This window comes from Shewanella putrefaciens (genome assembly GCF_016406325.1).
Classification (GTDB): Bacteria; Pseudomonadota; Gammaproteobacteria; order Enterobacterales; family Shewanellaceae; genus Shewanella; species Shewanella putrefaciens.
This window is the reverse complement of record NZ_CP066370.1, coordinates 2,479,871-2,537,541: the sequence shown is the minus strand read 5'-3', so window position 1 is coordinate 2,537,541 and position 57,671 is coordinate 2,479,871. Positions and strand designations below refer to the sequence as shown.

The 57,671-nt window shown below is 45.3% G+C and carries 54 protein-coding genes and 1 pseudogene (1 of these 55 cut by a window edge); 40 read left to right on the top strand and 15 right to left on the bottom strand.

What is annotated here, in order from left to right:
* Positions 1-348 carry the 3' portion of a hypothetical protein gene (locus tag JEZ96_RS11320; protein WP_025007762.1) on the top strand. The gene continues 30 nt to the left of window position 1, outside the view, so the window shows 348 of its 378 coding nt (coding positions 31-378); the start codon falls outside the window, past its left edge; the stop codon is at positions 346-348.
* An 87-nt stretch (positions 349-435) separates the two neighbouring features.
* Here the strand turns inward: JEZ96_RS11320 and JEZ96_RS11315 are convergent, their stop codons facing one another.
* Complete coding sequence (locus tag JEZ96_RS11315) at positions 436-1,086, bottom strand: DUF6988 family protein (RefSeq protein WP_025007763.1); 651 nt, start codon at positions 1,084-1,086, stop codon at positions 436-438.
* Positions 1,087-1,491: 405 nt separating this feature from the next.
* Between JEZ96_RS11315 and JEZ96_RS11310 the strand changes: the two genes are divergently transcribed.
* The 24 genes from JEZ96_RS11310 (at position 1,492) to JEZ96_RS11200 (ending at position 24,277) form a co-directional block, all read left to right on the top strand.
* Positions 1,492-2,166 carry a hypothetical protein gene (locus tag JEZ96_RS11310; protein ID WP_025007764.1) on the top strand — a complete coding sequence of 225 codons (675 nt, stop codon included), beginning with the start codon at positions 1,492-1,494 and terminating at the stop codon, positions 2,164-2,166.
* 215 nt (positions 2,167-2,381) lie between these two features.
* The gene (locus JEZ96_RS11305; protein WP_061783443.1) at positions 2,382-2,729 is read left to right on the top strand and encodes a DUF4406 domain-containing protein; all 348 of its coding nucleotides are present in this window, start codon (positions 2,382-2,384) and stop codon (positions 2,727-2,729) included.
* A 356-nt stretch (positions 2,730-3,085) separates the two neighbouring features.
* Positions 3,086-3,619, top strand: coding sequence for a lysozyme (locus tag JEZ96_RS11300; RefSeq protein WP_025007766.1), 534 nt, complete (start codon positions 3,086-3,088; stop codon positions 3,617-3,619).
* Positions 3,600-4,103: a hypothetical protein gene (locus tag JEZ96_RS11295; RefSeq protein WP_061783444.1), complete on the top strand. Its 504-nt coding sequence runs from the start codon at positions 3,600-3,602 to the stop codon at positions 4,101-4,103. The genes JEZ96_RS11300 and JEZ96_RS11295 overlap by 20 nt, the downstream gene beginning before the upstream one ends.
* The gene (gene lysC / locus JEZ96_RS19690; RefSeq protein ID WP_420877343.1) at positions 3,985-4,248 is read left to right on the top strand and encodes an Rz1-like lysis system protein LysC; all 264 of its coding nucleotides are present in this window, start codon (positions 3,985-3,987) and stop codon (positions 4,246-4,248) included. Before JEZ96_RS11295 ends, lysC begins: the two co-directional genes overlap by 119 nt.
* Complete coding sequence (locus JEZ96_RS11290) at positions 4,226-4,561, top strand: HP1 family phage holin (protein ID WP_025007768.1); 336 nt, start codon at positions 4,226-4,228, stop codon at positions 4,559-4,561. The genes lysC and JEZ96_RS11290 overlap by 23 nt, the downstream gene beginning before the upstream one ends.
* Positions 4,515-5,048, top strand: a complete 534-nt coding sequence (locus JEZ96_RS11285) for a terminase small subunit (RefSeq protein ID WP_025007769.1) — start codon at positions 4,515-4,517, stop codon at positions 5,046-5,048. Before JEZ96_RS11290 ends, JEZ96_RS11285 begins: the two co-directional genes overlap by 47 nt.
* Positions 5,023-7,023 (top strand): phage terminase large subunit family protein, encoded by a 2,001-nt coding sequence (locus JEZ96_RS11280; protein ID WP_061783445.1) that lies wholly within the window; start codon positions 5,023-5,025, stop codon positions 7,021-7,023. Before JEZ96_RS11285 ends, JEZ96_RS11280 begins: the two co-directional genes overlap by 26 nt.
* 28 nt (positions 7,024-7,051) lie before the next feature.
* Complete coding sequence (locus JEZ96_RS11275) at positions 7,052-7,258, top strand: hypothetical protein (RefSeq protein WP_025007771.1); 207 nt, start codon at positions 7,052-7,054, stop codon at positions 7,256-7,258.
* A gap of 109 nt (positions 7,259-7,367) precedes the next feature.
* On the top strand, positions 7,368-8,936 hold the full coding sequence (locus tag JEZ96_RS11270) for a phage portal protein (RefSeq protein ID WP_128090061.1): 1,569 nt from the start codon (positions 7,368-7,370) through the stop codon (positions 8,934-8,936).
* On the top strand, positions 8,839-10,935 hold the full coding sequence (locus JEZ96_RS11265; protein WP_233058875.1) for a ClpP-like prohead protease/major capsid protein fusion protein: 2,097 nt from the start codon (positions 8,839-8,841) through the stop codon (positions 10,933-10,935). The genes JEZ96_RS11270 and JEZ96_RS11265 overlap by 98 nt, the downstream gene beginning before the upstream one ends.
* A gap of 180 nt (positions 10,936-11,115) precedes the next feature.
* Positions 11,116-11,439: a DUF2190 family protein gene (locus JEZ96_RS11260; RefSeq protein ID WP_061783448.1), complete on the top strand. Its 324-nt coding sequence runs from the start codon at positions 11,116-11,118 to the stop codon at positions 11,437-11,439.
* A complete protein-coding gene (locus JEZ96_RS11255; RefSeq protein WP_025007774.1) occupies positions 11,432-11,797 on the top strand; it encodes a hypothetical protein in 366 nt (121 codons plus the stop codon). The genes JEZ96_RS11260 and JEZ96_RS11255 overlap by 8 nt, the downstream gene beginning before the upstream one ends.
* Positions 11,798-11,806: 9 nt before the next feature.
* Entirely contained in the window at positions 11,807-12,364 is a 558-nt protein-coding gene (locus JEZ96_RS11250; protein ID WP_025007775.1) for a hypothetical protein, read from the top strand.
* Between the two features lie 58 nt (positions 12,365-12,422).
* Positions 12,423-12,848, top strand: coding sequence for a hypothetical protein (locus tag JEZ96_RS11245; protein WP_025007776.1), 426 nt, complete (start codon positions 12,423-12,425; stop codon positions 12,846-12,848).
* Positions 12,845-13,564, top strand: coding sequence for a phage tail tube protein (locus JEZ96_RS11240; protein ID WP_061783449.1), 720 nt, complete (start codon positions 12,845-12,847; stop codon positions 13,562-13,564). Before JEZ96_RS11245 ends, JEZ96_RS11240 begins: the two co-directional genes overlap by 4 nt.
* Before the next feature lie 83 nt (positions 13,565-13,647).
* Positions 13,648-17,565: a tape measure protein gene (locus JEZ96_RS11235; protein WP_061783450.1), complete on the top strand. Its 3,918-nt coding sequence runs from the start codon at positions 13,648-13,650 to the stop codon at positions 17,563-17,565.
* 126 nt (positions 17,566-17,691) lie between these two features.
* Positions 17,692-18,063: a hypothetical protein gene (locus JEZ96_RS11230; protein ID WP_025007777.1), complete on the top strand. Its 372-nt coding sequence runs from the start codon at positions 17,692-17,694 to the stop codon at positions 18,061-18,063.
* A 99-nt stretch (positions 18,064-18,162) separates the two neighbouring features.
* Positions 18,163-20,598: a hypothetical protein gene (locus JEZ96_RS11225; protein WP_128090062.1), complete on the top strand. Its 2,436-nt coding sequence runs from the start codon at positions 18,163-18,165 to the stop codon at positions 20,596-20,598.
* A 12-nt stretch (positions 20,599-20,610) separates the two neighbouring features.
* Complete coding sequence (locus JEZ96_RS11220) at positions 20,611-21,555, top strand: hypothetical protein (protein ID WP_025007779.1); 945 nt, start codon at positions 20,611-20,613, stop codon at positions 21,553-21,555.
* Positions 21,548-21,850, top strand: coding sequence for a hypothetical protein (locus JEZ96_RS11215; RefSeq protein ID WP_025007780.1), 303 nt, complete (start codon positions 21,548-21,550; stop codon positions 21,848-21,850). Before JEZ96_RS11220 ends, JEZ96_RS11215 begins: the two co-directional genes overlap by 8 nt.
* The gene (locus tag JEZ96_RS11210) at positions 21,847-22,170 is read left to right on the top strand and encodes a hypothetical protein (protein WP_025007781.1); all 324 of its coding nucleotides are present in this window, start codon (positions 21,847-21,849) and stop codon (positions 22,168-22,170) included. Before JEZ96_RS11215 ends, JEZ96_RS11210 begins: the two co-directional genes overlap by 4 nt.
* Before the next feature lie 3 nt (positions 22,171-22,173).
* Positions 22,174-24,003, top strand: a complete 1,830-nt coding sequence (locus tag JEZ96_RS11205; RefSeq protein ID WP_025007782.1) for a hypothetical protein — start codon at positions 22,174-22,176, stop codon at positions 24,001-24,003.
* 61 nt (positions 24,004-24,064) lie between these two features.
* The gene (locus JEZ96_RS11200; protein WP_025007783.1) at positions 24,065-24,277 is read left to right on the top strand and encodes a hypothetical protein; all 213 of its coding nucleotides are present in this window, start codon (positions 24,065-24,067) and stop codon (positions 24,275-24,277) included.
* Positions 24,278-24,319: 42 nt separating this feature from the next.
* Here the strand turns inward: JEZ96_RS11200 and JEZ96_RS11195 are convergent, their stop codons facing one another.
* Positions 24,320-24,661: a hypothetical protein gene (locus tag JEZ96_RS11195; protein WP_025007784.1), complete on the bottom strand. Its 342-nt coding sequence runs from the start codon at positions 24,659-24,661 to the stop codon at positions 24,320-24,322.
* A gap of 82 nt (positions 24,662-24,743) precedes the next feature.
* A complete protein-coding gene (locus JEZ96_RS11190) occupies positions 24,744-25,043 on the bottom strand; it encodes a DUF4258 domain-containing protein (protein ID WP_229781430.1) in 300 nt (99 codons plus the stop codon).
* A gap of 314 nt (positions 25,044-25,357) precedes the next feature.
* Here JEZ96_RS11190 and JEZ96_RS11185 point away from each other — a divergent pair, with 314 nt between their 5' ends.
* From JEZ96_RS11185 to JEZ96_RS11175, 3 genes are all read left to right on the top strand, one after another.
* On the top strand, positions 25,358-25,555 hold the full coding sequence (locus JEZ96_RS11185) for a carbon storage regulator (RefSeq protein WP_025007786.1): 198 nt from the start codon (positions 25,358-25,360) through the stop codon (positions 25,553-25,555).
* 63 nt (positions 25,556-25,618) lie between these two features.
* Positions 25,619-26,038 carry a LexA family protein gene (locus JEZ96_RS11180; RefSeq protein ID WP_025007787.1) on the top strand — a complete coding sequence of 140 codons (420 nt, stop codon included), beginning with the start codon at positions 25,619-25,621 and terminating at the stop codon, positions 26,036-26,038.
* Entirely contained in the window at positions 26,026-27,279 is a 1,254-nt protein-coding gene (locus JEZ96_RS11175; protein ID WP_128090063.1) for a Y-family DNA polymerase, read from the top strand. The genes JEZ96_RS11180 and JEZ96_RS11175 overlap by 13 nt, the downstream gene beginning before the upstream one ends.
* Before the next feature lie 438 nt (positions 27,280-27,717).
* Here JEZ96_RS11175 and JEZ96_RS11170 read toward each other — a convergent pair whose 3' ends face one another.
* Positions 27,718-28,584, bottom strand: coding sequence for a LysR family transcriptional regulator (locus tag JEZ96_RS11170; protein ID WP_011789050.1), 867 nt, complete (start codon positions 28,582-28,584; stop codon positions 27,718-27,720).
* 112 nt (positions 28,585-28,696) lie between these two features.
* Between JEZ96_RS11170 and JEZ96_RS11165 the strand changes: the two genes are divergently transcribed.
* The gene (locus JEZ96_RS11165) at positions 28,697-29,803 is read left to right on the top strand and encodes an NADH:flavin oxidoreductase/NADH oxidase (RefSeq protein ID WP_061783381.1); all 1,107 of its coding nucleotides are present in this window, start codon (positions 28,697-28,699) and stop codon (positions 29,801-29,803) included.
* Between the two features lie 84 nt (positions 29,804-29,887).
* On the opposite strand, the gene JEZ96_RS11160 is transcribed toward JEZ96_RS11165, so the two are convergent.
* Together JEZ96_RS11160 and JEZ96_RS11155 are read right to left on the bottom strand one after the other, a co-directional pair.
* The gene (locus tag JEZ96_RS11160) at positions 29,888-31,666 is read right to left on the bottom strand and encodes a DUF3413 domain-containing protein (protein ID WP_061783382.1); all 1,779 of its coding nucleotides are present in this window, start codon (positions 31,664-31,666) and stop codon (positions 29,888-29,890) included.
* A gap of 63 nt (positions 31,667-31,729) precedes the next feature.
* Positions 31,730-31,948: a YejL family protein gene (locus JEZ96_RS11155; RefSeq protein ID WP_025007789.1), complete on the bottom strand. Its 219-nt coding sequence runs from the start codon at positions 31,946-31,948 to the stop codon at positions 31,730-31,732.
* A 77-nt stretch (positions 31,949-32,025) separates the two neighbouring features.
* Between JEZ96_RS11155 and yejK the strand changes: the two genes are divergently transcribed.
* Positions 32,026-33,054 carry a nucleoid-associated protein YejK gene (yejK, locus tag JEZ96_RS11150; protein ID WP_014610744.1) on the top strand — a complete coding sequence of 343 codons (1,029 nt, stop codon included), beginning with the start codon at positions 32,026-32,028 and terminating at the stop codon, positions 33,052-33,054.
* Positions 33,055-33,143: 89 nt separating this feature from the next.
* Here yejK and JEZ96_RS11145 read toward each other — a convergent pair whose 3' ends face one another.
* Positions 33,144-34,145 (bottom strand): cytochrome-c peroxidase, encoded by a 1,002-nt coding sequence (locus JEZ96_RS11145; RefSeq protein WP_025007790.1) that lies wholly within the window; start codon positions 34,143-34,145, stop codon positions 33,144-33,146.
* A gap of 501 nt (positions 34,146-34,646) precedes the next feature.
* Between JEZ96_RS11145 and JEZ96_RS11140 the strand changes: the two genes are divergently transcribed.
* Positions 34,647-35,528, top strand: coding sequence for a 6-carboxytetrahydropterin synthase (locus tag JEZ96_RS11140; RefSeq protein WP_011789056.1), 882 nt, complete (start codon positions 34,647-34,649; stop codon positions 35,526-35,528).
* A 174-nt stretch (positions 35,529-35,702) separates the two neighbouring features.
* Complete coding sequence (locus JEZ96_RS11135; RefSeq protein ID WP_082785999.1) at positions 35,703-36,527, top strand: M23 family metallopeptidase; 825 nt, start codon at positions 35,703-35,705, stop codon at positions 36,525-36,527.
* Positions 36,528-36,634: 107 nt separating this feature from the next.
* Here JEZ96_RS11135 and JEZ96_RS11130 read toward each other — a convergent pair whose 3' ends face one another.
* The 3 genes from JEZ96_RS11130 to JEZ96_RS11120 all read right to left on the bottom strand — a co-directional run bounded on the left by JEZ96_RS11130 (position 36,635) and on the right by JEZ96_RS11120 (position 38,326).
* A complete protein-coding gene (locus JEZ96_RS11130) occupies positions 36,635-36,895 on the bottom strand; it encodes a DUF5062 family protein (protein WP_011789058.1) in 261 nt (86 codons plus the stop codon).
* Positions 36,896-36,972: 77 nt separating this feature from the next.
* Positions 36,973-37,614 carry a VOC family protein gene (locus JEZ96_RS11125; protein WP_128090064.1) on the bottom strand — a complete coding sequence of 214 codons (642 nt, stop codon included), beginning with the start codon at positions 37,612-37,614 and terminating at the stop codon, positions 36,973-36,975.
* A 196-nt stretch (positions 37,615-37,810) separates the two neighbouring features.
* Positions 37,811-38,326 carry a L,D-transpeptidase family protein gene (locus tag JEZ96_RS11120; protein ID WP_011789060.1) on the bottom strand — a complete coding sequence of 172 codons (516 nt, stop codon included), beginning with the start codon at positions 38,324-38,326 and terminating at the stop codon, positions 37,811-37,813.
* 173 nt (positions 38,327-38,499) lie between these two features.
* On the opposite strand from JEZ96_RS11120, the gene JEZ96_RS11115 reads away from it, so the two are divergent.
* Together JEZ96_RS11115 and JEZ96_RS11110 are read left to right on the top strand one after the other, a co-directional pair.
* A complete protein-coding gene (locus tag JEZ96_RS11115; RefSeq protein ID WP_011919445.1) occupies positions 38,500-39,369 on the top strand; it encodes an ion transporter in 870 nt (289 codons plus the stop codon).
* Positions 39,370-39,411: 42 nt separating this feature from the next.
* The gene (locus JEZ96_RS11110) at positions 39,412-41,007 is read left to right on the top strand and encodes an MATE family efflux transporter (protein WP_025007792.1); all 1,596 of its coding nucleotides are present in this window, start codon (positions 39,412-39,414) and stop codon (positions 41,005-41,007) included.
* A 94-nt stretch (positions 41,008-41,101) separates the two neighbouring features.
* Here JEZ96_RS11110 and JEZ96_RS11105 read toward each other — a convergent pair whose 3' ends face one another.
* Entirely contained in the window at positions 41,102-41,299 is a 198-nt protein-coding gene (locus JEZ96_RS11105) for a DUF2986 domain-containing protein (protein WP_011789063.1), read from the bottom strand.
* 320 nt (positions 41,300-41,619) lie between these two features.
* Between JEZ96_RS11105 and yqfB the strand changes: the two genes are divergently transcribed.
* Entirely contained in the window at positions 41,620-41,931 is a 312-nt protein-coding gene (gene yqfB / locus JEZ96_RS11100; protein WP_011789064.1) for a N(4)-acetylcytidine aminohydrolase, read from the top strand.
* An 80-nt stretch (positions 41,932-42,011) separates the two neighbouring features.
* Here yqfB and JEZ96_RS11095 read toward each other — a convergent pair whose 3' ends face one another.
* The 4 genes and pseudogenes from JEZ96_RS11095 to JEZ96_RS11080 form a co-directional block, all read right to left on the bottom strand.
* On the bottom strand, positions 42,012-45,059 hold the full coding sequence (locus tag JEZ96_RS11095; protein ID WP_198779802.1) for an efflux RND transporter permease subunit: 3,048 nt from the start codon (positions 45,057-45,059) through the stop codon (positions 42,012-42,014).
* Positions 45,056-48,308, bottom strand: a pseudogene (locus JEZ96_RS11090) (efflux RND transporter permease subunit). The gene JEZ96_RS11095 and the pseudogene JEZ96_RS11090 overlap by 4 nt, the downstream one beginning before the upstream one ends.
* Before the next feature lie 13 nt (positions 48,309-48,321).
* A complete protein-coding gene (locus tag JEZ96_RS11085; RefSeq protein ID WP_011789067.1) occupies positions 48,322-49,386 on the bottom strand; it encodes an efflux RND transporter periplasmic adaptor subunit in 1,065 nt (354 codons plus the stop codon).
* Between the two features lie 325 nt (positions 49,387-49,711).
* Positions 49,712-50,998, bottom strand: a complete 1,287-nt coding sequence (locus JEZ96_RS11080; protein WP_011789068.1) for a citrate synthase — start codon at positions 50,996-50,998, stop codon at positions 49,712-49,714.
* Between the two features lie 415 nt (positions 50,999-51,413).
* On the opposite strand from JEZ96_RS11080, the gene sdhC reads away from it, so the two are divergent.
* The 5 genes from sdhC (at position 51,414) to sucA (ending at position 57,671) form a co-directional block, all read left to right on the top strand.
* The gene (gene sdhC / locus JEZ96_RS11075) at positions 51,414-51,809 is read left to right on the top strand and encodes a succinate dehydrogenase cytochrome b556 subunit (protein WP_011789069.1); all 396 of its coding nucleotides are present in this window, start codon (positions 51,414-51,416) and stop codon (positions 51,807-51,809) included.
* Positions 51,803-52,150 (top strand): succinate dehydrogenase, hydrophobic membrane anchor protein, encoded by a 348-nt coding sequence (gene sdhD / locus JEZ96_RS11070; RefSeq protein WP_011789070.1) that lies wholly within the window; start codon positions 51,803-51,805, stop codon positions 52,148-52,150. Before sdhC ends, sdhD begins: the two co-directional genes overlap by 7 nt.
* On the top strand, positions 52,151-53,917 hold the full coding sequence (gene sdhA / locus JEZ96_RS11065) for a succinate dehydrogenase flavoprotein subunit (RefSeq protein WP_011789071.1): 1,767 nt from the start codon (positions 52,151-52,153) through the stop codon (positions 53,915-53,917).
* Between the two features lie 11 nt (positions 53,918-53,928).
* Complete coding sequence (locus JEZ96_RS11060) at positions 53,929-54,636, top strand: succinate dehydrogenase iron-sulfur subunit (RefSeq protein WP_011919444.1); 708 nt, start codon at positions 53,929-53,931, stop codon at positions 54,634-54,636.
* Positions 54,637-54,851: 215 nt separating this feature from the next.
* Positions 54,852-57,671, top strand: a complete 2,820-nt coding sequence (sucA, locus tag JEZ96_RS11055; RefSeq protein ID WP_011789073.1) for a 2-oxoglutarate dehydrogenase E1 component — start codon at positions 54,852-54,854, stop codon at positions 57,669-57,671.

Genomic DNA, 57,671 nt, shown 5'->3' with positions numbered 1-57,671 from the left:
CCAGGTGATATTCGTGATGACTTAATCAACTTAAAGGCTTTGCGCGCAGGCCTGAGTACCTGGGGGCGCTACTGGGCATTCCAAGAACTCGGCCGCAACTATGGTGGCCGCAGTGCTTGCGATAAGTTGGGCGAGCCGTTAACTCGAGGTGGCTCGGTGGTGCAGGAGTTGAACGTACCTAAGCATGTGGCCCAGTTCGACCGGATGATTGAGCGTCTATCCCCAAACTGCAGACGCGCTATCCGCACTCATTACGTGTGCAAAGGCCAATGGGCCTTGATGGGATTCGATAGTAAGAAGTCATATGTGTACTGGCTGAGAAGGGCAGAGATAGGGTTAATTGGGTAAGTATGGAGTTATTCCATTAGGTTTTTGGAGTTGTTGCAGGGGTAATGATTGGAGTTGTTATAGGTAAGAATATGGTATTTACAGTAATTAGCCATGAATAATTGGCAAGCAATCTTTGAAGTGATGATGCATTTTCCTGACTGGTTCCATTGCATCCTCGTGTCCAGTCAAAATAGATAACATTTGCATATTTATAGCAGCGACAGCATTGCAGTTTCGAAGTGAATCATAAATTACCTTAGGTTCATAACCCACACCATTGCCGATTAGCGAGACAAGACCACTATGAGTAAAACTGTTAAACGCTGAATTGTTAATACTCCTAAAGTCATTCAACTGACTAAGAATATGCTGGGGAGCATCCGAACTTCCAAGTGTTTTAAGCATTTCCCCAATGAAGGGCGTTTCCAGCTTCTTTATCTCATTTGGACCAATTTTTCCAGCTGTTGATAGCTTATTAACCCAAACCTCTGTATCAGCGTACATAAGCCAAAATCCACGTATTAGGCTTTCGTACTGGGGCCGCATCAATGCAAAGCCCGATGCAGTAAAACCCTCAGAGATTAATTTAAGAGAAGATAGGCCGTGTTCAAATGACAAAATGCCTGATTGAAATGCAATTTGCCATTTAAGCTCTGGCATAGCTCCCAGATGTTGTAGTTGCTCAACGTGAGCCGCCATAAAATCATACATTTCAAAGCAGCACGGCAATAATGTCTCTAATTTTTTCTCGTACACAGCAGTTCCATTTCTGTCTCAAAGCCCAAATTGAGTGGGAGCGTCAGAGGTCGGCAATCTAGACTTTCGCTAGTAGCTCTTTGCCATCTATCAGATTACATTTAACACTGTGAATTACAAGTGTTATATCTAGTCTGAACTAATGGGTCCTTCTGGCTCGGTGCACTGCGGGGGCGGTGACGCGCAGTGCTTCATTACATATGAAAATTTTCTAGGGTTGAGTTGTTGTTTTATCAACTCCCTAGAACACCATTCCAACCTTCGCTACCATATGTAAACTAACTTGTTGATATTTTGGCTTAAATTGTTTGTAATACAGAATCTGTTCTTAACAGATTTACAGGGATCTTATAGATCAACTTTGATCTTATAAGTGTAGTAGCACTAACAATTTGAGCTTTGGGTATGGACAAAAACTTATTAAGTGAAGCGGTATCGTTTCCAAGCGTAACCACCATAATCGCTTCAATCACTGTTTTTATTGCTCTCATAAAGTACTTATCAGATTTTCACTTTGAGAAAAATAAATTTCGACATAAGAATCTTGAGATAGCTCAAGCCACGTTGAGCTCTAACTCAAACAAAGCGAGTTTAAAACAGCGGTTCTTAACAGAGCAGGTGTTTAGCTTAATTTATCGATTTAATTTTTCATATGATGAAATCAGCGTTCTGCTTCGTTATGCGAACCCGAGTAAAGCTTTTGATTTATTTGTCAAAGGGTCTCCGTACCTCATGCTTTCTAAAAACATGAAATCTATAGTTTTTAATGGGAATTACTGGCAGTTAAAATTGTGGAGATTCAAGGTTTATCCAAGAGATATCTTACATATTGTCAGATATTTTATTTTTGGCTTTATTGGTACTTATGCCTTTGCTCCTGCAATCTATGTATTTGATAGTGGTAAGTGGTTCGTCGTACCAGAAATTTTTTCCTTTTTAGGGCTAGATGGAATATTTCTTTTTATTATCAGTGTGGTATTTGGGGTGGTGATATGGGGTCTTGCGTTTAAAGCTATTCGATCTGTTGGAAAAATTAGGGATGCATTCGAGCTTATAGAAATTGGAAAATCACTTAAGTGATAAGTAAATCGAAAAAATCCCTGTGATTGATTTTTCACATATCACACCTTTACAAAATTGTCAGCGCCACTTTTGGCGCTTTTAGCGTCAACTTTGACGCTTTCAAGCACCTTAAAAAAGAGTAGATTTATATACGCTTGCTAAAGCCTCGTTTCTGGTTCGCACTCTCTCCCGCTCAAAGGCTCCCTCGTGGAGCCTTTTTATTTGGTGCTTTTATGGCTCGTGTTTCGCTGCGCAAAAAGGTTTACATCGCTGGCCCTATGACTGGGTTGATTGATTGCAACCGCCATGAGTTTCATTTGGCTGCCGATGTAATGCGCGAGATTGGTCATATCGTACTTAACCCGGCAACCCTACCGGACGGATTAACCGAACCCGAGTACATGGCAATTTGTTTGCCGATGTTGATGTGCTGCGATCGGATTTATCTGCTCGATAACTGGGCGAGTTCAAAAGGTGCCAAAGCGGAATATGCGTTAGCAACCAAACTGGGCTTGGAGATTGTTTTTCAAGATGGGGTGGATCATGAAATAACGCTAATCGGTTTGCGGGGTGATCAATAACCGCCGCCTGATTTCTCACAGGTGTAACCGCAAAAGAGAGTTCGCCTTGCTCTAAGCAAAAGCAACGCAGTCAGCGAAAGGTGGCCGATCTTGAAAAGATAACGGCATGACGTAGTTCGGGTTCGCGCCCCGTTAATGCATCAGTAGCTTCAAAGGATTATATCTAGCCAACCCCCGCTGAACAAAAGCGGTCGCTGCAATGGTGGCCGTGGTGGGTCTGTGTTGCCGTGGTTTAGACATGCTCACTACGGACGTTGAAAAACACTAAAAACATCAGCAGTTAGAGTCGGATTGACCTCGCCGATGATCTAACCGTTGGCCGCGCTAAGGCTAACCAACATCTTAAGGGGTAGCCCATGTCATTAAAGCAAAAGCTCATGGCACTGGGGCTTTCTTCTGCTGTCGCGCTGGCGGGTGCGAATTTAATTGCCCCAACCGAAGCGCCGAACGGTGAGCCGATTTTGCACACCTATCTTGATCCGGTGCAAATCCTCACCGCTTGCTTTGGGCACACAAGCCCCGAGCTTGAACTCAACCAATTTTTTAGCGAACAGCAATGTATTGAAATGTTCGCCAAGGATTTAGGCAAAGCCGATCGCCAGCTGCGTCGCCTTACATATCCGGTGCAACTTACCGAAGGTGAACACGCTGCGTACCTAAGCCTAATTTACAACTTTGGCGCGGGTAACTTTCAATCCTCAACCTTGCTAAAGCTGTTAAAGCGTGGCGAACGGGTGTCCGCTTGTCGCCAACTCACCGAGGCCTGCGGTAAGCATGGCTGCAATGGTTTCGTTTATGCTGCTAACGTCAAATTGCCTGGTTTAGAGGTACGGCGCAAAAAAGAACAGGCGATATGCCTTAAGGATCTCTATGTTCCAAAAACTCATTAACGCCACTGGCACATTGCACTTGTATATCATCGGCGCGCTGATACTGGTGATTGCATTACTCGGTATCAGCCTCACCGCCACCAAAACAAATCTTGCCCTTAAAAACTCACAGCTTGAGTCTGCCGCTATCAACCAGCGAATGTTGCAGGATGACCTCACGACCGTCACCGACGAATTACAAGCGCAGGCTAAAGAACGTGACCGACTCGCAAAGGATTACGCCTTTGCCTTAGCGCTCAATCAACAAGCCGCCAAAGCTAAGGCCGAGATTGAAAGCCAGCTTGCCGACCAGCGCGACGCCATTAAAAAACTAAGGACATCATCAAATGAACAAACTCGCAGTTGGGCTAATACTGCCGTGCCTGATGATGTTCAGCGGCTGCTCAAACACGCCGCCTATTGTGCGCACCGTAGTCACCAAGCAGACCCAATATGTGCTGCTACCGAAAGAGTTGATCAGCCAGTGCTTACCCGCCGAATGTGACCTTTTACACAACAAGGGCGAAAACGCCGACCTAGCAGATTGCCTAACACAACAGCTATCAGTCATCAAAAAATGCGATACCGATTGGCAAACCCTCGAAAAATGGCGAACGGAAAAACAGCATGAGCAATCCCTACATCAATGATGTTACCACGCAAAAGTCGCTGACATTTAGCGCCTATATGTCGTCACTCATGAGCACAATCGGAGGTGCGTTGACGTTGAATGAAATCGCCATTTTGATCGGGATCTTCTTCGCGCTCATCACCATGTTAGCCAACGTTTTTTATCAGGATTTGCGCAGCCGCCGTGAACAACGTCAAGCCGATAAAGACGAACAGCGCAAACAAGAACTTCATCGTGCTGAGATGCAACTTAAAGCGGCATTGTTAAAACAGGTAGATGAACATAATGGCACGCATTCAAATACAAGAGACAGCGCCTGTTCTGCTGAATAAAACCGACCTGTGCAAAAGTCTCGGCATCAGTACCCAAGCGTTTGATAAATGGGATGTGCCCGTTCACAGCAAAAAAGGCCGTGAATGCCTATACACCATGTCCGATGTGGTCGCTAATCGCGTGGCTAACGAGCGTAAAAAACACCTCAGCAAACCCGATGAGGATGATCCTGAAAAGCCAGATCTCGACTATGAGCGCTGGCGCTTAACCAAAGCTCAAGCAGACGGGCAAGAACTTAAAAACGAAAAAGAGCGCCAAGAAGTCGTTGAAGTCGGTTTTTGTACCTTTGTGCTCAATCGAATCTCTGCCCAAATCGCCCCAGTGTTGGATCAAACCCACATTCGGATGAAGCGCAAATATCCCGACATTCCAGAACGCTATATCGATGCATTTAGAGCGGAGATGATTAAAAGTCAAAACACTGTAGCCGAACTGGCATCGGGTATCGAGGATTATCTACATGAGTATATCGGCAGCACAGATTAAAAATCTGAAAGCTGCCGTTGCTGCTGGGTTACGCGGATTTTATCGCCCGCCCATGCTCACTTGCTCAGAGTACGCCGATGAGCATTTTTATATGTCGTCGGAGTCCAGCTACACCGAGGGCAAGTGGGAGAGCTTACCGTTTCAAATCGGCATTCTTAATGCTATGGGTAACGACCAAATAAGCACGCTTAACTTAATGAAGTCAGCGCGTGTCGGTTACACCAAAATGCTGATGGCTAACGCTGCTTACAAGATTGAGCACAAAAAGCGCAACGTGCTGATCTACCAGCCGCGTGATGGTCAAGCCAAAACCTTTATGAAAAAGCACGTTGAAACGGCGATCCGCGATATCCCTGTTTGGCGTGAGCTGGCTCCGTGGATGGGGCGCAAACATAAAGACAGCACGCTTGAAGATAAAATCTTCACTAACGGCAAAACCTTAATGGTGCGCGGTGGTACCGCTGCAGCGAACTACCGTGAGATATCCACCGACGATGTCATTTACGATGAGCTAGCGGGTTTTGATGAATCCATCGAGCACGAAGGTAACGCCACCTCATTAGGTGATACCCGTATCGAACTGTCGATGTTCCCAAAATCAATCAGGGGATCAACGCCTAAAGTGCTCGGCACATGCCAAATGGAAAAGGCATGCAGTGAATCGCCACACTTTTTTAAATTCAATTTACCGTGCCCACATTGTGGTGAACTGCAATCACTTAAATGGGGCGGTGCCGAAGAATCATTCGGGATTAAGTGGCGCAAGGATGATAAAGGCGATCATGATCCAAGAACCGCTTACTATCTTTGTGAGCACTGCGGTTGCTGCATTGAAAACAACCAACTTGATGATGATATGGAGTTGCACCCAAGCGCGATTTGGATTTGCGAAAACACCGGCATCCGCACCCGCGACTTTATTGATTTTTACGATGCCGAAGGCAACGACATCACCACGCCGCCCAATATCTCAATCCATATCTGGTCGGCTTATAACTCGCTCAACAGCTGGGCAAAACTGGTCACCGAGTTTTTAAAGGCCAAAGGCGATAAAGAAAAGCTCCAAACCTTTATCAACACCAAGCTTGGATTACCTTGGGATAACGACACGGGCGAGCGCGTTGAGTGGGAAGATTTAAAACGCCGCCGCGAAATGTACCCCAGTAGCAAAGTGCCCAACTGGGTGGTGTATCTCACCTGTGGTATCGACACCCAAGACGACCGCTATGAGGGCCGTGTGTGGGGCTGGGGCGCGGGTAAAGAGGTGGCACTTATTGACCGCTTTATCCTGTATGGCGATCCATCAAGCCAAGTCTTAAAAGACAAAGTTGCCGAGCGTATAGCCCAAAGCTACGCCCGTGCCGATGGGGTGCTCCTAAATATTGGCGTAGCGGGTTGGGACTCTGGCGGTCACTACACCGACGATGTTTACGCCATGAGTAAAAAACTTGGCGTGATGCGGGTGATCCCACTGAAGGGCGCCAACGTCTACGGCAAGCCGATTGCTAACTTCCCGCGTAAGCGCACCGCCAAGGGCGTGTACTTAACCGAAGTCGGTACCGACAACGCCAAAGAGTTAATCATGGCCATGTTGCGCATCGACCCCGATGTGGATGTGCGTAAGCCTGGTGCAATTCACTTCCCGTTGAATGAATCCGTGTGTGACGACATTGAGCTGCAACAGCTCACTGCCGAACGAAAAATTCCTAAACGGGAAAATGGCCGCATAGTTTACCGCTGGGATGCGGGCAAGCGCCGTAACGAGGCGCTGGACTGTTTTGTCTACGCATTGGCCGCGTTGTATATCGCGATAGAGAAATTCGGCATCAACCTCGACAAGCTTTCAAAAGTTACCCCGATCGCTATATCAAGCGACCAACCCAAAGAACCTAAACCCAAAGCCGCAAAACAGGCCAATGCAAATGCTGCTTACCTAAACGGGGGCGGTGGTGGCAGTTCTGGCGGTTGGCTGTAGTTAATGCCATAAAGCCAAGGATAAAAGCATGACCAAAACCCAATGCCAACAGATGATCGATACGTACTTTCAGGCCGAGCTTGATGTGTTGGCAGGTAAGCAAACCACGATCAACGGCAAGACGATGACCACAGAGGACCTAGGTGAAATCCGCAAAGGTCGCCTTGAATGGGAACGCCGCTTATCAGCCTACAGCCGCCCACAAGGCGGGGTAAAGCTGGCGAGTTTTAGTTAAAAAGTCCCTAGGTTTTAGGCCCTAGACTCTAGGAATTATTCGTCCTCCTCGCGAACGCGGGGATCCAGCTTTTATGCCTTTGGCCATCATTCCTTCACCAAGGATTATTATGAGCATTATCAATGATGCGCTGGCGATATTTGCCCCGCGTTTAGCATTACAGCGTGAAGCGGCTGCAATGAGCTACCGCAATCTAAAAGGCTATGAGGCTGCAAATCCAAGCCGCACGCATCGCGCTAAAAAGGAGAGTCGCGGGGCAAACCAAGCGGTATTTGCGGCAGGTAAAAGCCTGCGTGAGCAAGCCCGTTGGCTGGATGAAAACCACGACTTAAGCATCGGTATTTTAGACCGCTTTGAAGAACGGGTGATCGGTGCTCAGGGGATTGTGGTTGAACCTCAGCCTCGCAGCATTAGCGGCGAGATCTTGGATGAACTCGCCAATGATATTCAGCGCCGTTTCGCCACTTGGTCGCTTAGGTGTGATGTCACAGGCCGCTTTAGCCGCCCAGAGCTTGAACGCTTAGTGCTGCGTAGCGCGCTGCGGGATGGAGATGTATTCGGTCAGCATGTCATGGGTAAAGTGTCGAAGTTCGGCCACCCAAACGAGCAAGGCACTCAATACAGCATTGAAGCCTTAGAAGCCGACTTTATTCCCTACGAGTCAAACGAACCCTCAAAGCGGGTACGCCAAGGGCTTGAGGTCAATGCGTGGGGGCAGGTAGTTAACTATCATGTGCTGCTTGATCACCCCGCTGATCAAGTCGGCTTTCGTTACAAAACCAAAGCCGTGGCCGCATCAAACATGATGCACCTCGGTTTATTCAAGCGTTTGCACCAGCTTCGAGGTGTATCGATATTCCACGGCATTTTAACCCGCTTAGCCGACATTAAAGATTACGAAGAATCCGAGCGCGTTGCCGCACGGATAGCCGCTGCGCTGGCGTTTTATATCAAGCGCGGTGATGCCAGTCATTATGTGATGGATGATGCCGTCAGCAGTCGCGAAATCCCCATTGCCCCAGGCATGACCTTTGACGATTTAAAGCCCGGTGAAGATGTCGGGATGATTGAATCAAATCGCCCCAACGTCCATATGGTGGAGTTTCGTAACGGCCAAATGAAGGCCGTTGCAGCGGGTAGCCGTGGCAGTTACTCGAGCATTGCCCGCGACTACAAAGGCAGTTATTCAAGCCAGCGCCAAGAGCTAGTTGAGCAAGACGAATCCAACCGCATTATGCAGCAATGGTTTTGTGCCGGCTGGTCACGCCCTGTGTTTCGCAACTTCTTAAAAATGGAAATGCTCAACAAGCAGGATCCTTTAGTGTTGCCGCCTGATATCGACATTCGCACCTTATTTGATGCGGTGTACTACGGCCCAACCATGCCGTGGATTGACCCGAGAAAAGAGGCCGAAGGCTGGGAAATGATGATAGCCGCAAACGTGGCTACTGAAGCCGATTGGACCCGCGCCAGAGGACGCAACCCAACCGAAGTCAAGCGCCAGCGTAAACGCGAGGTGGAATACAACCGTGAAAACCACATGGTGACCGCCAACGACCCATCGCTAGGAGATCCAAATAGTGAAAAAAACCAAGATAGCAATAGCGGCAGCAGCGCTAAGCGCAATGCTGCCAAGCGGAACGCTGATCGCGCCCGCCGCAACGCTGAGCCAGATTAACAACGAGTCTCACCCAAGCAAAAGCTGGTATAGCCTCAAGGCACAAAACGGCAATGCCGAGTTAATGATTTACGACGAGATTGGCGGCTGGGGAATTACAGCTAAACAGTTTGCCCGTGATCTGCAGGCACTAGGTAAAGTGGGCACCATTACCGCCCGTATTCATTCTCCAGGCGGTGATGTGTTTGAGGGGATGGCGATTTACAACATGATCAAGGGCCACCCTGCGCACAAGGTTTGCTACATCGATGGCCTTGCTGCTTCGATGGCTAGTGTGATTGCCATGGCCTTTGATGAAATCATCATCCCTGAAAACGCCATGATGATGATCCATAAACCTTGGGGTGGCACCCTCGGTGATGCGGATGATATGCGCAAATACGCCGATTTACTCGACAAAGTAGAAGGTAACTTAGTCGGGGCTTATCAACAAAAAACAGGCTTACCCGAAGATGAACTTCACGCCTTATTAGCCGCTGAAACATGGTTAACAGGCCGCGAAGCAGTGGAAAAAGGTTTTGCCAACACACTAACCGATCCGCTGCAAATGGCGGCATCACTTAATTCAAAACGTCTTAAGGATTTTACCAATATGCCTGAACATCTAAAAAACCTGTTTGCACCCAAGGGAAACATTCCTTCGCCTGCAACACAACCCGCTCCTGCGCCAAATGCTCAGGTTCCTGCTCCATCAAATCAACCCGCGCCAGCGGCACAACCAGATGCAGCGACTATTCAAGCGGCGGCGATTGCATTAAACACTGCGCGCATGAATGGCATTAACACGGCTTTTGCGGCATTCCCGCAACTTGCAGAGTTAAAAAATCAGTGTATCGCTGATGCGACCATTGATGCCGATAAAGCCAAAGATATGATCTTGGCTAAGCTTGGCGAAAACACCACGCCAGCGGCGACTATGCCAAATCGGGTGATTATCCACTCCGGCAACGGTAACTTAGTTGGCGACTCGATTCGCGCCCAGTTAATGGCGCGTTCAGGCCACGCGAAAGCAGAAGCTGATAACGGTTATGCAAGCTATAACCTGCGCGAACTGGCGCGGGCATCACTGGCCGATCGCGGTATTGGCACTGCTGGCATGAATGTGATGCAAATGGTTGGCCTAGCGTTTACTCATTCAAGCTCTGACTTTGGCAATATTCTGCTAGATGTGGCTAATAAATCAGTGCTAAAAGGTTGGACTTCTCAGGTTGAGTCCTTCGAGCGTATCGCCAAGAAGGGGCAGCTAAGCGACTTCAAAATTTCCCATCGTGTCGGCCTGAATGATTTCAGCGCATTGGAAAAAGTTGAAGAAGGTGCTGAGTACAAATACGGCACTATCGGTGACCGTGGTGAAAAAATCATGCTGGCGACCTACGGTAAGATTTTCACATTAACCCGTCAGGCGATCATCAACGACGACATGAGTATGTTGATGGGTATCCCTGAAGCCATGGGTAAAGCGGCAAAACGCACCGTGGGTAACCTGTTCTGGGCGGTCATCACTGGCAACGTCAAGATGAGTGATAACGTGGCGCTGTTCCATGCCACTCACAAAAACTTAGGCGCGGGTGCGCCATCGGTAGCCGCGATTAGCACGCTATCTGAGCTCATGGAATCGCAAACATTAGGCGAAGAAGCGCTGAATATTCAGCCCGCCTTTGCACTGTGCCCACCTAATCTGCGCCGTGAGTTTATCCAAATCATCAAATCTAGCTCTGTTAAAGGTTCTGATGTTAACGCAGGTATTGCCAACCCAATTCAAGATCTGGTGGAAGTGATCTCCGAGCCACGCTTGAAAGCGAATAGCGACAAGGCTTGGTATCTGGCGGCTGCTCAGGGGGAGGACACTATTGAGGTGGCATACCTCGACGGTATCGACACGCCTTACATCGAGCAAATGGATGGCTTCAGCACTGACGGTGTGGCTACTAAAGTGCGTATCGATGCGGGTGTGGCGCCACTTGATTACCGTGGATTAGTTAAATCAACAGGCGTGTAATTTTAGGCACTAGGCTCTAGATTCTAGGGCCTAGGTTTTATCCCGTCATCCTCGCGAACGACTGCATGGACGCAGGAGATAGAATAACGCAGGAGCAGTTATCGACGCGGGGATCCAGCTTTTAGGCCCTAGGCTTTATTCCTAGCGCCTAGCACCTTCTTTACTTTTTAAGGAAACCCCATGAAAAATTACATGCAAGATAGCAAGACCATCACGTTCACCCCAACGGTTGCAGTGACTAGCGGGCAAGCATTGTTAATCGGTGCTCTACTAGCTGTTGCTATATGCAATATCCCAGCAAACACGCCTGGCGAATTTATTACTGAAGGCGTTGTTGAATTACCCAAAGCCAATACCGCTGATATAGGCCAAGGCGATGATGTTTATTGGGACAATACCGCTAAGGTAATCACCGACACTGCAACAGACAACACGCGAGTTGGTAAAGCGTGGCTTGGTGCTGGCAACCCATCCACCACGGTTTGGGTGAAGATCAATGCCTAACGTGGGCAATCACTTTGCCGACCGCGTTAACGGTAAAATGGCGCGGGTGTTTCAGCGTTTGGCTGATCCGTGCCTTTTTACCCCAATCGATGGATCCGCGCCATTTGTTCGCTTGGTGAATTTGGATGATAACGGAGTAGAAATAGCTGCATCCGCTAATGAGTATGTACCAGAGTTAATCAGCAGAGCAGAGTTCTTACTAAGTGATGGAGCAGTAAATGTGGGTGATGAATTTGCCTTAGGCGGCGTTGATGAAAACGGGACATTTATATCCAATGGACAGCAAGGCAGACTTACACAGCTAGTCAGTCTTGATAGCATCAGCACCCGCTTTATCTATATCAGCTTAAATGACTAAGGTGAGACTATGGCGCGGATAAAGATTGAAGGCATGGAGGCGGTAACAAAGGAACTGAACCGCATCCGTGCCGCCCAAGCGCCAGCGATTAACCGCGCTATTGATGACACTATTAAGTTTGGGCAAAAAGCGGCGGTCGATGCCATCTTTAACCGCTATGGTTTTAACTCCCGCAGTTACATCGAACAACACCTTTCGGTGAGTGTGGACCCGCGCAACTTAAAAGGGGTGATCACCGCCCGTTATCGCGCAAGCACCTTAACCCGCTTTGCCAGAGCATTAACTCGCACGGGCAAAAATGGCGGCTCAAGAACTGACGGCCACATGATTAGCGCCCTGCGCAATCAGCCAATATGGTTTAAAGGTACATTTACCCTGATTGGCCGCAACGGCAATCAAATCATGTTCCAGCGCCAAAAAGGCGATAACAGTTGGCGCAAGCTTAAGGGGCAAAAATCGCTATACGGCCCTTCAGTGGCTGGCAGTTTTAGCAAAATCCGCGACGATATTGAGCCGCCGATTATTGCTCATCTGCGAAGTAAATACGGCCAGTATACGAATAGATAGGCGCTAGGTTATAGATCCTAGGGCCTCGCTGTTCCTATCCCTTTTTTAAGGACTCCCCATGATCCAAGTAATTATCGACCGTTTAAAAATGGTTGAAGGCGCGACCGTGCGCGAAGGTTTTTACGCGCAAGGTGTAGCCAAGGATAAGCAGTTTATTTTTTTGCAACCGTTTACTGATGGCTTTGGCGCTAAAAACGGGGTTGATAGTTATCGTGATGATCTGGTGCTGCAAGTAGTGGCAGGTATCACTGTTGATAAAACCCCAACGCCAACTGCTGATCTGATTAACCTTGTGCGCGCCATCCGCACCGCGTTTTACAAAGATGAACGCACAGTTGAAAAACTCAGTTGGTTGCCATTGGTGATCACTTTTAAAGAGCTAGAACCCTGCAAGTACATCATGCCCGAAGCCCACGAAAAACACGGGTTAGCGGTGCTCACCCTATCCCTTGTTAATACCGTTAAATTTGGAGACTCACTATGAGTGAAACAGTCGTTGAAAGTTACATCGGCTCAGGCATCGTTTACGTTGATGGCCGTGACGTTGGCAACGCCTCAGGCGTAAAAATTGCCATCGAACAAGAAACCAAAACCCAACCAAACTTCCGTGGCGGTGGCGGCAATGCGGCCGAAATTACCCGCGTTAAAGCGGTTAAATTGTCATTCACCATGAACGACTTTAGCAACGCTAACATGGCCTTAGCGCTGCGCGGTAAAGTTGAAGTGTTAACTGCTGGCACAGTGGATGATGAGCCAATCACCGCAGTATTGGACGGCCTAGCCGATACCAAGTTTATGATCGACACCACTGTTGACCCAGAAGTCACTAACGATACTGGCGCCACTACCTATGTTAAAGACACTGATTATGTGGTCAGTGCTGGCGGTATCCGCGCCTTATCATCAGGTAATATCACCGCAGGCCAAGCTCTTAAAGTGAGCTACACCAAAAAAGCGGGTAATGCGATGCAAGCATTAACCGAATCCGGTGCGGTGGTTCCAGTGGTGATTGACGGTGTTAACGATGCCACAGGTAAACCGTGGACGCTGAAGTTTTTCAAGTGGAGTCCAAGCCCCACTGCGGGCATGGACTTGATTGGCGATGACTTCGGTAGCTTTGATATCGAAGGCGGTGTGCTTGCCGATAGCTCGATTGTTGCTACTGGCAAGTCTAAGTTCTTCGTCCGTAGCGCTGCGTAATCCCTGCTTAACCCTCTAGCCCACAGCATTTATTCAATGCTGTGGGCTTTTTATTTTGGTTTGTTTATTCCATTGGTGATGCCATGAGTTTTAAAGATCAAGTAGTCAACCTGATCATTCAAGGCCGCGACTTGTTTTCAAGTGAAGCTGAAAAATCAGAAAAGGCATTGCAAGAGTTGGCAAACCAAAGTGAAGCCTTAAACGAACGCCTGGATGATTTAAAGCAGCAACAAGCGGCAATCAAAGCGATTGATGATCTCACGTCATCAATCAGTAAAGGTGAAAAGGCCTTTGTAGATAGCTCACGCGCACTCGATAAATTTAATCAAGATCAAAAAGAATCTGCTCGTGTTTTAAAGCAGTTAGAGTCAGCACAAAAAGAAGCAGCATTATCAACCGCTGCACTTGAAACTGAATACAGTCAGACAATTGCGGAACTCAGTAAATATGATGATCAACTCGCTGCCGCACGTGCCGAAGTTGAGCGACTAACGGCGACTCAAGATAAAGGCGCTCAAGCGAGTGAAGATCAAGCTGCAGCACTCTCACGCGCTAAAGATGATTTAAAAAAATTAGAAACAGCGCAAAAAAATACCGAAACCAGCGCCAAATCGTTAGCTACCGAACTTGATCAGCAATCAACCGAATTAAAACAACTCGGTTCTGAAGTTGATAAAGCGGGGCAAAAAAAAGCCGAGTACACACTTAAAGTTAAAAGTGCTCGCACTGAGTTAAATCAACTCGGCACTAGCCTTGGACGCAACAAAGCGGAGCTAGATAAACAACAAACCGTGCTCAATAAAGCCGGTATCGATATGAACAAACTGGCTGATGCCAGTAAAGATTTAAAGACTCAACAAGCCGCCGCTGAAATCGCACTTAAGGGTGTAAACACTCGACTTGAGCGCCACAATAAATTGCTCGATGAAAGCAAAAAATCATCAAGTGATTTTGGCGGTAGTATTAGAGCCGCAACAACTTCTCTGTTTGCAATGGCATCAGCCTATGTTGGTGTTGATAGGTTATGGGAAAGTTTAAAATCCGTCTTATCTGCGGGTGATAAGTCTGCCGCTTTCACTGCTCAAATGACGGCGATGGTGGGCAGTATCGCAGCGGGTGAGCAAGCTACACTATGGATTAAAGATTTTGCTAACAGCACAGGCACGCAACTTGATAGTGCTAAGCAAGCGTTCGCATCCTTAAAAACTTTCGGCATCGACCCCATGAATGGGGCCTTACAATCGATGGTCGATTACAACGCTAAGCTAGGCGGTAGCCAAGAAAAGCTAGAAGGTATCATCCTCGCCACGGGCCAAGCGTGGGCAAAGCAAAAGCTGCAGGGTGAAGAAATCCTCCAGCTAGTCGAACGCGGCGTTCCTGTATGGGATTTGCTCGAAAAAGTTACAGGTAAAAACGCGGTGCAACTTGGCAAGCTGAGTGAAGCTGGCAAACTTGGCCGCGATGTAATGAAGCAATTGTTTGATGAAATGGGGCGGCAAGCTAACGGCCAAGCGGCATTAAGTCTTGAACGACTCAGCGGTCAACTCAATTTAATCTCAAACAAATGGGAGTCATTCAAGCAAATCATCGCGGACTCTGGCGCGTATCAAGTCGCGGTTGACTTGCTAAAAGATATCAACACCCAATTTGATGATCTGAATAAAAGCGGCAGTATTAAAGCCGCAGCACAAGATATCAGCGACTTTTTTCGCACTATTTTAGTTGATGGTGGAAAAAGTCTAAAAGGCATGATGGAAAACATCACCGCCTTTGCGACTGGGCTTAATGTTGTCGCGGGTTCTGTGCGGTTTGTTTTTAATGCTTTTACTTCCGTTGTGGCAACATTCGGCGCGGCTGTTAGCGGGGTATTTGGATTAATTTTGCAAGGTTGGGCAACGGTAGTTGGCGCGTTTGGCGGTGATGAATTAGCGCGAACACTTGAAAACCAAGCTAATGCATTAAAAGCCGTATCAAAAGCCTATCTTGATCAAGTTAAGCAAGATGCCCGCGATGCCACAGCCGCCCTTAAACAAATGGGTGTGGATATCCGTTTAGACTCGGATGGCACTACTCAGACCCAAGTTGATAATGCTGAGAAAGTAAAAGCGGCAGTTAAAAGCCAGCTTGAGCAGCAACTCGAGGCTAGTCAACAAGCGGTGGCCGCTGCCGAAAAAGCCAATGAATCCGCGACTAAAGAGGTGGATGCGTGGAAGGCGCGTGAACTCGCGGCTAAAGATCATTACAAGGCATTAAAAGACTCAGGCAAAGCAAGCCTTGCTGAACTCGAGGCTGCACAAATTCAGCTTGAAAACGCTACACTACGACTTGGAGATGTGCAGTTATCGCAGGTTGATAAACAAAATCAGTTAGCTAAATCAAACGCTGCGCTGGCTACCGCTACCGTTAATTTACGCGCCGAACAAAATCAGCTTGCGCAAGATCAGCTCACTAAAGTGCGTGATGCATTTATTGCGGGCGAAGCATCGGTTGATGACTATAAAACAGCCCAAGACAACGCCAAAAAAGCGGCCGCTGAGTTGGCAAAAGCGCAAACTCAGCTAACTGCGGAGATTAAAAAAACCTCCACTGCCGCCAACGACTATGAAGCATCAATGGCTAAAGCTGGCATTACCACGCTAAAAGTGTTGCGTGATCAAGCTGCTGAAGCAAAAAAGACATTTGATGAAGTAAAGAAAGGTGCTCAGGCGGGTACCGCATCAACATACGAGCTAAATCAAGCGTTTTTAAAATATGCTGAAACAGCGCTTAAAGCTGAGCAAGCATCTCTTAACGTGGGCCAAGCGAGTGACGGCCAAGTCGCTTCAAGTCTACGTCAACAAGCCGCGGCAATGGGGCTAACAGGCGAGATTGATAAGCTAGTCACTCAATATAGCCGCGTGATCACTGCCCAAAATAACTTTACTGCTAGTACCGAAAAAACCGCCAGCGCAGTAACAAAAAATGCTGATGCATTCGGTGGGGTAATATCAAACACATTCGATACCATCGTTAAATCTGCCGAAAATGCGGGTACCGGATTAGCTGCGGTAGCCGATTATTTTGCATCACTCGGTGCTGATGTTTATCAAAGTGTTAGATCCCTCAGTGAGGGAGCGGCTCAATATTTTGACTCGATTGTTTACGGTACTCAAAAAGTCGTAAAAGAAGTCGGTGAGATTGATAAAGTAAAAACGACGCTTGATGGTCTAAACGGGACCATTGGAGATCTGAATAATCAGCTTGCTAAAACAGTCGATTTTGTTGGTTTGCGAACGTGGGCTCTCGAGACTGAAAAAGCTGGCAAGATTGCTGAGCGCGCATATTATCGCCAAAAACTGGAACTGCTGCAGTTAGTTGATGCACTAGATAGTACTGATAGCGCAAACATAAAAATTATCAACAGTGCAGAACGGGCAACTAAAGCCCTTGATCTCGTGAACGACCAGGATATGTCATTGCTCACATCAGCATTGGCTAGCGCAAAACAACGCATGGATGCATTGCGCGATAGTGCTGAGTCCACGCTTAAATCATTGCAAGATGAGTTAGATGGTTATCTCGGACGGCAAGATGAAATCGAAAAGCGTCGATATCAAGAGCAAGTAGCCGATCTTAAAGCCCAACTTGCGGCCGCTGAGCGCTCAGGCGATAAACAACTTATCGCGGATCTAAAAGAAGCTGAGCGAACACTCAAACAAGTTTATGAGTTTCGCACTGCTGAAATTAAAGCCCAGCAAGAAGCCGATAAAGCCGCTAAAGCCAAAAGCGAAGCTGAGGCCAAACAGCAAACTGCCACCGCTGCAGCTAGCGCCAAAGCCGCTACGCAAACCACTACAACCACCACAAACACACCTAGCGCAAATGCCCCGGTGGGCAATAGCTCGGATGCTGTAGTGCTTAAGTTGCAAGTGGGCAACAGTACCTTTGATGCCCAAATGAAGCGCAGCCTGGTGACAGAGCTAGTCGCGGAGATCAAGCGGCTGCAATCGATAGGCGGGTAAAAAGGTGCTAGGCCCTAGGTTATAGACTTCACTCTTTTGCCGTCATCCTCGCGAATGCGGGGATCCAGCTTTTAGGACCTAGCATCTAGGCTTTACCCCTAGCACCTTCTTTAGACAAGGAACCCCATGACCACCATCGATACCATCGCGATTAGCGGCGATCTGCTGTGGCTAAACCGCAACGAAAAGGTGCGCGTTGCCGCCAACCTAAAGCGTGCTTTAAACGGTGCGCCGCAGGTGCAGCAAACCGCCATTCCCGCAGGCCACGCCATGACCTTAGGCACCAAAGATGGCTGGATTGCGCGCAGCGAGTTTGAGCAATTACAGGCCCATGCTGCCAGCACGTTAACCGCTTTTACTCTTGCGCATGAGGGCACTGATTACAACGTGATTTGGGATAACACCCAATCCTCACCGATCGCTGGCGAAGATGTGTTTGATGAGGTAGCCGGCTATCCGCAGCTAACCAACGTCACCCTTAAGTTTTTAACGATGTAATTTTTAAGGTTCTAGGTTTTAGGCCCTAGGTACTAGGCTTTGCCGTCATCCTCGCGAACGCGTGGATCCAGCTTTTAGCTATTTATTCTTGGATATCATATGACTATCACCCGTGCCGATTTAAAAGTATTTAAGCCAGAACAGCTTGGCTCAAGTGATGACGCTGGCGGTCAGCGCACTAAGCTTGCGGTTGAGTCTGGCAAGCTTAACGAACTGTTTCGCGCAATATCAGATATCGACCACGCAGTAAGCGCTGTTGATATCGTTAAATGTTATCCCGCGCTTTATACTGCAGATACATCAGTGTTGCTCGACGCACATGTATTTATCAGCCAAAAACCAACCGATGATTTAGTGAGCATGTTAATCGCTGAGGCTGACACGCTAGACGATGCCGACCGCATGACTGATATGGTTGAGATTCTGGAATCCTCAGTTCGGGCGGGACAGTTGATCCGTAAAGGCTTGATCGGATTATTAGCAGGGCAAGATTCGTTCCCACGCGCTTATTTGCAATCATCTTACTTTTTTAACGGCCAAGAATATTGGTCAAATGTAACGCTGGTGCAGGGCCAAAAGATTGTTATTTCAGTTGAGTACACTGGGGCTGAAAATGCGCTTTATCCACGCTTCGAGCATTTTTGCGAGATATTAGAAACTGTCACAGGCGGTGCAACGGGCATTGCCAGATTCAAACCAGCTATTCCATTTAATACGCCAGACACTAATGTCAACATTGGTGGTGAAACGGGTTGTACTAAAATGCGTTTAACTAGCGATAACGATGGCATTAAATATCACGGTGTAAGCAAACTCACTGCTGCATCTTCATCAAGCAATGAGATCATGCTTGAGTCAACAGTGAGCGAACTTTTACCCAAAGTTAAAACAGTAAATCCTCTCTCTGGCAACAGCATCACCACAGACAGCGGCGGCATTATCGCTAAAACTGCGAGCACGCCATATATTGCAGGTCAACAAACTTATATCTTTGAATTGGCTGATTTACTTAGTAATGACTTTGTTAACACTGGGCTGAGTTTAGCACCTAAAGTGGTCAACTCATTAGCAACGTGGAATAGGTCAATCGTTGGCACTACTGTTACATTTACAGCGGTAAGCAATCTCAGTATTTACGATATCTCTGCAATCACTATCGAATATATTTCTGCATCAAAATACGATGTGTTCAACTACGGCGGCAGCTTTCCAGCGGGTAAAAAGATAACGCTGGGTTCAACGAAGATGGTGATTACATTCACTAACTCAGTCCATGGCGCACGCATATTAACCGAAACGTCAGACGGCAACTTTGTTGATGCAATGGCGAGTGTGCGTTTAGTGCAATTAGATTATGAAACTGGCGTACCCACTAAGTTTTTAGACAGCAGAGGTGACTTCACTATCTCATATAGCAGTTTAGTTGAGTCATCAACCAGTGCTGACAATATTGCTAATTTTGCCCTTGTGACCGATGCGCCAGTGCTCGACACATTCTATGTGCAAGTGAGTAACGCAGCGGGTGACACGCTGTTGTCTGGATCAAGTGATAGTGATGGCGTGATCACTGGCTCAGGGGTAACTGGCACTATCACAGGGACTAACGTATCACTGACTTTTGCTCAGAACGTGGACCTAAAAACGCTACGTTATGACATTAGCGAAACAGTATCGCTATCACCACCGCCAGAACTCTACGGCTTAAACCCTTTGCGGATTAAAAACGGCGGGGTAGTAGAGGCGTTCACTGCGTGGAATCCAGTATCAGTCCAAGATACACAAGTGCAAGTAGTATCAAGCCCTGCGCCAGCGCAAACCAAGTCAGTTCGCGCCAATGCGCGCTTTGTTGATATCACTGACGCCGAAGGCAAATCACTCTGGACGCTAGCTAACACTCATTACGAGTGGGTTAAAGAGACAGGTGTTGTCACTATCAATAGCGATTTTAGCGGTTTTACCGCGCCTTTTATCCTCACCGATACGATAGGCGAAGTCGCGCTAGTGACTGAGGTGCGTAAAAAATCGCTGGTACTCGCTTCGCCGCTTAGCCAAACATATCCCATCGGCGCAAATGTATCGAGTGTGCAAAATCTCGGTGATTTACAAGCCCGCGTTGGCCCCGTACGCGATATGACGGCGTGGGCTAACAACTGGGACTTAGATGGCACGCCAGCCACGGGCAATTTAAACGCTGTGGATTATCCGATTGAAGTGCTCAACAACACTGCGATAAACGAAGATTGGGTATTGATATTCACCTCAGCAACAGTGTTTCGGTGCGTTGGACGTAGGCTTGGGCAAATCGCCACGGGTGACACATTAAACGACTTTGCACCTATTAACCCGCTCACTCTAGCCCCGTATTTTATCATCCGCGTAGGTGCGTTTGGTGGCGGCTGGAATGCGGGTGAAGCTATCCGCTTTAAAACCTTCGCAGCATCAAAACCCGTGATGCTACTGCGCACAGTGCAAAGCGGTCATTCACAAATCACCACTGACCGCGCCGTGCTAGCGTTCCGCGGCAACGAATCTTAATAGGGGAAGATAATGGGATTACCAGTAACGGTTTATCGCCATACCGATGTAGGTGCTCCTATTGGTATGCCGACCAAACCTAGCGATTGGTTAAGAATTTTAAAGGCATGTTTAGTAGATGGTTATGGTAGTAAATCACCTTTGGGTTGGACACTTGATTTTGGTAGTCTGGTCGAACTTAAAATGGTGTTTCGCAATTCATCTGCCGATGGTGGCAGTGGTGGCGCTGTACAGGTTGAGGCTCATGCAGGTAGTGACGTAGTGGGTCAGCTAGTGCGGTTTACTGCTGCAAAACAGATTACAGCATTAGATACGTATATTGAAAAAGTAGGGTATCGCTGTTTTGCTACGACTAACAATAGTGCTTTAGTTACGGGTTGGACTGTAGTCGGTTGCGGAAGATCATTCTACGTCATGCAAGAGGGTGTATTTAATACATTAACTACAACTTTCTTTTCTCACCAGAAAAGACTATGGATCGGTGATTTACAATCCTTTACACCAAACGATCAACATATATTCACAATGGTTAGTGGTAGCGGCAGTAGTAACGCTATGGCTGATTCTGCGAGTACAACATATACACAAGGGGATTTCTGTACGAACGCAATAAACAGTGTAGTTTGTGGTGTCTATGCAAATGACGGTTGTGGTGCCAATACCACATATACTGATGCGAACATAAATACTGCTGGTACACCGTTAGCTATTGATATTTCAGATTTAAATTTACCAATAATCTTCCATCCATTGACCGTTACTATTGCACCTACAGATAACCTCATACTACCCGCTTGTAAAGGTGTTGTGCCGGGTTTGTTTCATAGTCGTTTATCAGGATTTTATGGTAAGTCAACACCAATATCATTCACTGTTGACGGTGTAAACTACGATGTGTGTTATGGCCGCATTGCACCTCATATTTATGTGCAAACTAACGGTGAATGGTATGAGTAAGGTGCATGTGAAAGGTGGTGTAAATACTGGATTTTATCAGGCATTGATTGCAGTTGATGTGGATATCAATGCTGAATCAATCCTGATATTTGATCGTTACATTTATAAATATATTTTCATGTTAGGTAATTTAAGTGGAGGAGGTACTAAAAATATCATTGTGCCATACAGTTATGTAACCAAAAATGATTTGGTTGTAGCAATCACTGACCGAGACTTAGTGTATAGCATTGCAACTGCGGATGGTGTTCAACCGCAGGTCATTGATGGGAGTGTAACAAATATATTACCATGATAACTACTACCACCAAAAACACCATGCTTGCGGTGTTCACTATTACTCATGTGAGTTTGCACACTGATAGTCCTGGTGCTGACGGCGCAATGGGTGAAATTGATGCAGAGCGTGGAGTGGTTGCATTTGGCGCCCCCGAGGATGGCCGTATCTCATTAACTGCCGATGTAACTATCTTAGTTGGCGAACCCGTGACTATCTCCCACGTTGGATATTGGAATGAGACTGTGTTCGTGTTGTCACAAGCTATAACCCCTCAAACTATTACAGAACCCAGTAATTTTATATTGCAGGCTAACACCACTTATATCGAGATCTAACCCATGGCAATCATCCTGCGATTTACTAAACCGTGGGTGTCTGCAACATCGCCAATAACACTGAGATTTGGTGATGATACGCCCGCTGTCACGGTCGCTGTTGGCGTTACTATTCCCGTTACTATCGTCGTTGATTTTGCAGTTAATGCTATACCAGTTGATACCACATTTGGCATTGAGATCGGCATAAGTTGGTTCGCACTCGATGCAGTAGAACAAGCGTTGTTGCTAGCCGAGTTTGCAGCAGATCATGAAATACAGTTTGAGTCAGCGTATACGAGTGATGTGCCATCATCCGTTGATCACAGCATTGCTTATCGAACGCATGAATCAATTGGATTACATGCAGATTTTGTTTGGTTAATCAATGATGAGATGCGTACAGATACCGCAGTAAGCTGGCAAATACCTGAATCCCACGGAACAGCAATTAGTTTTGATTGGAATACACCAGTTGATCACATGTATAACACGGTTATCAACTGGTTAGATATTGCAGCACATCAGTCAAACATAGATGTTAGTTGGATAGATGGTAAGCAGCATCAAACAGATTTGATAATTAAATACAGTGGATTAGCTGTTGATACAGAGCAATCAATCAAATGGGGTTTTCACGAGCCACGCTGGGTGTGCTCAACTAAATACCGCCCACCCGTTGGTAAAGTCACGCTGCGCTTTAATGAGCCGCTTGGTGCCACAGCAAACCCCGTTGTGCTGCGCTTTACTGCATCACCCAATTATTGCTACTGGGACGATGGCGGCGGGCTAATTGACAGTAGCCCAGTATTACCCTCACTTGATTTTAAAATCCCGATTGAACCCCAAATTCGCAGGTACTACTTAATGCAGCCAACGATCACATGCGTGCGAGTGTCCGACGATTTACCGATTGTGATCAGCAGCGTGAACATTAGCCACAGCCGTGGTCAGTGGGCACGCGCTGTGAGCTTGGAGTTCTCAAGCCGCATTGATGCAGAGCGAGCTCACAATGAGCTATTGCTAATCAGCATTAACGGCTATGAGTTTTACGCGATTGCTGAACAGCCAAGCGTAAGTAAAGTATTCGGCAGTGCAACATATAGCAGCACAGGCCGTTCCCGCGTTGCAGAACTAGCTGCTCCTTATAAGCTGCCGCTTAGTTACACCAACGCTACCGCCCGCAGCTTTGCGGGTTTGTTGGGGGATTTGCTGCAAACCACAGGCTGGACGGTAGAGTTAAGCGGCATCCCTGATTTTACAATTCCAGCGGGGGCGTTTAGCGTGGGCAATAAAACGCCTATTGAAGCAGTAGCCGAGGCGGTAGGGCAATTGGGCTGCATGATCTTAACCGATGATGCGGCCAAAAAGCTGACTATAGTCCCGCGCTGGCCTACTGCACCGTGGGAAATGGCAACTGCAGTGCCAGATCTGGCATTGCACGATGCGGTGATCACTAGCTATAGCGATTCAGTTAGCCGCAATCCATTGTGTAATGTGGTGTGGCTGCGGGGAGAACAGCAGGGCATTAGCGCCAAAGTTAAACGCGCAGGCAGTGCGGGCAATATCCCTGCCGCTGATATCAGCGCTCAGTTGATTGTTGATAACCAAGCCGCGCGCGTAGCCGGCACCAATGCACTGGCCGAAACGGGTGATAAGTTGAGTGTGAATTTGTCGATGCCCGTGATGGCGGATTTACCACCCGCAACGCCTGGCATGTTAATTGGTGTCACCATCAACAGCGAAGTGTTTAAAGGCGTGTGCGATAGCTGGACTATCCGCGCGACTGTAAGCGAGCGTGGCGATATCGATATCGAGCAAAGCATCACACTTATCAGCCCGTTAGAAAGTTAGAGCGGGCTGTGCCCTTATAGATTCTAGAATCTAGAGTCTAGCCCTTATCTGCGAGGTCCCCATGCTTAAACAACTTCAATCTGCCTTGGTGCTACCACGGCAGATCATGCTCGTTTCTGCCGTTAATGCCGATGGCACTGTCACCGCCAGCAGCGCCAGCGGCCACACCATCCGCGCCATTGGCACCGCTACAGTTGGCGACCATGTGTACGTGCAAGATGGTCGGGTACTCGGCAGCGCACCCGATTTGCCATTTGTGGAGATAGAGGTATAAAAAAGCCCGCTTTGCGGGCTTTTTTACTTATCTACATATGACTTAACATGCTATTGCACGTTCTCTCTCATATGTGACTTCTGTCTGATTAGAATTAGCCATAGCTTCACGTGCGATAGTTTTCATTTCTGCCTCGACGAATCTTTCTAAAATTCGTCTTATTAGGGGTTGATATCCTCCTAAGTTGTTGGCTTTGGCAATGTTTTTTAAATCTTGAATCATAGACTTTTGTAGTCTGATGGAGATCATTTGCAAGGCAAGCGTATCGTCAACAGACTCTGAAGTCACACCTTCCGCGATAACTGCAAACTGCTCGTCATTTCCAAGCACTTCATTTTCCCAGTTAGCAGCAGTGCCATCAATTTTTTGAGTCATGTCACTCATGGCTTCACTCCTAGTTGTATTTATATTCACTTAGTTTCTGATTTTAAAGCTATTTTATGCTTTTAACTTATACCAATGTAAATTAACATTCTTTGGCTATTCTGTAGTAGAAGTCAATAGCATTTCTTGTAGATGGCTCATACGCCGTTTTAATTTCAATCCCTTCATTAATTTGAATAAAACAAACTTTCAATATCCTTCCCAAGTCTGTTTCAGCTATAAACCATAGCGTTACAGGATCTGTGAGGTGTTCTTCTCTGCTATCCTGCAAGTAACCATGCGTTCTATTAAAAAAGCACTCAAAAATTTCTCTTTCTGTTACTTTATGCCGTTCATGAAGTTTTGCACGTACGGTCTTAGAAATGTAGAACTGCAAACTCAATTAACACCCTCCTTAGCGTCTTAAGAACGCGAACTATACACAAGTAAATCTTGTTTGTATATACAAACTGTATATACAAACCGGGGAACATACAACTCTGTTTCATTAAATTTGATAATTTATTTGTAAATTGCTTTTAGAAAAAAATCTTTATCTTGCAATCTGTTACAACCCCATTTTTTCTGCAATTAACTTGGTTTTATAGCCACCATAATCCAAATTAAGCTTCAAAGCTATTCAAGGTGATTTTCGAGTTATGTAGACACCCAAAATGATCCTACACTTCTTCTGTACCCATTAGACACGGAGGTCATATGTTGATCGTTCAGAGATTAGAGTTCCAATCCATCATGCTGCAAAACATCTATGATGAAAACGGTAACCACTTACCAGATATCAAAATTATCGCTCTACCTAATTCTCGTATTGGTGTACATGCAGACAAAAGCATAGTGATCATTCGAGATGAGCTTTATGGTGAAGAGTTTATGCGGGCGAAAATTTCTGACTGAATACTTGCTAGCTGTATGATTGCTGCTAGAATTACTGTATGTTTAACCAGTGTTCTTTTGTTTATGCGTATCATACCAATCTATGCAAGTGCAGGACTCACGGGGTTTGAAAGCCCTGCTGAAGAGTATCGCCAGCTTGGCCTTAGTTTAGATCAACTCTTGATTATGCATCCCAACGCTACCTTTATGGGGTTTGCTCGAGGGGATTCAATGCAGGGCGTTGGAATTTATTGGGGAGATTTGTTGATAGTTGATCGTCTTGAAACTGCCAGAGATGGTGATGTGATCGTCGCTAATTTTAACAGCGAATTTGTTTGTAAAATTATCGATAAAACTCGCCGTTTACTGCTATCAGCAAATGAACAGCATCAGCCTCAGCCAATCCATGATTACGATACCTTTTGTGTTGAAGGCGTTGTAGTGAGTTCAGTTCGTTTTCATCGCACCAACCCTACACTAGCTAATTTAAAATGTATGCTCTAGTTGATGCCAACAGTTTTTATTGTAGCGCCGAGCAGGTATTTCGCCCTGATTGGCGAGGTAAACCCATAGTTGTCCTTAGCAATAACGATGGCTGTATCGTGGCAGCTAATCGTCAGGCGAAGGAGTTGGGGATCCCCAAATTTGCCCCTTACTTTCAACTAAAGGAACAGTGCCAAAAATTGGGGGTGATCGCCTGTTCAAGCAATTATGAACTCTATGCCGATCTCTCCACCAAAATGATGAATATCATCGGCCGTTTTGCACCTGAGCAGCATGTCTATTCCATTGACGAAATTTTTTTATCCTTTAAGCATTGCCCTTCGATCAAGTCACTATATGAACGAGGGCTGTTAATTCGACGCGCAGTATGGAAAGAAGCCCGCTTACCTGTCTGTGTCGGGATAGGTGCCACTTTAACATTGGCAAAGTTGGCAAATCACGCCGCAAAAAAATTGCCCGGTTATAACGGTGTCTGCGTAATTGATAATGAGCCAGACCGAATCGCTATTTTAAAGTCGGTTGAAGTGGGCGAGGTGTGGGGAATTGGCCGTAGGATCAGTAAAAAGCTGGCGCTAATGGAAATTAATACCGCTTATGATCTGGCAAGTATGCCTGCTGGTTTGGCTCGTAAACAATTTAGTATTGAAATAGAGCGCACTGTAAGAGAGCTAAATGGCCAAGCTTGCAAGCAATGGGATGAGGCGAGGGCGGATAAAAAGCAGATCTTCTCAACTCGCAGTGTTGGCGAACGTATCACTGATTACCAACAACTCCACCAAGCCTTAAGCAAGCATATTGGCATTGCTGCCGCTAAAGCCAGAAGGCAAGGTTCGTTATGTAAAACCATGCTGCTGTTCGCCAATAATTCGCCCTATGATGAACAGCCAACAGGGGCCAAGACATTAGTCAACTTTTCCTGTGCCACTAATTGCAGCGCTGAACTCACCCGTGCTATGAGTGTTGCTGCCCCTAAATTGTTTAGGCAAGGGGTACGCTATTATAAAATTGGTGTGGGCTTGTTAGATTTAGTCAGTGAAAAACACCGTCAATTTGATCTATTCAATGCACCAACCACCAAACCTCAACTAATGCGAACCCTCGACAGTGTTAATCACCGCTATGGTAGCGATACCTTATTCCTCGCTGCGCAAGGCATTGATCAGAAATGGGCTATGCGCCGCGAACTACTAACACCGCAGTACACAACTGATTGGGGATGTTTACCGCAAATTAAGTGCTAACTATCGAGAGTGGGAATGTGGGTAAATGGTATTTCAAAAACTGAATCAAATTAGAATTACTAAGAAGCTGTTGATGCAACAAAAAGGGGACAAACCCCTTATAAGCCGTTGAAAACAAAGTGTGCAGAAAACGCAAGCTAGATAAAAATAAGGAATTTATCCAAGTAAAATTTTATTAATAATATTGATTTAACATATTGATTAACCGTTACTTTTTAAATTTAGCAAATCAATCATGGGGTGTCAGGGGTCGGAGGTTCGAATCCTCTCATACCGACCAAATTCCTCTTTATATAAGAGTAAAAAAGCCTATAAACCTAACAGTTTATAGGCTTTTTTGTTTGTATTGATATTTACACTGATAAATGAGTTTTTGATTTGCAAGGCCAAATTAAATGTTAAGTCAACCCTTAATACGATTGGTATAAGATTAGGCATTTATATTCTGCTTTTAAGGAACTCGACTGCTTTTTGGGCTCGACGCGACAAGGGCCATTCTGCGCGGTGAATAAGCCAAATGGTATCAACCACTTGGATGCCACATTCCACTACATAAATATCTTCTTGCCGCTCAAAAGCTTTACGTGCATATCTTGGTATAACGGTAAAGCCTAAGCCTCTAGCAACAGGTTCAAGAATAAGGCTAATTTGATTGGTAAACCCTTTGCAGGGGAGCTCTTGAATATTGGGACAACCAGGATACTTTCGGGTCAGTAATCTCATGGCCATGGCTTCACCGTCAGGATGAGAGATAAAGCCTAACCGTTGTAAGTCCTGCCATGTGTTAATTTTATGGCCGGCAGGTACGACTAACTCTAAAGGTTCTTCGGTAAAGTAAGTGCTGAAAATCCGGGGATCGGAGGGCTTTAACGTCACCATACCAATTTCATGCTGATTGGCTAGAACGGATGTTAGGATTTCGTTATCTGGTGCAAAGCGGTGTCGTATATTTAAGGCGGGAAAAGCAGTTTGTAACTCCAATAACAATGGGAAAAGTGTTAAGCCTATGCTTCCTGGTGTGATAAGACTGATATCACCGACGTCGGTGTCATCTTTGATCAGTTTTTGTCGTAAGCGTTTTTCCGCGCATTCTACTTCTTTTACATAGGTGAGTAAATTTTCGCCTATTGGCGTTATTTCAAGCTGGCGCGTTCGTCGTAAAAATAAGGTGCCATATTCTTCTTCTAAGCGACTGATATGCTGGCTGACTGCCGCTTGGGTTATACCAATGGCTTCTGCCGTGCGGGTAAAATTACCTTTTTCGACTAAAACGGCAAATGTGTGTAACCATTGTGGATTTATCATAATGAAATCTTATCAAACCTATAATCTAAGAGTGCTTTTAATTATGGCATGATGGGATTAGGCTGTCGTCATTCATTCTGAACATTCGACGGATACAGGAAATTAAATCCCCATGGCTGATCTATTTTCATCATTTAAACTTAAAGATATCACCCTTAAAAACCGAATAGTTGTTGCTCCTATGTGCCAATATCAAGCCAAAGAAGGGCTTCCCAATGAGTGGCATCAAGTGCATTACACTAGCCTTGCTAGAGGTGGTGCAGGGCTTGTCATCGTTGAGGCAACCGCAGTGTCCCCTGAAGGACGTATTACTCCCCGTTGTCTTGGACTTTGGAACGATGAGCAAGCTGCTGGTTTAGCTAAAGTCGCGAATGCAATTAAAAGTGCTGGTGCTGTAGCAGGGATCCAAATTGGTCATGCTGGACGTAAGGCGAGTGCCAACATTCCTTGGGAAGGGGATGACCATATTGCCAATGGTGAGGCTGAAGCGTGGCAACCTATTTCACCGTCTCCAGTGGCTTTTGGGGCTAACTTATCAAAAGTGCCCACAGAGATGACCGTTGAAGATATTGAGCGCGTTAAAGTCGATTTTGTGACGGCAGCTAAGCGCGCCTTAGCCGCTGGTTTTGAATGGTTAGAATTGCATTTTGCCCATGGTTACCTAGCACAAAGCTTTTTTTCAACCTATGCCAACCAGCGTTCAGATCAATATGGTGGTAGTGCTGAAGGGCGTGGACGATTCCTATTAGAAACGATTAAAGCCGTAAGAGAGATTTGGCCACAACATCTGCCCTTAACGGCACGTTTCGGAGTGATTGAATTTGATGACAAAGATGAGCAAACCTTATCAGAATCAATTGAATTGGTTAAACAGTTCAAGCAGATAGGTTTGGATATGCTAAATGTGAGCATTTGTTTTTCGACCCCAACAGCCAATATTCCATGGCGTCCTGCATTGTTAGCGCCTATTGCAGCTCAGGTGCGTAAGGAGGTGGGATTCCCTGTTGCGACTTCCTGGGGGATGGATGATCCACATCAAGCCAATACGGCAATTGAAAATGAACAAATGGATTTAGTGATGATAGGCAAGGCGTTTTTAGCTAATCCGCATTGGCCTTATCAAGCGGCACAAATATTAAAGATAGACCGTCCATCTTGGGTGCTACCATCCTCCTATGCCCATTGGTTGGAGCGCTATTCAACGGTTAAGGTTGGCTGAGCGACTGGTTATTTCAATCTTGATGCTTTATCACTAAAAAGCCCTAAGCCATTGCTGGATTAGGGCTTTTTATTTATTGTTTAATTAATGATTATAGAGACGTCTACCTTCTCGCATAACTTCAATTAACTCGGGTGCGCTGATTTTTTTACGCAGTCGATGCTGAAAATTTTCATCATATATCCGGTATTTACCATGTCTGTCAATCACTGTGATTTCTGACTGTTGGTAAATCGCAAAAATGCGGCTATCACCAATATAAATCCAAGTCTCTTTGCTAGGTTCTAATAGACTACGTCCTGCACTATAGTCGGTCGTGTTATTCGTACAGCCTAACACATGGGTCATTAGGGTCGGCACGAGACCATAGTGGCTTGTGCGATATTTAACCTTAGCTTCACTTGCATTAGGCCAGTGGATCACTAAGGGCACTTTGATACTTTCTGGTGATAAATTGCGCATGGCCTCATCACTATTACTGGTAAACATCTTGCCGTTTACACCTGTAATAATCACTAAAGTATCATTTTTCACATCGGTTAGGATGGCTTGTAGCTGTTTATCAATAAAATACAGTGATTGACGATATTGATTAAAGAGTATTTTTTGCGCCGGTGTTAAGTTGGGATTGGCCTTTATCGTTTCAACACCTAAAAAGCCTACGGGGGTATCAAAATTCTCAGGGGCTTTTAGATTGACTAAGGCAAACCAAGGTTTATTTTGTATGCCGTGCCATTCTTTGAAACTGGCGACGGTATGTAAGTCAGCATCAGCACTGCCATTCGCTTCTTTGGCTATCACAGTATTAAAATCATTAAACATAGCTTGGGCTGAGCGTAGATTTAAGTTAGTTTCAGGGATAAAAAGACCTAACTGATAACCCGCCTGTTGGAAGCTTCTAGTGATTATCGGGCTCGTACTATTAAAAACTCTGGCATCACCATAGCTGCCCTGAATGCCATAAAGGAGCGAGAACATGCCCGTTCTAAACTGATTTCCGCCACTGTAGTGTTCTGTAAACGACTGGTTCTTTTCCATGTACTGATATAAAAATGGCATAGTCTTAGGGTCAACCATGTCAGCACGTAAGCTGTCGATGGCGACCATCAATACGTTGGTTTGTGTGTCAGCTTGACATAGCAAGGGCTGTGTTGGATAGCTGAGCACTCGTACTCCGTCATTGTTCTGGGATGAACCATCGATGCCATGACTTTCCATAAAGGAGCGAGCGGTTGCGGGATAAGACAAAGGATAAGCTTCATCGAAACGGGTTATTTCGGTGATATCGGCAGCATCGGCCCAAATGTGGATTAAGTGGCTACTAATAAAACAGATGCCTACAAAGCCAATAACCTTATTGCCTAAATTCAGTTTTTGGAGCTTATCTATGCGTTTCCACAAAAAATTGGCAAGGGTGAGCTCGATGGTGATAATGGCCAGTGGGGTGACAATGTAAGATGTGCCATGGAGTAGTGCATTGAGATCTGCCCATGCTAAATCAAAGGCAAATGGGCTTAAATGTATACCATAATCGGCATAAACAATGGTGTCATATAATAAGATACACAGGCTTAATGTCGCGATTATTGCCGCTAAGCCTCTCAATATCTTTGAATAAGGTAATATTAAGGTCAGTGGGAATAGGCAGATCAAGTAAGCAATAAAAGCAAGAAAACTGAACTGGCCAATTGTGCTTACAGTGAGATAAATCCAGCCATACCAAGTTTCTGGATAACCGACGCTACTCAGATATCGGGTACCTATAATCATAGCTAATAAGCCATTGAAGAAGGCAAACCAATGTCCCCAGTTGATGAGCCGTGAAACGCGATCGCGGCTCATTTGCTTTTTACGCTCGACCATAGTGATCCGCTTATTCCTAAAAGACGTTGTATCTTATTTTTTGGCGATTATAACCCAACTAACTTAATTGGATTTGACCGATTGTGCGAGTGCTTTCGCAAATTGCTCAGCTACCGCTTGGCGTGATTCGCTAGGTACTTTACGCTCTAACAAATAGGTGACGCAATTGCCGAGCGCCATCAGGCTTAGATCAGTAGGGGCTTTATGTTTTTCTAACACAGCCAATATTTCGGCGATTAATGATTCAACTTGTGTGTTTGAGTATTTGGATTGGATTGCCATAATCAAAAAATGTTTCACTTTGGAATGGATTAGCGGCATATAATAGCGGATTTATCCCAGTATCACTATCAGGGCTTATGAGTATTAACATCGAACAAGCAATTATTCACGAGATTTCCCAGGACAGTCAGGGGCAGTTGCGTTGCCGTTTACGTCCTCAACCCCTGCTGAACGGACAAGCGGTCGAGGTGATGCTGGACGAATTGCACCAAACCTATACCAGTAAAGCGGGGAAGGGATTTGGCTATTTTGGCATTCACGGTGATGATGGCGAAGCCAATCCTGCCTTTGCCAATGCATTAACACAGTACCGTGCTGGCGAGTTAGGTTTTGTGGAGTTTTCAGGTCAAGCCAGTAAATTGTTGCAGGAAGAATTGGCGAAATATGATTTCAGTCAAGGTGGATTCCTACTGATGTCTTGCTACACCAGCATCACCAGCGATTATCTGTTTGTGGCACTCTTGAGCGCAAAATCTTCCATGACAGTATTGGATGATATGGAGCTTTCACAAAACAACCACTTAGATTTAAACAATATTCAGCTTGCTGCCCGTATTGATTTGACCGAATGGCAGGCGGATAAAGATTCTCGTAAGTATATTTCCTTTATCCGCGGCCGCGCTGGGCGTAAAGTTGCCGACTTCTTCCTCGATTTTATGGGCTGTGTCGAAGGGGTAAATACTAAAGCACAAAACAAGACACTGATGAATGCGGTGGAAGATTTTGTTGCTAGTAGCGATCTCACTAAAGATGAGCGTCAGCAGTGCCGTAATAAAGTGTTTGAATATTGCAGTGAGCGTTTTGACGAAGGTGCAGATATCGAAATCAAAGATTTGGCCGATGAGTTAGCCGATCAAGGTATGGACTCCTTCTACGATTTCGCCCGTGGTGGCAGTTATGATCTCGACGAAGAGTTTCCAGCCGATAAATCGACTCTGCGCCAATTGAAGAAATTTTCAGGCACTGGCGGTGGCGTGACCTTAAGTTTTGATGGGGGGCATTTAGGTCAGCGAGTCATCTACGATCCAATTTCAGACACGATTTTAATCAAAGGCGTGCCAGCAAACTTAAAGGATCAACTCGACCGTCGTTTAAAAGGCGAATAGCCTAGATTAATATCTTGTTTTAAAAATAGGCCGAGAATCATTATTCTCGGCCTATTTGCTTTTTTGATTAAACGATTTTTTTAACCAATTTATTGCGCACTTTGTCCAAAAGGAACTGGACGCGGCGTATCTTTATTCGATGGGGGTAGTATAGGTAAAGTAATCTGTGGTTGATCACCCGTTAAAGAGTCAAGGAAGGCGACCATCTCTTTCACTTCTTTATCTGATAATTTTTGTCCTAGCTGGATATCGGCCATGGTATTCACCGCTTCTTCCAAGGTCCATACGCTACCATCATGGAAGTAGGGATAGGTGAGTTCAATATTACGTAATGTAGGTACTTTAAATACAAATTTATCCCCCTCTTTGCCAGTAACGCCCTTACGACCTTCAGCAGGATTGTTTGTGTGGAACGGCTTGATAAGTCCCATCTTCATAAACATGGTTCCACCGACTGCAGGACCATTATGGCAACTGACACAACCCTTATCTTTAAACAGTTGATAACCCGCTTTGGCATCTGCGCTAATCGCATCTTGCTTACCCAAGAGGTATTGATCGAAGGGACTGTTGGGAGTTACTAAGGTTTTTTCAAAGGCGGCAATAGCATCGGTTAAACGGTCAATGCTGACGGTTTCATCGCCATAGACTTTAGCGAAACGCGCTCGATAAGCAGGCATAGAGGCAATCGTTTCAGTTGCAAGTTCATGGGTAAAGCCCATTTCTTTTGGGTTGGCAATCGGGCCCGCAGCTTGCTCTTTTAAATCACTTGCGCGGCCGTCCCAAAATTGAGCCAGCATAAAATCAGCATTAAGCACTGTGGGCGAATTAATAGGACCTTCTTGCCAGTGGTGCCCGATTGACGTTGGTAGTGCATCAACCCCGCCAGTCGATAAATTATGACATGAGTTACAAGAGATAAACCCAGACTTTGATAATCGTGGTTCGAAGAATAGCATTTTACCTAATTCGACTTTTTCTGGCTCAGTGATCTTAGCCGCGGTGATCACCTCAATGGGCTCTGCACCGATGGCATGGGTGCAGGCAAACATACCTGCGATGAAAATAGCGATAGATGTGAGTTTAGTCATCTTGTTTCTCCCTATATAACCTTGGTTTTTGTATGGTTTACGGGGGGGATACTAACGCTTAATTTTACAGAGTGATAACGCCTTGTTTCGATTGGGTCTATCGCTGTTACGGATTAAGTTTTTGTGATCTAATACGCTGTTTTTGCTTCATTTATTAGATAGGGTTTATGTCGCGCCGGTTAGGGTTTTAGTTGCTAATCGACAAATTAGATGTTGTATTTCTGTGAGCGATGAATATCTCCAGCCATGTGCTGTCATTTTGCCACGCTAGCTGTGATTCAACAGATAACCGCTATTTTTATAATCAATACCATCACTTCATTTTAGCTTGTTTGCTCAAAATGACCTGTAGTACCGATTCATTTGTCGCGACTGAGGGCAGAATTGATTAGAATCCCATTTCGTGGATGGATTTAACGCCATTCAATCTAGCATGTTTGGCCATTGCTAAGTGGTGCTACCGGATACAAAGGTGGACTGTTTTTCCGCCGAGGAGAGAAAATGCAACTGTTTGTAAAAGAATTAACTGTGATCGATTTTTCCTACCTTTGCCCTAAGCGTGGCATGGTGGGGGAAAGTTGGATTGTTGATGTACTGCTTGAAGGTGGTCTCGACGAGCAAAATATGGTGCTCGATTTTGCGAAGGTAAAACGTACGATTAAGCAAACGATAGATGCGGTGGCCGATCATCGTTTACTTGTGCCCACTGCGTGCAGCCATGTGCGATGGCAGCAGCAGGGCGATAGAGTATGGATGGATTTTGATAGCGCATTGGGTGAAATCCATTTAGCTTGCCCGTCACAGGCGTTTGCCTTAGTGCCAACAGAACAAATTGATATTCAAAGTGTGAATACCTTTTTACAAAAAGCCCTACGGGAAAGTTTACCTGCCAATGTTGAAGCTATTACGTTGACCCTAAGGCACGAGGTACTCAATTCGCCCTACTATCATTACAGCCATGGTTTACGTAAACATGACGGTAATTGCCAACGTATTGCCCATGGGCATCGTAGTCCTGTGAATGTCTTCGAAAATGGCGTTCCTGCACCTAAGTGGGATGAATATTGGGCTAAGCGTTGGCATGATATTTACTTGGGTAGTGAAGAAGATGTAGTTTCCGTCAACACCTTAAACCTATCACCACAAACCCGTATTTCTAATCGTAGCCACTATGGATTTCACTATCAGGCTCCTCAAGGCGATTTTCAGTTAGCAATGCCAAAAGAATGTTGTGATCTGATCCCCCATGACACTACGGTTGAATTGTTAGCCGATTATATGGCAACCACATTGGCGGCTAAAGTGCCCACTAGCCAGTTTACTGTGGTGGCCTATGAGGGCGTTGGTAAGGGGGCCATAGTGACTAAAGGTGTATCCACCTAGTTTAAACACTAGGGTTTGCTGTCGTATTTAATCAACCTAATAAGGATTTTTGTGAAGATGTTTCATTACCTGAAACCACGCAGTCTAGGTCAGTCTTGTGTTGCTTTTCAGCGATTGATTTACCTGCAAAGCATACCAAAGGTCGTAAATGGCATTATTTTTTCAGCATTAAGCATGCTCGTTATGATGACAAATGCGAATGCTCAGGTGAGTTTTGAGGGCAAATTTGAACAGGGCGCGCTTATTCGAGGACAAGTGCCCGCAGGCACTCAAGTCAGTTTAAATGGCGAAGCGTTAAGAGTGACTCCGAACGGTCACTTTGCCTTCGGTTTTGAGCGTGATGCAGAACTTAATCAACAGTTAACATTAGTCTATCCCGATGGTTTAACCGAGGTTAAGCCTTTGACTATTGCTCAGCGGGAATATGATATCCAAAGTGTTAAAGGTATTAGTCATAAAATTATGAAACCTGATCCTGCTGCGCAGGAAAGAGCAGCTAAGGATACAGCACAGGTAAAAGCGGCGCGAGCGACATTTAGTGAACAGACTGCTTTTTTGCAGGAGTTTATTTGGCCGCTGACAGGGCGCATTTCAGGCGTTTATGGTAGCCAACGAATTTATAACGATGTACCCGGTAACCCTCACTTTGGTGTCGATGTGGCAGCAAAAACCGGTACTGTTGTTGTGGCTCCTGCTGATGGTGTGGTAAGCCTATCTGTTCCCGATATGTTTTATTCCGGTGGGACTATGGTGATCGACCATGGTTATGGTGTGAGCTCGAGTTTTCTGCATTTGAGTAAGCTCTATGTCCAAGCGGGTGAAACCGTAAAACAAGGTCAAGCTGTGGCCGAAGTCGGGGCCACGGGACGCGCAAATGGTCCACATTTAGATTGGCGTTTGAATTGGTATCAAATGCGCCTCGATCCCACCACGATAGTCCCGCCTATGGCAACAGTGTTAGCAAATGAGAAAGCAAAGAAATCGGCTAAAAAGGATTAAATTCGATACTTAAATGGTGCAGTACTGCACCACTTTTATCCAATTGACTGTTAATTTTTAGTCAATTGGATTTTCAGATCTCGTTTCAACGGATGAGTGTAAAAGAATTATTTTAACAGTGGATGATCTGCAGGTAACTGACGGGTGATCCACAAAATCAATTTATGTTTCATATTGGGTCCATCCTCTTTGTCTTTTGCTAAGGGTTGAATAAGATTATCGGTAACGAGGAGTCGATAGATGCATTCCACTTTGTCCTTGGGAGAGACCCCCCGTTCAAAATCATCAAATCCGCGTTTTTTGGCATAACCGATACCAATTTCTAGGGCAAACTTTAGCAATTGCACATCGTTTTTATGGGACTTCATATTCTGTTTCCTGTGCTTCAATGAATAGACGATTGAATCTCGATAGTGCGCAGTTTGATAAATAGATGCACCGTTTCCTACTTTATGGTCAGCGCACTCGCTTGAGCATATTCATTTTGCTCGCTAGCAATAACGGTTTTTATCCCATGTGGATGTAGCTTGATGCAAATATCTCCTTGCTTAAAGGCGATGGTCGGATTGGCTAAGCGTTCCCTATCGCCCTTAGGTGAACTCATTTTCAGCTTAATTGCCCCCTTTGACGTCTCAATTTCCCCTGATAATAGCGAGCTGAGAATAGGGCTGATTGCTTGAAGATCTTGGCTCAAGGTTTCACAGTCCTGTGCGTTTGAGGGAATAACGAGCTCAATATGTTCCCAACCTTCCTGTGGATAGTGCTTATCGCTAGGATAGGGCAGTTCAACACAGGGAATAGAAAACGTACCTAGGGTGAGTGGTGAATTCAATTCGATGATCAATATAGGCCGACCGTTGATTTGATTATCAGAGATAACAGTACCCAGTTGACTAAAGTCATGGCGAAGGGCATCGGCACTTGCAATGGAATTAACCCTGAGTGCCACATGATCACATTCAAGATTTTTGTCTGCTAAACCTAATGTGGCGAGTAAATGTAAAATTTTGGCTTCAAATGCAGGCCAGCTTTTTATGAGATCATCATAACGGAGGCTGGCGATGCGAGTTGCAGTATTGGGAGTCAAGTTGAGTTCCCTTTGAGTGTGACATTAGGGCTCCTGTGGCAACGCTATATGACGAGCAAATAAAAACGCCCATTGTATTGGGCGTTAGCTATATATCCCCAAACCACCTGAAGATGCAGAATTCAGCGGACTGATGTTAACGGCATGGAAACGCACTTTCGGCGCTCTGAAACTCGTATATTCTATATGATCAAATTTAAGGCCAAATCTCAATCGGCGTGCCTTCATCAACGGCTTTCCATAGTTCATCCATTTCAGCATTGGTGAGGGCGATACAGCCGTTAGTCCAATTGAACTGTTGTGCTTGTGCTGGCGATAATGGTGATTTGGGATCCTGACCATGGATCATGATCATTCCACCCGGTTTGATACCTAGGGCTTTAGCTCTTAGCTTATCTTCTTCATTGGGGTAGGAAATGTGAATTGATTTGTAGTAGGCACTGTCAGGTTTTTTGTAGTCAAGAATATAGCGTCCTTGTGGTGTACGTTGATCACCTTCTTTAAGTTTATGTCCAGCAGGTAAATCTCCCATCGCAATCCGATACTGTTTTAGTACTTTGCCATCACGTAGTAAGGCCATATTGGACTCAGATTTAGTGATAACGACAAGATCAACTTTACCTATGCTCGATGAGGCATACACATGGGGAGAAACAAGGACTGCAATTGCCACAGTCATGGATGTCAGTGTCGAAAGTAGGTTAATACGCATATCTTCCTCGAAAAAGTGACTCAAATGTTGGTCTTTTTCGCGCATCATACCGCAAATTTCTTGTGCTGTGAGTAGATAATTTTGAGCTGTGTGTGATTGCGTGTCAGACTCTGACTATCTGGAGAGAGTTATTAGTGTGTTACATCTGATATTTCAAGGAAGTTTTTGCCCCTATGTCTGAATCATTACCTGAAAAAATCGACAGCGAAACCCCATTAAAACGCCAATTACGGACGATTATTTTTGGAACTGATACGCCTGCAGGACGTTACTTTGATATTGCTTTGATGATTTGTATTGCGTTGAGTGTCGGGTTGGTATTCCTTGATACGGTTGAAACTGTTCATCGGGATTATGGAGATCTCATTCTATTCTTGGAATGGGGCTTTACTATTATTTTCACTATTGAGTATGGGCTAAGGTTGTACTGCGCAACTCATCCAGTGTTATATGCACGTAGTTTTTATGGCCTTGTGGATTTACTCTCCATACTCCCAACTTATTTATCGCTCTTTATCCCAGGTGCAAACTTGACTCTCGTGATCAGAGTATTGCGTCTCTTTAGAATTTTTCGTGTACTTAAGCTATTGCGTTATTTAAGCGAAGGGAATGTACTGCTAAGGGCGATGATACAGTCTAGTCGTAAAGTGTTTTTATTTTTCTTTTCGGTTAGCTTGATCATTATGGTGCTTGGCGCAGTGATGTATGTAGTCGAAGGACCCGAAAATGGCTTTAGCTCTATCCCTAAATCTGTGTATTGGACCATAGTGACACTTACAACGGTAGGTTATGGCGATATCACGCCCAAAACAGGATTGGGCCAAGCGATAGCGGCGTTTACTATGCTATTGGGATATTCGATTATTGCTATTCCTACGGGGATTTTGACGGCTGAAATATCCCAAGAGGTTGGGCGCCATCGAGATTTACGCTCCTGTAACCAGTGCCATAAGTCAGGCCATGATCTTGATGCAATGTATTGTAGCCGTTGTGGTTGTGAGCTTGATTTGCTTGATTCTTCAACGGCAAAGAACGCAACTTAATATGGTCGCTAAATATTTTTATTCTGCAGGTGCACCTCAGCTATGACACAGGCAAAGTTCGTTGAAGGCCCGATTCTTAGGCATATTTTAGTCATGAGTTCGACTGCTGCGGTGGGGATTTCAGCCCTATTTGTGGTTGATTTAATCGATATCTTTTTCCTAAGTTTGCTTGGTGAACATGAGCTTGCTGCTGCGGTCGGTTATGCGGGCAGTATTTCGTTTTTTACCACATCCATTGGGATAGGTTTATCCATTGCCCTCGGTGCGTTAGTTTCACGCTCCATCGGTGCTAAGGATGTGTTACTGGCAAAGCGATTATTACTGAATAGTGCAGTGGTCACGATCCTCATAAGTGTGTTGGTTAGTGTGGTCGTAACGATATTTATTCCTGAGTTAGTAGCCCTTGTTGGTGCGAATGGCCATACGGCAGAGCTCGCCGAAAGTTATTTGTATATCCTTGTTCCTTCATTGCCTTTTATATGTCTTGCAATGGCGCTTGGTGGCGCGCTACGGGCCGTTGGGGATGCTAAGTTGTCAATGATGTCGACCTTAGCGGGCGGTGGCGTGAATGCGGTGCTCGATCCGATTTTTATCTTCCTGTTTGCTATGGGGATTGAAGGGGCCGCCCTGGCATCAGTATTGGCACGTATAGCAGTATTTATTATTGCGGGTAGAGGCGTGGTGGTAAAACATCAGCTCTTAGGTCAATTTGATTTATCCTATTTTATGGCCGATCTTAAGCCAATATTTGCCATTGCAGGTCCTGCGATGCTGACTAATATTGCCACTCCCATTGGTAATGCTTTTGTAACCCGAGCCATTGCCGATTTTGGCGATGCCTATGTGGCTGGTTGGGCCGTATTAGGCCGACTTGTTCCTGTTGCATTTGGGATGATTTTTGCCTTATCTGGGGCAATAGGCCCCATTGTTGGGCAAAATTTTGGCGCAGGACAATTTGAGCGAGTGCGTGAGAGTCTGACGAAGGCCATTCAGTTTTGTACTCTGTATGTGCTCACCATGTCTTTGTTACTATTTCTGTTGAAATCCCAGGTCGTTAGTATTTTCGATATGAAGGGGGATAGTGCAGAGTTAATCGAGTTTTTCTGTAGTTATATTGCTGTCTTTTTCACCTTCTCGGGAATTTTATTTGTGGCAAATGCCTCATTTAATAATCTTGGTAAAGCAAAATACTCAACGCTATTCAATGTAGGTAAGGCGACTTTAGGCACAATTCCCTTTGTTTATTTTGGTGCGCTTTGGGGCGGAGTGTATGGCGTGCTGATTGGCCAAGTTATCGGTTCTATTTTATTTGGGATTTTAGGTGTGCTGGTGGCCTATCGTTTAGTCGATAAAGTGGCAGCCCAAGCTAAGGCTGGCGTTTTACCTGTAAACGCCGAGGCGATTAGTACGCCCCTAAACTCTGAACAAGTATTACTCACTGATGAGGACGAGATTGCCAATTGTGTCGCTGAGAACTTACCGAGTGCCACAAACCCTTTGTCTTCTTCCCATGTACAAATGGGACAAATGACTGAAGAACAGGAATGCCAGTCCATATTAACGAGTGACGATGTTAACAAACCGGATAAAGCAGAAGGGACCAAGGATAACCGAACCAAATCTAAAGTGGGTGAGTGATACCTTTGACGAATCGTTTCGTTATCATCTGGAAAACTATCCCTAAAATAAAACGCCACAATCAATGTGGCGTTTTATTTGTGATCTTGAGTGATTATTTTGCGTTAGAGTCGCAGTCAGCTTCTGCAACTTGGCTACTAGCGGATACATCAAGCGCCTCGAGTCGTGCACGTTCAGCTTTAGAGATGTAACCTGATTTGGCAGGTGAGCCGATAGTCACTGGGTCGACTTTATTCAGTCTAGCCTTGGCACGTTTTGCTATTTTCTTGATGATCTTTTGTTTCTTGTTCATGACGTCTCTAATTTCGTTGCGTACCCGCTATACGCAGGAACATGAGGCCAAGGGCTCAATTGAGGGCGGATTCTAACTCAATCCAAGCGAACTGACTATATTTTGCTGTATTTTGTCGAAAAGAAGCACAACTTTTTGTGGCACAATTTCGAGAGATTCTTAGCATATAAATGTGACTCAAATAGGAGACCGCGTGGGGGAACAGATAATGGATATTTTGCTAGACATGCTGTCAGTACGGATCAAAAGCCATTATGTTGCTCCGCATTTTTGACACTAATACCATTTTAATGACTTATATACTGAGCTGAGGATAAGTTGTGTTACTTAGTAAAATCACTTTTTTTGAACGTTTTGAGCAAGATATTTTAAGTGGTGCTAAAACGATAACCCTGCGCGATGAAACAGAATCCCATGTAGTTGCGGGGCAAATTTTGCCTGTTTCAACCTTCGAAACTGATCGTTGGTTCTGTGATATCCAGATTATTGATGTCATGCCAGTGAAGTTAACTGAGCTCACCGACGTTCATGCCGAGCAAGAGAATATGACGCTGCCACAGCTTCGCAGTGTGATAGCCGAGATTTATCCCGGACTTGAACAATTGTATATGATTAGCTTTGTGGTGTTGTAAATTCAATTTATTGATAAATAGAAAGAAAATAGTGAAATAAAAAAGGCTGTCATGCAGCCTTTTCACAGTTTTTGATTAGATTAAACCGTCCATGGCAATAGCTTTTGAGCCAGTCTGTTAGACTCACCTAAACGAATTGCGGCGTGGTGACGCATTCGATAAAAGGCTTGATAGCACAAAGGGACTAAGTACAAGCTAGTCACGGTCGAGAACGATAAACCACCGATAATAGCAATTGCCATGGGGTAGTATGGCGGGCCACCACCGCCGATTTGGGTTTCGCCCAACGCCAGTGGCAGTAAACCCAGTACCGTTGTACCAACCGTCATTAACACTGGGCGTAAACGCGTGATGCAAACCTCGCGTATTGTGTCGGAAAGTTTATCGAGATCTGGCGTCATTTGGTTGATTTGATCAACCAGTACTATACCGTTGTTCACCACGATACCCATTAAAATCAAGATCCCAATCATTGCCATGACCGAATTGGGAGTACCCGTTAAGAATAGCGCCCAAAATACGCCGGTTATCGAAAATAGGATTGAGGTGATAATGGCCGCAGGTAAAAGCAAAGATTCAAATAGCGCCGCCATCACAATATAAATCATCGCCACGGCGAGTAACATATTAATAGCCATGACACTTTGGTCTTCATCTTGACGCTCGAATCCACCACGCAGTGAGTAGTTATATCCATCAGGAAAATGGATATTTTCCATCACTTGCTTGATTTTTGTTTGCGCCTCTTCCGTGGTCATCTCCTCTAAATTAGCGCCAATCGACAGTGAGGTTTGACGATTGTAATGCCGAATAGTATCGAAACGTGGTTGGATTTCGATTTTCGCTAAGTTATCTAAGGTGTAAACCCTTTGGTCTATACGTACTATTGGCAACTGTTTAAGTTTCTCTAAGGATTTTTGCCATTCCTTTTCATAGGCCATTTCAATACGGAGCTCGCCATTGGGATCGTGGCGGAATGATCGCAGTGGAGAACCTCGAAGCGCCATAGAAATACTCGATGCTACTTCATTGAGCTTTAAATCTAACCGCGCCGCCATTTGCCTATCGATACGGATCACCACTTCTTGCTGCGCACCGTTAAGCTCGGAGCGAACATCTTGCAATCCTTTAATATTGGAGAGCAAAGGGAGCACTTGTTCACTTAAGTGAATAAGTTCAGTGGTTGAGCGACCTGTGAGTGTGACTCGAACGCCGGAGTTATCATTGCCCCAGCCAAATTGTGGCTTGGCGATGGAATATTTAGGGAAGCCACTGCGGATTTTCTTTTTTAACTCATCAAGTGGTATAGGTAAGTCTTTTTTTAACAGAATGACCGATGAGCCATCGTCAGAGGCATAGTAGCTATAGACAGAATCTATATGGAATTCTTCTTTATTTTTATAAAGATATTCTTCCATTTGATTCACCATGGCTTCTGTGACATTAAGGTTATGGCGACCTTCTACCTGATAATTGATATAAATTCGCTCTTTGCTTTGGCTATCTTCTTGGTCCTGCTTAACCATGGAGAGTGGTAGCGCAGTCGAGGTGAGAATTGCCACAGCGATCATGCCTGACCGCCAAGGTCTGAGTAACACCCAGTTAAGGCTTTTGTTATAGAAGCGTTGTAAATTACCCGTCTCTTTTTTGGTCGGGATGTCGAAGTGGAGCTTAGTGAGCAGCAAAGGGATTAAGGTCTTGGCAACCAGCAATGATGCTGCGAGGGAAATACAAATGGCAATGGCAACATGCTCGAGAAAAATGGTGATCTCGACCTTTACCCCAAAGATATTGGGTAAAAAGACAATGGCGGTGGTCATTGTGCCTGCTAATACAGCCAGAGAGACCTTATCGACCCCCGTCATCACTGACTCTTCATTGTCTTTAGGGGGTTTACCTTGTTTCTCCTGGAGCACGCTCTCTGTTACCACAACGGCGTTATCAATGAGCATACCAATGGCAAGCAATAACCCCATCATAGACAGAATATTCAAGCTGTAGCCGAGCAAATACATGGCAGCGAGTGTCATGCCGATTGAAATAGGCACAGACGACACGACAACTAAGGTCATTTTTAAATTACGCAGGAACAAATACAGCACTATAAAGGACAACAGTGCACCGATTAATCCAGAAAGTAGCAAATCCATTAATGAGGATTTTACTCCAGAGGCTTGATCTTCCATGATAAAAAGGCGAATACCTTGGAATTGTTGGTCTTGTTTCGCTTGATCGATCACTTTGAGCACACGCTCAGACACATCGACTAGATTAGCGCCTGATTCTTTAAATACATCTAAACCTACGGCATAGTGTTTATCTAAATGCCGGCCTTGTACACGTTCGGGTAAGGCAAACTGTACATCAGCGATATCGCCAAGGGTGAGTCCGGGGATCAGTACCAGTGCATTAATATCTTCAAGGTTTCTAAATTCTCCCTTAGGTGGCACTTGATAAACGATATTGCTGGCCCTGAGTGTACCTGCGCTAATCACAAAGTTCTCTCTGTTTAAACGCTCCTGTAAATCGGTTGCCGAAATGCCACTGGCTGCCAGACGATCGGCGTTGATACGCACTTCAATTTGTTTTTGTTCAACGCCATAAAGATTGACCTTAGACACACCTTCAACTCGCTCAAGTGGTCGCTTGAGTTGTTTATCAAGTAGATCGAACGCGCCAGAGAGTTCTCGCTCACTCGATATACGAATGGTTAGTACTGGCATATCAGCAGTAGAGAACTGACGAATAAAAACACGCTCAACATCCTTGGGGAGTAAATGCCTTACCGCATCAATTTTTTCCCGCGCTTCTAAGCTCTTAGTGGCGACGTTTTCGCCCCACTTCATGTTGATTTCGATTTCGGCGCCTTCTTGGGAGGACTCTGATTCAAGCTCATCAATCCCTCCCATTGTGGCGAGTGATTCTTCCAAAATCTTCGTGATATCTCGCTCAACCTCCGCAGGTGTCGAGCCTTTGTAAGGCACTTCCACCACTATCTGTGGGATATCAATACCGGGGAACATTTCCAATGGTAATAGACGACTAGATACTAGCCCAAAAAGTAAAATAGCAAAGAAAAACATGCTGGTAGTGACAGGGCGTTTAATGGCTAAACGAGTGAGGTTCATGGGCGAGCCTCCTCAACACTGACATGTGAGTCCGTCACGGCATAGGTTTTCCGGTCGAATAGGGCGTAAAGCACTGGCAGCACAATTAAGGTCAGTAAAGTCGATAAACTCAGACCAAAGATCACTGTAATCGCCATTGGGGCACGTACCTCTGAACCATCACCTAAACCTAAGGCCATTGGTAGTAAACCAAGGGTAGTAGTGAGTGTGGTCATCATAATGGGACGTAGGCGTGATTTTGCCGCCACACTTATCGCATGAAGTCTTTGTACGCCTTCAGAACGTAATTGATTAATACGATCAACCAGTACAATGGCGTTGTTGACCACAATACCTGCCAGCATAATAAGACCAATAAACACCACCACACTCAAATGAGTTTGGGTAAGGTAGAGCCCAAGAATACTGCCACCCAGTGCCATAGGTACTGCAAAGAGGATTAATAGGGGATGAAGCAGAGACTCAAATTGACTTGCCATCACTAAATACACTAAGAAAATGGCTAAGATAAGGGCAATTTTGAGGGATTGGAACGAGTGCTCCATTTCTTCATTTTGACCACCAAAGCGGGCTTGTACCGATGCAGGAAGTACTTGTTGTGACAAGATGTCCTGCGCTGTAGCTACTGCATCACTTAAATCACCGTAGGCAAGGTTTGCCGATACGAGTGCGACCCGTTGTTGGCTGATGCGGTTTATTGCTGAGGGGCCTAGTTGAAGTGATACTTCGGCCACTGCACTTAGTGCTATGGGATGACTGCTGTTTGGATTGATGATCAAGGCATCAATATCACTGATATTATCCCGTTCCGCGAGCTCGCTGCGCACCAGAATATCAATCTTACGGTCTCGCACTGTGTATTGGCTGGCAATGGTACCACCTACACGTTGGGCGATACGATTTGCAACCATAGGCGCGTCCATGCCTAGCGCAGCTAAGCGAGCATGATCAAAGCGAATACTCAATTCGGGTTGACCATCACGCAGACTGGTATTGACGTCGGCAAAACGATCTGAAACTGCGAGGGCTTTAACCAGATTATCTGCACTGCGTTTGAGTAACTGTAAATCATAGCCTGTGAGTTCAATTTCAAGCGGCGTTTTAAAGCTAAATAACTCAGGTTGCTCGATTTTGGTCTCAAGCTCAGGAATACGGCGCGCGGTATCACGTAGCACTTGAGTGATGGCGTTATAGGCACTGTGATCGTTAAGTACGACTTGTAAACGCCCCCAGTTCTCGCCACCACGGGCAGTATCTGAGGTCATTAAGCCGCCACTGCCCGCTTGACTATAGGCATGCTTGACTTCCGTTTTGTCTTTAATCGATAGCGCAAGTTGCTGCAATACCTTGTCCGTTTCACTGACTGCCGTTCCGGGGGGGGAGTAGAATTTCCACATAAAACTCACCCTGATTCATGGGGGGGATCAATTCCATACCAAGGCGCGGTAACAAACTAATGCAAGCACCTGTGAGCGCAATGGTCAGTAACAGTGTTATTTTTTGTTGGCGTAGTGCCGAGGCTAATAGTGTGTGATACACCTTCTCAATACCGTGGTATATAAAATTAAAAGCCGAGCTTAGAGGCCGCATTACTAAACCGATTAGCCATGAGAATAAGCGGCCTAAAATTAGCACTAAGGTGAGCGCTGCACTTGGTAAGTAGCTAAAAATTAATAGAATAGGGAAGGAGAACACTGTCGCACTGTAGTGTTTTAGTTTGCCCATTTTGGTGGTGGGTTTGTTTTTCGGCTCAGTTTTTATTAATGCTGGCAAGGTGCTAAAGCCTTCCCGAGATGCCAACATTGGAATGGATGTTAAGGCGACTAATAGCGAGGCCAATAGTGCAAAAGTGACTGTTAAGGCTTGATCCGAGAATAATGCTCCGGCTATTCCATCAACAAACACCAATGGTATAAACACCGCCAATGTGGTGAGTGTTGAAGCAAAAATTGCACCGGCCACTTCTTTGGTGCCCGTTACTGCCGCGTCTAGTTTACTCATGCCTTCACTGCGGCAGCGGTCGATGTTTTCTAGTACAACAATGGCATTATCAACCAGTAACCCAATGGCGAGAGCGATCCCGCCTAATGACATAATGTTTAAGCTGATATCGGCGAAATACATCATGTTAAAGGTCGCGATAACAGAGAAGGGGATCGAGATAGAAATAATCAGTGTTGGTATAATATTGCGTAAAAAGAGGTAGATAACCAACATAGATAATACGCTGCCCATTAGGGCCGAAGAGGTGACTTCACTGACCGCACTTTCGATAAACTCAGATTGATCGTAAATCACCTCAAGTTTATTTTGCTTGGGGTCTTGATTGATTTTAGCCAGTTCATCGCGTAATTTTTTGGCAACGGCTACGGTATTGGCATCACCTTCTTTATAAATGGCTAATTCAATAGATTCTTGGCTACCAATGCGAGTGATATCGCTGCGCTCTTTATAGGCATCACTGATAGTTGCCACTTCAAACAGCCGTACTAAATTTTGTTCATCACGATAAACGATAACTTGGCCCAACTCTTCTAATGAATTGAATTGGTTAAGTGTTCGTACTAAGTATTCACGATCACCTTGGATTACCTTGCCCGCAGAGAGGTTAATATTTTCTTCGTTAATGCGACGTTTAATATCATCGGCATTAAGATTAAGTTGCGACAGTTTCTCTTGGTTGAGCAGAATGTGTACTTCCTGCTCTAGACCGCCAGATAAGCGTACCGCAGCCACTCCTGAAAGTGCTTCTAAGCGCCGTTTGAGCTCTTCATCGGCATAGGTACGCATTTGTTTAAGCTCGGCTTCAGAGACGTTTGGCACTGACAGAGCAAGGCGCATTATGGGGTCAAGATTTGGGTTAAAGCGCAGTAAGAGTGGTTTTTTAACATCGAGCGGTAGAGCAATAGTGTCGAGCTTTTCACGTACATCTAAACTCGCCATATCCATAGTGGTACCCCATTCAAATTCAAGCACAACGTCCGACATGCCTGAACGGGAAATAGAGCTAATTTTTCGTAGGCCCTTAACAACACCAACTGCTTCCTCAATAGGTTTGGAGACCAGCTGCTCTACTTCAACGGGCGCAGCACCATCATAGGTAGTGCGAATCGTGAGGGTTGGATAGCTTAAGTCAGGAAGTAATTTCACAGCCAAGCGAGAAAAACCGACCATTCCGAATAAGATTACTGCCAGCATAAACATCCATACTGTGACTGGCCGCTTAACCGAGGTGCTAATAATTGACATGAAAGACTCCTATTTAGTTCTTAGCAGATGCGAGATCGAGTGGTGTGATCACTTCGACTAAGGATTGGTCTTTCAAGTTTTGGTGCCCACGGGTAACGACTTGCTCACCAGGTTTGATACCTGAAACAATTTCAACCGCATCCCCTTCACGATAGCCAATTGTGACTTCGCGACGATTAGCATTTGTTCCCTCAATAACATACAGTGCTTGTTTATTATCTTGGTTAATCAAGGCACTGTAGGGAACGGTAATCACATTTTCATGGGTATCGTATTTAAGTTCAACCCGGGTAAACATGCCTGCTTTGAGGCGGGCATTTTCATTAGGAACGGCGAGCGTCACCTTAAAAGTACCACTTTGGGGATCGACGATTGGACTAATACGCAGTACTTTAGCATCAATAGTCTGATTGCTTTGTTGGTTGCTAAAAATTTGTGCTTCTTGGCCAAGTTTAAGGCTAGTGAGTTGTTGTTCTGGCAAATGGACTATGCCGTGAAGTTCATCTTGATTGACGATATAGAACAGATCGCCAAATTCTTTGGCCATATTACCCGCTTTCACGTAGCGTTTGGCGATAACGCCATCAATAGGGGAGATAACCCGGCTTTCCTTCACTTGTAGCTCGGCAAGGTCTTTTTTCGCGATAGCGGCTTGCAGATTGTATTCAAGTTTTGCCAAAGAATCGGCGCTAATAAATTCCTTATTGCTCATTTTATTTAAACGGTTAAGTTCTTGTTCAATGATTTTTACTTCGGCTTCCGAGCGGTCTAAATCATATTGTTGTCTTTTAGCATCGATAACCGCCAGCACTTGACCTTTTCGTACGCGGTCGCCTTCTTCTACAGTGATGGATTCAATGAGTCCAGAGATACGACTGACGACATTGGCTTCCTGTGGGGCTTCTAAGGTCGCTGTTGTACTGTAAAAAGAAGAAACATCTCCTTGCATCACAGTGGTAGTTTCGACCGGAATGGCATATTTATCTTCTTTTTTTGTGACTTGTTCTTCACCACAGGCCGCCAACATAGACATCATTAATAAAGGCAAAGCGAAGGTGGTTATTTTAGACTTTTCCATAAGAGAGAGACCTATTATCTTAATTATGATGTCAACGATTAGCATTAAATATGCCAATGTTTAATGTTTTTAAATTTCAATTAGTTATGATTTTATATGCTTGTTTTGAATTGATTGATTTTACTAAATGTAGCTAAAAAGTTTAAAAAGTGATGAGAATAACTAACTAAATGCGGTTAATAGCGATTATTCAAGGATGTCATTGTAACAATTAATGACAGAGTGACTTGGATAGTGTCTTTGATATGAAAAAAGCGCCATAAAGGCGCTTTTTAGGTAGAAATAAGAATCAACTTATTTCAGGACTAGACTTCAGCATCAATGCTTAGCGTTTGTCTAAGTCAACAAAATCGCGTGCGACTTCGCCAGTGTACAATTGACGTGGACGGCTGATCTTATGACCGGGTTGATCTAACATTTCTTTCCAGTGGGCAATCCAGCCTACAGTACGGGCCAGTGCGAACAGCACAGTGAACATACTGGTCGGAATACCAATGGCTTTCATGATGATGCCAGAGTAGAAATCGACGTTTGGATACAGCTTTTTAGAAATAAAGTATTCATCCTCAAGGGCAATACGTTCAAGTTCCATTGCTACATCTAACAGTGGATCTTGTACTTTTAGCTCTTTTAACACTTCATGACAGGTTTCACGCATCACTTTGGCACGAGGATCAAAGTTTTTGTAAACACGGTGTCCAAAGCCCATCAGACGGAATGGATCATTCTTGTCTTTCGCCCGTTCAATGAATTCAGGAATACGGTCTACAGAACCGATTTCTTCCAACATTTGTAAGCATGCTTCATTGGCACCGCCGTGTGCAGGACCCCACAGTGAAGCAATACCCGCTGCAATACAGGCAAATGGGTTGGCACCTGAAGAACCGGCTAAACGTACGGTTGAGGTTGATGCATTTTGTTCATGATCGGCATGTAAAATGAAGATCCTGTCCATAGCGCGTTCAACAATTGGATTTACTTTGTACTCTTCACACGGCACTGCAAACATCATGCTTAAGAAGTTGCCTGCATAGCTCAAGTCATTACGTGGGTAAACGAATGGTTGGCCTGAAGAATACTTGTAGCACATAGCAGCAATCGTTGGCATTTTGGAGACTAGGCGATAAGCGGCGATTTCGCGGTGGCGAGGATCGTTGACATCGAGTGAGTCTTGGTAAAATGCAGACAATGCACCAGTCACACCACATAACATCGCCATAGGATGAGCATCACGACGGAAGCCTCTAAAGAAGAAGGCTAGCTGCTCATGGACCATAGTGTGGGTTTTTACTGTATGTACAAACTCAGCATATTGCGCTTTCGTCGGCAGTTCACCGTAAAGCAACAGATAACACAGGTCTAGGTAATCGGAGTCAACGGCGAGTTGCTCAATTGGATAGCCACGGTGTAACAATATACCTTGATCGCCATCGATATAGGTTATTGCAGATTCACAGGAGGCTGTCGCGAGAAAACCTGGATCAAAGGTAAAGTAACCTTTGCTGCCAAGTTTACTGATATCGATTACATCAAAACCAGCGGATCCCTGCTTTACTGGCAATTCTATCGAGTCGTTCCCTGGTAATTCTAATTTGGCTCTTAAATCAGCCATACCCCGTTCTCCTTACTTCATTTTTATCTGTGAGTGCGGCATGTCAAACCGCCATTACTTTACAGCCATTCTAGATCACATTTCAATTTAAATAAGCGTTTAAATTTGTTAGACCATGGTATAAAAGCGGTTACTTTCCTTGCTACGACTGGTACTTACGCGAAAAAGTTATTAAAAAAACATAATTTGCATTCTGTGATGTTTGTATTTGACATTTGCCGCGAGTATACTTGCCTCCGCCCAATAAGGGCTGCAAACAATGATTATAAAGCACCCATTTTTTACATGTTAAATGAGTGTGTGTTCAAATAGTTAACTGTTTGTTTAAACTTTGCTTTTGTGTTTACTTTTGCCGTGATTTATCTCCCAGTTTAAAGTTTGTACAAAAGCGGTTCACATAACAAAAAAATGCTCAATGGAGCTGAGTGAGCAGAACGTGAAAAAGCAAAGACCTGTCCATTTAGATCTGCAGACCATTCGCTTTCCTGCAACAGCGATTGCGTCAATTCTTCACCGTGTATCCGGTGTCATCATGCTGTTCGCTGTTGGCATTCTGATTTGGTTGCTAAATTCTTCTTTAGCCTCCGCTGAAAGTTTTGCTAGCGTACAATCTCTATTTGATAACTTCATTATGAAGTTTATCCTATGGGGCATTATGACCGCATTGGCCTATCATTTATTCGGTGGTTTACGTCACTTAGTAATGGATACGGGTCGTTGGGAAGAGTTGGCTTCGGGTACCGCCTCAGCGAAAGCTGTTTTCGTGCTAACGGTAGCCTTTTCAATTGTAGCGGGGATCTGGGTATGGTAACCAATGCAGCAAGTTTTGGACGCAGTGGTGTTCATGACTTTATTTTACTACGCGCTAGTGCAGTGATCCTCGCCTGTTATACTATTTTCTTGGTTGGCTTTATTGCATGTAGTTCCCCTCTCACCTACGACGTTTGGCATGGCCTGTTTAGCGCTCTGCCGATGAAAGTATTCACTCTTTTAGCGTTAGTCGCATTGTTAGTACATGCATGGATTGGTGTATGGCAAGTATTGACCGATTACGTTAAGTGCACGTCGTTACGTGGTGTTTTACAGTTCACCTTTGTCGTTACCGTCTTTTGTTATCTGGCGGCTGGCATTGTTATTGTGTGGGGTGTCTAAGTGAGTATTCCAGTACGCGAATTTGATGCAGTAGTGATAGGAGCGGGCGGTGCGGGTATGCGCGCAGCTCTGCAGATTTCTAAAGAAGGTAAAAGCTGTGCGCTTTTATCAAAAGTTTTCCCAACACGTTCTCATACTGTGTCTGCACAGGGAGGTATTACCGTTGCGTTAGGTAATGCCCATGAAGATCACTGGGAACAACATATGTACGATACCGTTAAAGGTTCCGATTTTATCGGCGACCAAGATGCTATCGAATTTATGTGTCAAACTGGTCCAGAAGCCATTATTGAACTTGAGCATATGGGGTTGCCTTTCTCTCGTTTTGAAAATGGTAAGATTTATCAACGTCCTTTCGGCGGTCAATCTAAGAACTTTGGTGGTGAGCAGGCGGCGCGTACGGCGGCAGCTGCCGACCGTACAGGTCATGCTTTACTGCATTGTTTGTATCAGCAAAACGTTAAACACAAAACGCAAGTCTTCTCTGAGTGGTATGCCTTAGATTTAGTGAAGAACGCTGATGGTGCTATCGTAGGCTGTACCGCGATTGAAATCGAAACAGGCGATATCGTTTACTTCAAAGCCAAAGCCACCGTTTTAGCAACGGGTGGTGCAGGTCGTATTTATGCGTCTACAACAAACGCACATATTAACACCGGTGACGGTGTCGGTATGGCAATGCGTGCTGGCGTACAAATGCAAGATATGGAAATGTGGCAATTCCACCCAACGGGCATCGCCGGCGCGGGTGTACTTGTGACTGAAGGTTGTCGTGGAGAAGGTGGATATCTTCTAAATAAAGACGGCGAGCGTTTTATGGAGCGTTATGCGCCCAACGCGAAGGATTTAGCATCACGCGACGTAGTAGCACGTTCTATGATGACTGAAATCCGTGAAGGCCGTGGTTTAGATGGTCCATTAGGTCCACACTGTTTACTGAAGCTTGATCACTTAGGTAAAGAAACATTAGAAGCACGTTTACCAGGCGTGTGTGAATTGTCTCGTACCTTTGCCCATATCGATCCGGCCGATGGCCCAATCCCAGTATTACCAACGTGTCACTATATGATGGGCGGTCTGCCAACTAAGGTTAGCGGTCAAGTGATTCGTAAGCATGAAGACGGCACTGAACAGGATGTTATCGGTTTATTCGCGGTAGGTGAGATTGCCTGTGTATCTGTACACGGTGCTAACCGTTTAGGTGGCAACTCACTGCTTGACTTAGTGGTATTTGGTCGTGCAGCGGGACAACATTTAGGTAAGGCGCTCGATGAGACAGCCGATCCTAAAGATGCGACCGATGCGGATATTCAAGCGTCACTTGCACGTCTGAACCGTTGGGAAAACAACAAAGATGGTGAAGATCCAGCGCAAATCCGTAAGGATTTACAACTTTGCATGCAATTAAACTTCTCTGTATTCCGCCGTGGTGATGCTATGGCTGAAGGCTTAGAGCAGTTAAAAGCGATTCGTAAGCGGTTAGAAAATGCTAAGTTGTCAGATAACTCCCGTGAATTCAACACGCAACGTATTGAATGTTTAGAGTTAGATAACTTAATGGCGACGGCGATTGCGACTGCTTATGCTGCCAACTTCCGTACTGAGAGCCGCGGCGCTCATTCGCGTGAAGATTATTTAGAGCGTGACGATGAAAATTGGTTATGCCACAGCTTGTTTGACCCTGTGACAGAGACCATGGACCGTCGTGCTGTGAATATGGCACCTAAGTTACGTGAAGCATTCCCACCGAAGAAGCGTACCTACTAGGAGTTGCAAAGATGAAATTGGAATTTGCAGTTTATCGTTACAATCCTGATGTAGATACTAAACCATACATGCAGGATTACAGCTTAGAAGTGGCAGATGGCTCAGACATGATGGTGCTTGATGCACTGATCAAGTTAAAAGAGCAAGATCCGACGCTATCATTCCGCCGCTCATGCCGTGAAGGTGTGTGTGGTAGCGATGGCGTGAACATGAATGGTAAAAATGGTCTGGCGTGTATTACCCCGATTTCAACCTTTAAAGGTAAGAAATTGGAGATCCGTCCGTTACCAGGTATGCCTGTTGTGCGTGACTTAGTGGTTGATCTTACTCAGTTCTATAAGCAGTATGAGAAGATCAAGCCTTATCTCATCAATGATGAGAAAATGCCTGCCCGTGAACATTTACAATCCCCTGAAGAGCGTGCTCATTTAGACGGGTTGTACGAATGTATCATGTGTGCATGCTGTTCTACGGCTTGTCCATCATTCTGGTGGAACCCTGATAAGTTTATCGGTCCTAGCGGTTTGCTCCATGCATACCGTTTCTTGATCGACAGTCGCGATACAGCTACAGAAGAGCGTTTATCTGAGCTGGACGACGCCTATAGCGTGTTCCGTTGCCACGGCATCATGAACTGCGTTGATGTGTGTCCAAAAGGTCTTAATCCGACTAAAGCAATTGGTCATATTAAGTCCATGCTGTTGAAGCGAGCAGTGTAATGCGAGAACCCGAGCTAAAACCAATAATAATATAGCTCTTGAAAGAGTCACTTTCTGAGTTTAGAAGGTGGCTCTTTTGCGTATGTAATGGAAGACAACGCGCCGTATATCTGGATATCTAGGGGCGGCAGAAATTATGCGTCGAAGGTAATCTCTAAAGACTGCATATTTAATACTATGGCTAAGCACGTGTATAAAGTTTGAAAGGAATAGAAATGCACCAAGGCATCATGAAAGCCTGGCTCGAATCATCTCACTTAAGTGGTGCAAATTCGACCTACGTAGAAGAGATGTATGAAGCCTATCAAGAGGACCCACAGTCAGTCTCTGACGATTGGCGTGCGGTATTTGATAATCTCCCTCCGGTGAACGGTGCTGCTAAAGATGCGCCTGAAGCTGCTCACTCAAAAGTACGTGATTATTTTCGCAGTTTAGCCCTAGAAGGGCGTCATAAGAGTTTTGCTCGTGTGACCGATCCTGAAATGGACGCTAAACAAGTTAAAGTCCTACAGTTAATTAACGCCTATCGTTTCCGTGGCCACCAAGGTGCTAACCTTGATCCCCTTGAACTGTGGAAACGTGAACCTGTTGCCGATTTAGATCCCGCCTTCCATGGTTTGACTAAAGAAGACATGGAGCGCGAATTCAATACCGGTTCTTTTGCTCATGGTGGCGAAACCATGAAGCTGGCGGATCTAGTAAAAGCACTGAAAGCCACCTATTGCGGTTCTATCGGTGCTGAATATATGCATATTACCGATACCGATGAAAAGCGTTGGATCCAACAGCGTCTTGAGCCGTCCTTAGGTAGAGCCAACTACGATAAGAGTGTTAAAACTCGGATCCTTGAAGGATTAAATGCGGCAGAAGGTATTGAAAAATACTTAGGCGCTAAATTCCCTGGCGCAAAACGTTTTTCCTTAGAAGGTGGTGATGCGTTAGTGCCTATGATGCGTGAAATTATTTATCGCGCAGGTGAGGCAGGCACTAAAGAGATCGTTGTGGGTATGGCTCACCGCGGACGTCTAAACCTGTTAGTGAATATACTCGGTAAACGTCCAGCTGATTTGTTTGATGAGTTTGCGGGTAAGCATAACGATAACTTAGGATCCGGTGACGTAAAATACCACCAAGGTTTCTCGTCTGATTTTGAAACTCCGGGTGGCAATGTGCATTTAGCACTGGCCTTTAACCCATCGCACCTTGAAATCGTTAATCCAGTGGTGATGGGATCTGTGCGTGCGCGCCAAGACCGTCGTGGTTGTAAGGATGGCCTACAGGTTATGCCAATCACTATCCACGGTGACTCCGCAATTACTGGTCAAGGTATAGTACAAGAGACATTTAACATGTCTCAAACCCGTGGCTTTAAAGTGGGGGGCAGTATCCGTATTGTGGTAAACAACCAAGTTGGTTTCACCACTTCTAATCATGCGGATGTGCGCTCTACTGAATACTGTACCGATATTGCTAAGATGGTGCAGGCTCCTATTTTCCACGTTAACTCTGATGATCCTGAAGCGGTTGCTTTTGTGTCCCAGTTGGCCGTTGATTTTCGTAATGAATTTAAACGTGATGTGGTGGTTGAATTAGTCTGTTATCGCCGTCATGGTCATAACGAAGCGGATGAGCCAAGTGCGACTCAGCCGTTGATGTATGCCAAAATTAAGAAACACCCTACACCACGTAAGATCTATGCTGATAAATTGATTGCTGAAAATACCATCGCTGCCGATGACGTGACAGGTATGGTTAACAACTATCGTGACGCGTTAGATCAGGGTGATTGTGTCGTAAAAGAATGGCGTCCAATGACGTTGCATTCTGTTGACTGGACACCTCATATTGGTCGTGAGTGGGATGAAGCATATCAAGCCTCTATGTCAATGGAACGCTTGCAACGTCTTGCTGATAAGTTGAGTTATGTGCCTGAGAGTCATTCTTTGCAATCTCGTGTGGCTAAGATTTATAGCGACCGTGTTGCAATGGCAAAAGGTGAGAAACCACTCGATTGGGGCTTTGCAGAAACCTTAGCTTATGCTTCGATTTTAGAGGATAAGCAGCGCGTACGTATCACAGGTCAAGACTCAGGCCGCGGCACTTTCTTCCATCGTCACGCGGTGCTGCACAATCAAAACGATGGCACGACTTACATGCCATTGCGCAATATTGCTGATGAACAAGGCCCAATTGATATTACTGACTCAGTATTATCTGAAGCCTCTGTATTGGCGTTTGAGTATGGTTATGCCACAGCAGAACCCGGTGGTTTAACGATTTGGGAAGCGCAGTTTGGTGACTTTGCTAACTGTGCACAAGTAGTTATCGATCAGTTCTTGTCATCCGGTGAGCAGAAGTGGGGCCGTTTATGTGGTCTGACTATGTTGTTACCCCACGGCTATGAAGGTCAAGGCCCTGAGCATTCAAGCGCCCGTTTAGAGCGTTTCTTGCAAATGTGTGCTAACCACAATATGCAAGTGTGTATACCGTCAACACCAGCACAGGTTTACCATATGTTGCGCCGCCAAGTGGTGCGTCCAATGCGTCGTCCTTTGGTGGTGATGTCACCTAAGTCATTGCTACGTCATCCATTAGCGATTTCAAGCATGGAAGAGTTAGCCAATGGGAGTTTCCAGAACGTGATCGGTGAAATCGATACGTTGGAAGCGAGCAAGGTTGATCGCGTTGTGTTCTGTAGCGGTAAAGTTTACTTTGAACTACTGGAAAAACGCCGTAAAGAAAATATCACTAATGTAGCGCTTATCCGTGTCGAACAGTTATATCCGTTCCCACATGATGAAATGATCGTTGCTTTGGCTGATTTTCAACATGTGAAAGATTTCGTTTGGTGTCAGGAAGAACCGCAAAACCAAGGTGCTTGGTATTCTAGTCAACATCACTTCTGGGCCGCGATTCCTGCTGGTGCACAGTTAACCTATGCTGGTCGTGAAGCCTCGGCTGCACCCGCGTGTGGTTACCCTGAGTTGCACGCACATCAGCAAGAATCTTTAGTGAACAGTGCATTGAAACTGTAG

Bases quoted from the DNA above. Each gene is read 5' to 3' on its own strand.
- JEZ96_RS11310 (WP_025007764.1), top strand. From the start codon at position 1,492: ATGGACAAAAACTTATTAAGTGAAGCGGTATCGTTTCCAAGCGTAACC.
- JEZ96_RS11305 (WP_061783443.1), top strand. From the start codon at position 2,382: ATGGCTCGTGTTTCGCTGCGCAAAAAGGTTTACATCGCTGGCCCTATG.
- JEZ96_RS11300 (WP_025007766.1), top strand. From the start codon at position 3,086: ATGTCATTAAAGCAAAAGCTCATGGCACTGGGGCTTTCTTCTGCTGTC.
- JEZ96_RS11295 (WP_061783444.1), top strand. From the start codon at position 3,600: ATGTTCCAAAAACTCATTAACGCCACTGGCACATTGCACTTGTATATC.
- lysC (WP_420877343.1), top strand. From the start codon at position 3,985: ATGATGTTCAGCGGCTGCTCAAACACGCCGCCTATTGTGCGCACCGTA.
- JEZ96_RS11290 (WP_025007768.1), top strand. From the start codon at position 4,226: ATGAGCAATCCCTACATCAATGATGTTACCACGCAAAAGTCGCTGACA.
- JEZ96_RS11285 (WP_025007769.1), top strand. From the start codon at position 4,515: ATGGCACGCATTCAAATACAAGAGACAGCGCCTGTTCTGCTGAATAAA.
- JEZ96_RS11280 (WP_061783445.1), top strand. From the start codon at position 5,023: ATGAGTATATCGGCAGCACAGATTAAAAATCTGAAAGCTGCCGTTGCT.
- JEZ96_RS11275 (WP_025007771.1), top strand. From the start codon at position 7,052: ATGACCAAAACCCAATGCCAACAGATGATCGATACGTACTTTCAGGCC.
- JEZ96_RS11270 (WP_128090061.1), top strand. From the start codon at position 7,368: ATGAGCATTATCAATGATGCGCTGGCGATATTTGCCCCGCGTTTAGCA.
- JEZ96_RS11260 (WP_061783448.1), top strand. From the start codon at position 11,116: ATGAAAAATTACATGCAAGATAGCAAGACCATCACGTTCACCCCAACG.
- JEZ96_RS11255 (WP_025007774.1), top strand. From the start codon at position 11,432: ATGCCTAACGTGGGCAATCACTTTGCCGACCGCGTTAACGGTAAAATG.
- JEZ96_RS11250 (WP_025007775.1), top strand. From the start codon at position 11,807: ATGGCGCGGATAAAGATTGAAGGCATGGAGGCGGTAACAAAGGAACTG.
- JEZ96_RS11245 (WP_025007776.1), top strand. From the start codon at position 12,423: ATGATCCAAGTAATTATCGACCGTTTAAAAATGGTTGAAGGCGCGACC.
- JEZ96_RS11240 (WP_061783449.1), top strand. From the start codon at position 12,845: ATGAGTGAAACAGTCGTTGAAAGTTACATCGGCTCAGGCATCGTTTAC.
- JEZ96_RS11235 (WP_061783450.1), top strand. From the start codon at position 13,648: ATGAGTTTTAAAGATCAAGTAGTCAACCTGATCATTCAAGGCCGCGAC.
- JEZ96_RS11230 (WP_025007777.1), top strand. From the start codon at position 17,692: ATGACCACCATCGATACCATCGCGATTAGCGGCGATCTGCTGTGGCTA.
- JEZ96_RS11225 (WP_128090062.1), top strand. From the start codon at position 18,163: ATGACTATCACCCGTGCCGATTTAAAAGTATTTAAGCCAGAACAGCTT.
- JEZ96_RS11220 (WP_025007779.1), top strand. From the start codon at position 20,611: ATGGGATTACCAGTAACGGTTTATCGCCATACCGATGTAGGTGCTCCT.
- JEZ96_RS11215 (WP_025007780.1), top strand. From the start codon at position 21,548: ATGAGTAAGGTGCATGTGAAAGGTGGTGTAAATACTGGATTTTATCAG.
- JEZ96_RS11210 (WP_025007781.1), top strand. From the start codon at position 21,847: ATGATAACTACTACCACCAAAAACACCATGCTTGCGGTGTTCACTATT.
- JEZ96_RS11205 (WP_025007782.1), top strand. From the start codon at position 22,174: ATGGCAATCATCCTGCGATTTACTAAACCGTGGGTGTCTGCAACATCG.
- JEZ96_RS11200 (WP_025007783.1), top strand. From the start codon at position 24,065: ATGCTTAAACAACTTCAATCTGCCTTGGTGCTACCACGGCAGATCATG.
- JEZ96_RS11195 (WP_025007784.1), bottom strand. From the start codon at position 24,661: ATGAGTGACATGACTCAAAAAATTGATGGCACTGCTGCTAACTGGGAA.
- JEZ96_RS11185 (WP_025007786.1), top strand. From the start codon at position 25,358: ATGTTGATCGTTCAGAGATTAGAGTTCCAATCCATCATGCTGCAAAAC.
- JEZ96_RS11180 (WP_025007787.1), top strand. From the start codon at position 25,619: ATGCGTATCATACCAATCTATGCAAGTGCAGGACTCACGGGGTTTGAA.
- JEZ96_RS11175 (WP_128090063.1), top strand. From the start codon at position 26,026: ATGTATGCTCTAGTTGATGCCAACAGTTTTTATTGTAGCGCCGAGCAG.
- JEZ96_RS11170 (WP_011789050.1), bottom strand. From the start codon at position 28,584: ATGATAAATCCACAATGGTTACACACATTTGCCGTTTTAGTCGAAAAA.
- JEZ96_RS11165 (WP_061783381.1), top strand. From the start codon at position 28,697: ATGGCTGATCTATTTTCATCATTTAAACTTAAAGATATCACCCTTAAA.
- JEZ96_RS11160 (WP_061783382.1), bottom strand. From the start codon at position 31,666: ATGGTCGAGCGTAAAAAGCAAATGAGCCGCGATCGCGTTTCACGGCTC.
- JEZ96_RS11155 (WP_025007789.1), bottom strand. From the start codon at position 31,948: ATGGCAATCCAATCCAAATACTCAAACACACAAGTTGAATCATTAATC.
- yejK (WP_014610744.1), top strand. From the start codon at position 32,026: ATGAGTATTAACATCGAACAAGCAATTATTCACGAGATTTCCCAGGAC.
- JEZ96_RS11145 (WP_025007790.1), bottom strand. From the start codon at position 34,145: ATGACTAAACTCACATCTATCGCTATTTTCATCGCAGGTATGTTTGCC.
- JEZ96_RS11140 (WP_011789056.1), top strand. From the start codon at position 34,647: ATGCAACTGTTTGTAAAAGAATTAACTGTGATCGATTTTTCCTACCTT.
- JEZ96_RS11135 (WP_082785999.1), top strand. From the start codon at position 35,703: ATGCTCGTTATGATGACAAATGCGAATGCTCAGGTGAGTTTTGAGGGC.
- JEZ96_RS11130 (WP_011789058.1), bottom strand. From the start codon at position 36,895: ATGAAGTCCCATAAAAACGATGTGCAATTGCTAAAGTTTGCCCTAGAA.
- JEZ96_RS11120 (WP_011789060.1), bottom strand. From the start codon at position 38,326: ATGCGTATTAACCTACTTTCGACACTGACATCCATGACTGTGGCAATT.
- JEZ96_RS11115 (WP_011919445.1), top strand. From the start codon at position 38,500: ATGTCTGAATCATTACCTGAAAAAATCGACAGCGAAACCCCATTAAAA.
- JEZ96_RS11110 (WP_025007792.1), top strand. From the start codon at position 39,412: ATGACACAGGCAAAGTTCGTTGAAGGCCCGATTCTTAGGCATATTTTA.
- JEZ96_RS11105 (WP_011789063.1), bottom strand. From the start codon at position 41,299: ATGAACAAGAAACAAAAGATCATCAAGAAAATAGCAAAACGTGCCAAG.
- JEZ96_RS11095 (WP_198779802.1), bottom strand. From the start codon at position 45,059: ATGAACCTCACTCGTTTAGCCATTAAACGCCCTGTCACTACCAGCATG.
- JEZ96_RS11085 (WP_011789067.1), bottom strand. From the start codon at position 49,386: ATGGAAAAGTCTAAAATAACCACCTTCGCTTTGCCTTTATTAATGATG.
- JEZ96_RS11080 (WP_011789068.1), bottom strand. From the start codon at position 50,998: ATGGCTGATTTAAGAGCCAAATTAGAATTACCAGGGAACGACTCGATA.
- sdhC (WP_011789069.1), top strand. From the start codon at position 51,414: ATGGAGCTGAGTGAGCAGAACGTGAAAAAGCAAAGACCTGTCCATTTA.
- sdhD (WP_011789070.1), top strand. From the start codon at position 51,803: ATGGTAACCAATGCAGCAAGTTTTGGACGCAGTGGTGTTCATGACTTT.
- JEZ96_RS11060 (WP_011919444.1), top strand. From the start codon at position 53,929: ATGAAATTGGAATTTGCAGTTTATCGTTACAATCCTGATGTAGATACT.
- sucA (WP_011789073.1), top strand. From the start codon at position 54,852: ATGCACCAAGGCATCATGAAAGCCTGGCTCGAATCATCTCACTTAAGT.